The sequence below is a fragment of the Cytobacillus dafuensis genome, from assembly GCF_007995155.1.
Lineage (GTDB): Bacteria > Bacillota > Bacilli > Bacillales > Cytobacillaceae > Cytobacillus > Cytobacillus dafuensis.
In genome coordinates this window covers 1,496,819-1,554,489 of the sequence record NZ_CP042593.1, presented here as the reverse complement: position 1 = coordinate 1,554,489, position 57,671 = coordinate 1,496,819, and the positions used below count along the sequence as shown (strand labels likewise).

The 57,671-nt window shown below is 36.3% G+C and carries 44 protein-coding genes and 1 tRNA gene (2 of these 45 running past the window's edge); 7 read left to right on the top strand and 38 right to left on the bottom strand.

Going from position 1 to position 57,671, the window contains the following annotated elements:
• Together FSZ17_RS07320 and FSZ17_RS07315 are read left to right on the top strand one after the other, a co-directional pair.
• On the top strand, nt 1-1,117 hold the 3' portion of the coding sequence (locus FSZ17_RS07320; protein WP_057774685.1) for a dihydroorotate dehydrogenase. It extends 725 nt beyond the left edge of the window; 1,117 of the gene's 1,842 nt are visible here — the last part of the coding sequence; its start codon lies beyond the left edge, outside the window; its stop codon occupies nt 1,115-1,117.
• Nucleotides 1,118-1,328: 211 nt separating this feature from the next.
• The gene (locus tag FSZ17_RS07315) at nt 1,329-2,630 is read left to right on the top strand and encodes an NCS2 family permease (protein WP_057774688.1); all 1,302 of its coding nucleotides are present in this window, start codon (nt 1,329-1,331) and stop codon (nt 2,628-2,630) included.
• A 60-nt stretch (nt 2,631-2,690) separates the two neighbouring features.
• Here the strand turns inward: FSZ17_RS07315 and FSZ17_RS07310 are convergent, their stop codons facing one another.
• Entirely contained in the window at nt 2,691-4,079 is a 1,389-nt protein-coding gene (locus tag FSZ17_RS07310) for an L-cystine transporter (protein ID WP_057774691.1), read from the bottom strand.
• 434 nt (nt 4,080-4,513) lie between these two features.
• On the opposite strand from FSZ17_RS07310, the gene FSZ17_RS07305 reads away from it, so the two are divergent.
• On the top strand, nt 4,514-4,702 hold the full coding sequence (locus tag FSZ17_RS07305; RefSeq protein ID WP_228460299.1) for a hypothetical protein: 189 nt from the start codon (nt 4,514-4,516) through the stop codon (nt 4,700-4,702).
• Nucleotides 4,703-4,826: 124 nt separating this feature from the next.
• On the opposite strand, the gene proC is transcribed toward FSZ17_RS07305, so the two are convergent.
• Entirely contained in the window at nt 4,827-5,630 is an 804-nt protein-coding gene (gene proC / locus FSZ17_RS07300; protein WP_057774876.1) for a pyrroline-5-carboxylate reductase, read from the bottom strand.
• A gap of 409 nt (nt 5,631-6,039) precedes the next feature.
• Here proC and FSZ17_RS07295 point away from each other — a divergent pair, with 409 nt between their 5' ends.
• Nucleotides 6,040-6,948 carry a helix-turn-helix domain-containing protein gene (locus tag FSZ17_RS07295; protein ID WP_057774696.1) on the top strand — a complete coding sequence of 303 codons (909 nt, stop codon included), beginning with the start codon at nt 6,040-6,042 and terminating at the stop codon, nt 6,946-6,948.
• Nucleotides 6,949-6,989: 41 nt separating this feature from the next.
• On the opposite strand, the gene FSZ17_RS07290 is transcribed toward FSZ17_RS07295, so the two are convergent.
• The 15 genes from FSZ17_RS07290 to queG form a co-directional block, all read right to left on the bottom strand.
• Complete coding sequence (locus FSZ17_RS07290; RefSeq protein ID WP_057774699.1) at nt 6,990-7,625, bottom strand: NUDIX hydrolase; 636 nt, start codon at nt 7,623-7,625, stop codon at nt 6,990-6,992.
• Between the two features lie 115 nt (nt 7,626-7,740).
• Nucleotides 7,741-8,697, bottom strand: coding sequence for an MBL fold metallo-hydrolase (locus FSZ17_RS07285; RefSeq protein ID WP_057774702.1), 957 nt, complete (start codon nt 8,695-8,697; stop codon nt 7,741-7,743).
• Nucleotides 8,698-8,769: 72 nt separating this feature from the next.
• Nucleotides 8,770-9,396, bottom strand: coding sequence for an arylformamidase (gene kynB, locus FSZ17_RS07280; RefSeq protein WP_057774705.1), 627 nt, complete (start codon nt 9,394-9,396; stop codon nt 8,770-8,772).
• 17 nt (nt 9,397-9,413) lie between these two features.
• Nucleotides 9,414-10,265, bottom strand: coding sequence for a tryptophan 2,3-dioxygenase (gene kynA, locus FSZ17_RS07275; protein ID WP_057774708.1), 852 nt, complete (start codon nt 10,263-10,265; stop codon nt 9,414-9,416).
• Between the two features lie 69 nt (nt 10,266-10,334).
• A complete protein-coding gene (nikC, locus tag FSZ17_RS07270; protein WP_057774711.1) occupies nt 10,335-11,234 on the bottom strand; it encodes a nickel transporter permease in 900 nt (299 codons plus the stop codon).
• Nucleotides 11,235-11,246: 12 nt separating this feature from the next.
• Nucleotides 11,247-12,254, bottom strand: a complete 1,008-nt coding sequence (locus FSZ17_RS07265) for an ABC transporter permease (protein WP_057774713.1) — start codon at nt 12,252-12,254, stop codon at nt 11,247-11,249.
• 203 nt (nt 12,255-12,457) lie between these two features.
• Entirely contained in the window at nt 12,458-14,071 is a 1,614-nt protein-coding gene (locus FSZ17_RS07260; protein ID WP_057774715.1) for an ABC transporter substrate-binding protein, read from the bottom strand.
• Nucleotides 14,072-14,118: 47 nt separating this feature from the next.
• Nucleotides 14,119-15,087: an ABC transporter ATP-binding protein gene (locus FSZ17_RS07255; RefSeq protein ID WP_057774718.1), complete on the bottom strand. Its 969-nt coding sequence runs from the start codon at nt 15,085-15,087 to the stop codon at nt 14,119-14,121.
• On the bottom strand, nt 15,068-16,081 hold the full coding sequence (locus FSZ17_RS07250) for an ABC transporter ATP-binding protein (protein ID WP_057774721.1): 1,014 nt from the start codon (nt 16,079-16,081) through the stop codon (nt 15,068-15,070). Before FSZ17_RS07250 ends, FSZ17_RS07255 begins: the two co-directional genes overlap by 20 nt.
• A 596-nt stretch (nt 16,082-16,677) precedes the next feature.
• Nucleotides 16,678-17,847 (bottom strand): sporulation protein YhbH, encoded by a 1,170-nt coding sequence (gene yhbH, locus FSZ17_RS07245; protein WP_057774724.1) that lies wholly within the window; start codon nt 17,845-17,847, stop codon nt 16,678-16,680.
• Nucleotides 17,848-18,156: 309 nt separating this feature from the next.
• On the bottom strand, nt 18,157-20,052 hold the full coding sequence (locus tag FSZ17_RS07240; protein ID WP_057774726.1) for a PrkA family serine protein kinase: 1,896 nt from the start codon (nt 20,050-20,052) through the stop codon (nt 18,157-18,159).
• A 502-nt stretch (nt 20,053-20,554) separates the two neighbouring features.
• On the bottom strand, nt 20,555-21,304 hold the full coding sequence (gene nfsA, locus FSZ17_RS07235; protein ID WP_057774729.1) for an oxygen-insensitive NADPH nitroreductase: 750 nt from the start codon (nt 21,302-21,304) through the stop codon (nt 20,555-20,557).
• Nucleotides 21,305-21,431: 127 nt separating this feature from the next.
• Entirely contained in the window at nt 21,432-21,905 is a 474-nt protein-coding gene (gene trmL, locus FSZ17_RS07230) for a tRNA (uridine(34)/cytosine(34)/5-carboxymethylaminomethyluridine(34)-2'-O)-methyltransferase TrmL (RefSeq protein WP_057774730.1), read from the bottom strand.
• A gap of 80 nt (nt 21,906-21,985) precedes the next feature.
• Nucleotides 21,986-22,864, bottom strand: a complete 879-nt coding sequence (locus FSZ17_RS07225) for an amidase domain-containing protein (protein WP_057774733.1) — start codon at nt 22,862-22,864, stop codon at nt 21,986-21,988.
• A 164-nt stretch (nt 22,865-23,028) separates the two neighbouring features.
• Nucleotides 23,029-24,159, bottom strand: coding sequence for a tRNA epoxyqueuosine(34) reductase QueG (gene queG / locus FSZ17_RS07220; RefSeq protein WP_057774736.1), 1,131 nt, complete (start codon nt 24,157-24,159; stop codon nt 23,029-23,031).
• Between the two features lie 106 nt (nt 24,160-24,265).
• Between queG and FSZ17_RS07215 the strand changes: the two genes are divergently transcribed.
• Complete coding sequence (locus tag FSZ17_RS07215; RefSeq protein WP_057774739.1) at nt 24,266-24,934, top strand: B3/B4 domain-containing protein; 669 nt, start codon at nt 24,266-24,268, stop codon at nt 24,932-24,934.
• An 84-nt stretch (nt 24,935-25,018) separates the two neighbouring features.
• Here the strand turns inward: FSZ17_RS07215 and FSZ17_RS07210 are convergent.
• The 11 genes from FSZ17_RS07210 to pdxA form a co-directional block, all read right to left on the bottom strand.
• Nucleotides 25,019-25,092, bottom strand: a tRNA-Gly gene (locus FSZ17_RS07210).
• A gap of 214 nt (nt 25,093-25,306) precedes the next feature.
• Complete coding sequence (locus FSZ17_RS07205; protein WP_082625331.1) at nt 25,307-26,611, bottom strand: four-carbon acid sugar kinase family protein; 1,305 nt, start codon at nt 26,609-26,611, stop codon at nt 25,307-25,309.
• A 9-nt stretch (nt 26,612-26,620) separates the two neighbouring features.
• Nucleotides 26,621-27,385: a DeoR/GlpR family DNA-binding transcription regulator gene (locus FSZ17_RS07200; protein WP_057774744.1), complete on the bottom strand. Its 765-nt coding sequence runs from the start codon at nt 27,383-27,385 to the stop codon at nt 26,621-26,623.
• An 80-nt stretch (nt 27,386-27,465) separates the two neighbouring features.
• Nucleotides 27,466-28,710 (bottom strand): cytosine deaminase, encoded by a 1,245-nt coding sequence (codA, locus tag FSZ17_RS07195; RefSeq protein ID WP_057774749.1) that lies wholly within the window; start codon nt 28,708-28,710, stop codon nt 27,466-27,468.
• Nucleotides 28,711-28,716: 6 nt separating this feature from the next.
• Nucleotides 28,717-30,072, bottom strand: a complete 1,356-nt coding sequence (locus FSZ17_RS07190) for an amidohydrolase family protein (RefSeq protein ID WP_057774751.1) — start codon at nt 30,070-30,072, stop codon at nt 28,717-28,719.
• Between the two features lie 99 nt (nt 30,073-30,171).
• A complete protein-coding gene (locus FSZ17_RS07185; RefSeq protein ID WP_057774753.1) occupies nt 30,172-31,167 on the bottom strand; it encodes an ABC transporter substrate-binding protein in 996 nt (331 codons plus the stop codon).
• Nucleotides 31,168-31,201: 34 nt separating this feature from the next.
• Entirely contained in the window at nt 31,202-32,071 is an 870-nt protein-coding gene (locus FSZ17_RS07180) for an ABC transporter permease (RefSeq protein WP_057774757.1), read from the bottom strand.
• A gap of 60 nt (nt 32,072-32,131) precedes the next feature.
• Nucleotides 32,132-33,469, bottom strand: coding sequence for an FAD-binding oxidoreductase (locus FSZ17_RS07175; RefSeq protein WP_057774760.1), 1,338 nt, complete (start codon nt 33,467-33,469; stop codon nt 32,132-32,134).
• 113 nt (nt 33,470-33,582) lie between these two features.
• Nucleotides 33,583-34,398: an ABC transporter ATP-binding protein gene (locus tag FSZ17_RS07170; RefSeq protein WP_057774764.1), complete on the bottom strand. Its 816-nt coding sequence runs from the start codon at nt 34,396-34,398 to the stop codon at nt 33,583-33,585.
• Entirely contained in the window at nt 34,395-35,216 is an 822-nt protein-coding gene (locus tag FSZ17_RS07165) for a creatininase family protein (protein WP_057774769.1), read from the bottom strand. Before FSZ17_RS07165 ends, FSZ17_RS07170 begins: the two co-directional genes overlap by 4 nt.
• Nucleotides 35,217-35,310: 94 nt before the next feature.
• Nucleotides 35,311-36,345: a 4-hydroxythreonine-4-phosphate dehydrogenase PdxA gene (gene pdxA, locus FSZ17_RS07160; protein ID WP_057774772.1), complete on the bottom strand. Its 1,035-nt coding sequence runs from the start codon at nt 36,343-36,345 to the stop codon at nt 35,311-35,313.
• Between the two features lie 856 nt (nt 36,346-37,201).
• On the opposite strand from pdxA, the gene FSZ17_RS07155 reads away from it, so the two are divergent.
• Entirely contained in the window at nt 37,202-38,404 is a 1,203-nt protein-coding gene (locus FSZ17_RS07155; RefSeq protein ID WP_057774774.1) for a DUF418 domain-containing protein, read from the top strand.
• Between the two features lie 38 nt (nt 38,405-38,442).
• Here the strand turns inward: FSZ17_RS07155 and FSZ17_RS07150 are convergent, their stop codons facing one another.
• From FSZ17_RS07150 to cysE, 8 genes are all read right to left on the bottom strand, one after another.
• Nucleotides 38,443-41,550, bottom strand: a complete 3,108-nt coding sequence (locus tag FSZ17_RS07150; RefSeq protein WP_057774778.1) for an efflux RND transporter permease subunit — start codon at nt 41,548-41,550, stop codon at nt 38,443-38,445.
• 40 nt (nt 41,551-41,590) lie between these two features.
• The gene (locus FSZ17_RS07145) at nt 41,591-42,289 is read right to left on the bottom strand and encodes a 4'-phosphopantetheinyl transferase family protein (protein WP_057774779.1); all 699 of its coding nucleotides are present in this window, start codon (nt 42,287-42,289) and stop codon (nt 41,591-41,593) included.
• Between the two features lie 120 nt (nt 42,290-42,409).
• Nucleotides 42,410-43,297: a hypothetical protein gene (locus FSZ17_RS07140; protein ID WP_057774783.1), complete on the bottom strand. Its 888-nt coding sequence runs from the start codon at nt 43,295-43,297 to the stop codon at nt 42,410-42,412.
• Nucleotides 43,298-43,320: 23 nt separating this feature from the next.
• The gene (locus FSZ17_RS07135) at nt 43,321-44,262 is read right to left on the bottom strand and encodes a hypothetical protein (protein ID WP_057774786.1); all 942 of its coding nucleotides are present in this window, start codon (nt 44,260-44,262) and stop codon (nt 43,321-43,323) included.
• A complete protein-coding gene (locus tag FSZ17_RS07130; protein ID WP_057774790.1) occupies nt 44,255-45,124 on the bottom strand; it encodes a cell division protein FtsX in 870 nt (289 codons plus the stop codon). Before FSZ17_RS07130 ends, FSZ17_RS07135 begins: the two co-directional genes overlap by 8 nt.
• Nucleotides 45,099-45,764: a cell division ATP-binding protein FtsE gene (locus tag FSZ17_RS07125; RefSeq protein WP_057774793.1), complete on the bottom strand. Its 666-nt coding sequence runs from the start codon at nt 45,762-45,764 to the stop codon at nt 45,099-45,101. The genes FSZ17_RS07130 and FSZ17_RS07125 overlap by 26 nt, the downstream gene beginning before the upstream one ends.
• The gene (locus FSZ17_RS07120; RefSeq protein ID WP_057774795.1) at nt 45,761-47,233 is read right to left on the bottom strand and encodes a phytoene desaturase family protein; all 1,473 of its coding nucleotides are present in this window, start codon (nt 47,231-47,233) and stop codon (nt 45,761-45,763) included. Before FSZ17_RS07120 ends, FSZ17_RS07125 begins: the two co-directional genes overlap by 4 nt.
• A gap of 52 nt (nt 47,234-47,285) precedes the next feature.
• The gene (gene cysE, locus FSZ17_RS07115) at nt 47,286-47,951 is read right to left on the bottom strand and encodes a serine O-acetyltransferase (RefSeq protein WP_057774798.1); all 666 of its coding nucleotides are present in this window, start codon (nt 47,949-47,951) and stop codon (nt 47,286-47,288) included.
• A gap of 107 nt (nt 47,952-48,058) precedes the next feature.
• On the opposite strand from cysE, the gene FSZ17_RS07110 reads away from it, so the two are divergent.
• Entirely contained in the window at nt 48,059-48,823 is a 765-nt protein-coding gene (locus FSZ17_RS07110) for a thioesterase II family protein (protein WP_057774801.1), read from the top strand.
• Between the two features lie 75 nt (nt 48,824-48,898).
• Here FSZ17_RS07110 and FSZ17_RS07105 read toward each other — a convergent pair whose 3' ends face one another.
• Nucleotides 48,899-49,303 carry a hypothetical protein gene (locus FSZ17_RS07105; RefSeq protein ID WP_057774803.1) on the bottom strand — a complete coding sequence of 135 codons (405 nt, stop codon included), beginning with the start codon at nt 49,301-49,303 and terminating at the stop codon, nt 48,899-48,901.
• 75 nt (nt 49,304-49,378) lie between these two features.
• Nucleotides 49,379-57,671, bottom strand: the final stretch of a protein-coding gene (locus tag FSZ17_RS07100; RefSeq protein WP_146846414.1) for a non-ribosomal peptide synthase/polyketide synthase. Its footprint extends 13,850 nt past the window's final position; the window shows 8,293 of its 22,143 coding nt (coding positions 13,851-22,143); the start codon falls outside the window, past its right edge; it ends in the stop codon at nt 49,379-49,381.

Here is a 57,671-nt window from a genome sequence, read left to right as displayed (position 1 = left end):
AATTCAGCTTAATGAATTTGGACTTGGGAAAGTACCCAAGATTGTTTCGGGTGGGGTTTATGAACCAGAAGATGCTTTAAAATTATTTGAAAACGGTGCAGACCTTGTCATGCTAACCGATGGCTATGTTTCGTCAGGACCTGGTCTCCCGAAAAGAATTAACGAGGCGTTGTTAGATTCTTTGTCAAAAGAAGATGACTTGATTGAACTGCAAGGCTGGAAATGGTATTGGCTATTTGGATTCATTATTTTATGCGGAGGTTTGCTGGCATTAGCTTTCAGCATGACAAGAATCATTCTTCCGTATGATGAAGCATTTTTATTAATAAAAAAGGAAGAATTATTTGCTTTAAATCCGAATTTGCTAAAATTTATGTCACATGACAGAATGACCCTTGCTGGCACCATGATTTCTGGAGCTATTATTTATATGCAGCTAGCAAAAAATGGGGTCAGATTCGGTATGCATTGGGCAAGAAAAGCAATTAATATCGCTGCTATTACTGGATTTTTAGGAATTCTACTTTTTATTGGATATGGTTACTTTGATTGGCTGCATGGGATATTTTGGATTGTCCTTCTTCCCTTTTTTCTATGGGGAGTATTCCAAACAAAAACGGCCATTCACTCCCCTCTTTCAAAAAATCGAAGGAATACGTTCGCATGGAAAAAGGTCATTTGGGGGCAGCTTTGCTTTGTTATCCTTGGATTTTCATTTGTCATAGGAGGAATTGTTATTTCAACCATTGGTACGACGAGTATTTTTGTATCAACAGATATCGGATATATATGTATTCCTCCTAAGGTAATTAATAATATAAATAGCAATCTTATTCCTGTTATTGCACATGATCGAGCTGGTTTTGGCAGCGCATTGCTCAGCGTAGGTTTACTTGTCCTTATGACCGCCTTATGGGGATTTCAGCAAGGCGCAAATTGGGTATGGAAGACTTTCCTAATTGGAGGCATTCCTGCCTTCTCAGCTGGTATTTTCACACACTTTATTATTGGCTACACAACATTCATACATCTTCTCCCGGCTTATTTTGCCTTAATAATATATATTATTGGATTAATATTATCGAAACCATTTCTGTACAATCATTCAAAGGATTAAGCAAAAATATAAATTGATGGGCTAAGAGCTGTAACTAATGCTGCTCTTAGCTTTTTCTTTGCTTTTTATCCTTTTGGTATCTTCTTTCGCTCTTAGGAGTATGATTTCCTCATGTATAATAGATAATAAGGAATAAACTCTTGTTTTTTATCCTATAAACGAATATTATATAGGATGTGAAATTTAATGTTCGTATTCGGAGGACTTATAAATGTTTAAATTGAAGGAAAACAATACAAATGCTAAGACTGAGGTTCTTGCTGGGATTACAACCTTTTTAACTATGGTTTATATTGTTGTTGTAAACCCTGTTATTTTATCTGATGCGGGTGTACCGTTTGAGCAGGTCTTTACAGCGACGATTATCGCTTCGGTTATTGGAACACTCTGGATGGCACTCTTCGCTAATTATCCGATTGCCATCGCGCCTGGTATGGGCTTAAATGCATATTTCGCCTACTCCGTAGTAGGAACTCATGGCAATATTAGCTATCAAACTGCTTTTGCCGCCGTTTTTATCGCAGGATTAATTTTTATTATTTTATCCTTAACACCATTTCGAAAAAAATTGATTGAAGCAATCCCTGAAAATTTAAAACATGGGATCACAGCAGGTATTGGCTTATTTATAGCTTTTATCGGACTTCGCCTGTCAGGCATTATTACAAGTCACCCTACTAATCTTGTTGCATTAGGTGATCTCCATTCACCTTCAGCCATTCTCGCACTAGTAGGCCTTGCAGTTACGTTAATTCTAATGACATTGAATATTAATGGTGCCTTATTTTTTGGAATGATCATTACAGGATTAATAGCGTTCTTTACAGGACAGCTTTCTTTTGATCAAGGCTTTATGTCTTTACCATCTCTTCCAGATGGATTAATCGTACTTAATCCAATTGATGCAATTGGAGATGTCATTCACCATAGTTTATATGCCGTTGTCTTTTCATTCTTGCTTGTGACAATTTTTGATACGACCGGAACCATGATTGGGGTAGCTCAGCAGGCAGGATTAATGAAAGGCAATACAATGCCTAGAGCAAAAGAAGCATTGCTTTCTGATTCAATTGCTACTACTGTCGGTGCAATGTTTGGAACAAGTCCTACATCTGCTTTCATTGAATCATCTGCTGGTGTCGCAGCAGGTGGCAGAACAGGATTAACATCATTAACTGTTGCTGGACTATTTATTGTATCTGCATTCTTCGGACCATTGGTTAGTGCGGTTTCTGGAATTTCTGCTATTACTGCACCTGCACTTATCATAGTAGGAAGCTTGATGATGGGGAGTATTTCCAATATTAAATGGGGAGAGATCGATGAAGCATTCCCAGCATTCCTAATTATTTTAAGTATGCCGTTAACATCAAGTATTGCAACAGGAATTGCACTTGGTTTCATCTCATACCCACTTTTGAAAGTCGTAAAGGGAAAATGGCGGGAAGTCCATCCTTTAGTTTATTTATTTGCTGTTTTATTCTTTTATCAATTAGCCTTTTTGCCTCATTAATTCTTTTACAAAAAACAAAAACCGACAGGTGCCTGGCACTCGTCGGTTTTTGTCTTTTTATTATGCTTCCGCTTCAATTTTTTCCTTCATATCATTATAGATATTTGAATCGATTTCACCAGTTATTCTGCTTGTTAATATACCTGAAGTCATTGAACCACTTACGTTAAGTGCAGTACGTCCCATATCTATTAGAGGCTCAATGGAGATTAGCAAGCCTGCTAATGCGACTGGCAAGTTCAAAGCGGATAATACTAATATGGCAGCAAATGTCGCACCACCGCCTACACCCGCAACACCGAAGGAACTAATCGCTACAACGGCAATGACAGTTGCAATAAATGACGGAGATAATGGATCAATTCCAACGGTCGGTGCAATCATAACTGCAAGCATTGCAGGATAGATACCTGCACAACCATTTTGCCCGATGGAAAGACCAAATGAGCCTGCAAAGTTTGCAATTCCTTCTGGTACACCAAGTGATTTCTGTGTCTTGATATTCAATGGAAGAGCACCTGCACTAGTACGAGATGTAAAGGCAAATGTCAGTACTGGAAATACTTTTTTCACATATGTCACCGGATTTAGTCCTGCTATGGTTAATAATAGTAAATGAATTAAGAACATAACAATTAATGCAGCATATGAGGCAAGAACAAATTTTCCGAGCTTCAAAATTGCGTCAATATCACTCGTAGCAACTGTCCTGGTCATAATAGCCAGAACACCGTATGGCGTCAAACGTAAAATGATTGTAACAACTCTCATGATAATGGTGTAGAAGGCATCTACAATTTTTGCAAATAGATCAGCTTGTTCCGGCGATTTCCTTCTAACCCCAAGGTAAGCCATTCCTAAAAATGCCGAAAAGATGACAACTGAAATGGTTGATGTAGGTCTTGCACCTGTTAAATCTAGAAAAGGATTGGATGGCAGCAATTCAAGCATTTGCTGTGGTAAGGTTTTTCCCTCCACCTCTAGATTTTTTTGCTCAAGCATATCTCCTCGAGCCAGTTCAGCATCACCTTGTGTAATTTGAATGGATTCTAAATTAAACCCAACGGCCGATGCTATTCCTACTGCTGCTGCAATAGCAGTTGTACCTATAAGCAATCCAATAATAAGTGTACTAATTTTTCCAATATTATTGCTTAATTTTAATTTTGTAAATGCAGATAAAATAGATATAAATACTAGAGGCATGACGATCATTTGTAAGAACTTAACATAGCCTCCACCAACTAAATTAATCCAATCCGATGATTTTACAACGACTTCATCTGTTGGTCCATAAATGAACTGCAAAGCAAAGCCAAAAACAATTCCAAGCCCTAACGCGGTAAATACACGCTTTGAAAATGAAATATGTTTTTTTTGCATATAAATAAGACCGATAATAAATACTAACAAAATAGCAACATTTAGTATAACCAGCCACGTTGTCATAAATAAATCCCTCCCTAAACATAAAATATTTCATTGTTAAAAATATATATCTTGTATTCCTATTAGTCAAGTAGGAATTATAAGGAATTTCCTCCTTTCACTTTGTTTATATGTTTTATGCTGATCTTTTAAATTTGTTCTATAAAAAAATAACCCCTTTTCCATCTAATCCTACTACCATCCGGGTAATTGCGACAATTGCTGCAATACCGATCATAAGACTTAGGCTAGAAAATAAGTTCCTAATGCTTCAATATGTACTTCCTCTTTCGATAATCCTTCATTTTCTTAACTAATCCTGCGGACAGATTAATGCAGAATATTGTCGATTTATTATCATACTTAATACTTTTTTATTTTCGGGGTTTATTTTACAATTAAAAGGTATATTCTTTTTATAATAATAAAAAATTTTACATGAATAGGATGGTGTAATGATGGCAGATAGCAAAAAGGACAAAAATGAAAAAAGAGATTTAAACATTGGTTCAAATGTATCCTTAAATGGCCTTGTAACAGCTGTTTTTGACAATATGGTACATGTCCAGATTGGCGCTAAAATTGTTACTGTCCAAATGAAAGACCTATACTCAGGTCTTAATCAAACTTTACTTAAGAACTAAAATGAGCTGCACCGTCTCATTTTCAGATAGCGTAAAGCTTTCAATCGATGGCGATCCAATCCCTAAAATTAGAAAAACTTGGCGAATGCCAAGTTTTTCTAATTTTAAAGTTAATTCTGATCTTTTAAGAAAGTGATTTTGTCTTCTGATAACAACTTTCCATTGCTGATAGTACAGCTGCGCGAAACCCTGTTTTCTCAAGCTCAGCTACTGCTTCAATGGTTGCCCCTCCAGGTGTACATACTTCGTCCTTTAATTCTCCTGGATGTTTTCCTGTATCTAGAACCATCTTCGCTGCCCCTAAAACAGCTTGAGCAGCCAATGTATAGGCCTGTTTTCTTGTAAGTCCATTCTTAACTCCCCCATCAGCTAAAGCCTCGATAAACATATAAACGTAAGCAGGAGATGAGCCACTAATTGCAGGAATTGCATCCATTAATTTTTCATTCAATACTTCCACCTTCCCAAAGCACGAAAAAATCTGTACAATTTTACCCAGCTCATCCTCTGTTACGGCATCATTTGCACTAATCGCGCTCATCCCCTCACCAATTAGTGATGGAGTATTAGGCATAGATCGTACGGCCTTTATTTTTCGAGCAAATGACTCTTCAAGAAATTGCAAACTAATTCCCGCAGCGATTGTGATAATGATCGCATTAGGTTTAACCCAATCCTTTATTTCTTCAATTATGTGAAAGTGGAGATCTGGCTTAATAGCTAAAAATAGAATATCAGCTTGCTCTGCCACTTGTTTATTTTCTGTTGTTACTTGAATAGCAAACCTCTTTTTCACATGATCTACAGTTTCTTTTGAAACAGCGCTTGCCATCAACTGCTCAGGAGCAACATTATTTGATTTAAGAATGCCGCCAATAATGGCCTGCGCCATTTTTCCTGCTCCAATAAAACCAATCCTTTTACTCAATATCCACACATCCTGTTTTTTTATTTTATTATACTTTAGCTGCTGCAGAAACAATAGAAAGCCGACTCCTAATATACTAAGAGAATCGGCTATTGTAAAAGTTCAAAATATAGTCCATTTACTTCACAATCATTGTCATGAGATAATTTAATCAGAATATTCTTTGTCATGCTTCTGACATTCTATGGACAGGTCCTACCTCATGAGTTTCTAACATCTCCCTTTGTATGTATATCCCATTAAACCAAAACTAAATAATATAACGACATAGTTTTCCCATTTCCTTCCATCCCTTCCTTAGATGATATCAGAATTGAAATAAGTATGATTATTAGTTTCATTAATGGATCTATTGGGCTTAATTCTTTGTTTATCTATTTTATATTTTTCATAATTTGGAGGAAATATTATGGATTATGAGATTGGAAAGAAAATACGAGACTTGCGAAAGTATTGGCATATGACTCAGGAGGAACTCGCAAATGGCATTTGTACCCAAGGCTTGATTAGTAAAATAGAAAAAAATGAAGAGATTCATCTCTCTGCTCAATTACTCTATCAATTAAGCCAACGACTAGGGGTATCCATTGAATATTTCTTTTCTGATGCTGAGCTGCCAAGAATGAGCTATATTAATGACGCTTGTGCTCAAATGACAGCATTGATCCGCGCAAAGCAATATGAAGAAGCCTACCAATTAGTTAAAAAAGAAAAGAATAATCCCAGTTTCGAAAAACGTCCTCATCTTAAACAATTCCTTTTGTGGAGAGAATCCATATGTGTCAATTACATCGAAAATAACAAGGAAAAAGCACTGAAACTGATCAATGAGGCATTACTGCTCTCAGAAACGTGTGAAAAAAATTATTCATTACGAGAGTTGGATATATTAATTAGTAAAGCTATTTTTTTTGGTGAGCTTGAAAAATGGGAGTTAGCAGAAAACCTTTATGGAAAAATATTAATTTATGCGGAAAAGATACCTTACATAAAGGATCAAGCCATATTTATTAAACTATTCTATAATTCATCAAGAGCCTCATTTATTTTAAATAAGCATAGTCATGCACTTAACCTTTGTAAAAAAGGAATAAAAATGTGTATGGAGGTAGAAACCTATTATCTTTTAGGCTATTTATTATATCAAAAAGCAGAAATTCTTTATGCAATTGAACAAACATATTCATTTGAAATTCTAGATCTTTACAAACGAGCTCTATGGGTATTTGAAAAAAGCGGAGATATTAGTAATTATGAGATAATCTTTAAAAAACTCAATAGCTTAAATTTAGAACATCCCGAAAGAAAGCAATCTTAAAGAAATTTAATTATAAGTATTAGCAAAAAGCGGAGAAGATTTTAAGGCAAATCTTCTCCGCTTTCCTCTATCATTTCCATAAAATGCTTAAGTATTTTTGCCGTAAGTCCCCAGATGACCTTATCTTCAAAATAATAAAAACACTCTTCCATATTCCTCAATTGCCAGTTATATTTTTCCCCGCCAGCAATATGATGAAATGGGAAATCCCTTTCTGGCTCGATCTTGTAGCGAACTTGAAAAATTTCAGGCTTGGATTGTAAAAGAAAAGAGAGCGGTACTGTGAAGATCTCCTCCACTTCACTTGGATTTACTTGAATGTCTTCATAATTCTTGATAAAGCCAACGAATGGATAGATGATTGTACCAAAAGGAGAAATCATATAGTCTAATTGTGAAATATGATGAATGCTATTCTCTGTTATCCCTAGCTCTTCTGATGTTTCCCTCACGGCAGTATACCGCTCATCCTCATCAGAATGATCCACCCTTCCACCTGGGAAACACACCTCACCAGGCTGCCTTCTTAATTGCAGAGATCTCACTTCAAATAGAATATGATATTCACCTTTAACTTGAACCAAGGGCAGCAAAACCGCATATTTAGAGAAATTCTTACTTCCAAGAATGGTTGGTGTACGATTATTGATTTGATTAATTAATTTTTGAATATCCACATCATACCTCCATTCTAATTTTACTCTAATATTATTATAATATTATTTTATGAATAAGTTTTAAAAAAAGGACTTCCCTCATAAAAGGAAGACCCAGTACAAACTTTTTTTCATTTTATTGATTTTTCTTTAGCAAATAATCGATGATTCCCATTGATCCAACCGTTAAATCCAGTTGAATAATGTCCGATATATCTCCATCTAAAGAAATATTCTTTTCTGTTAGGTAACTCATTATTTCCTCAAATAAAAGATTGAATAAAGAATCATTTTTTTCTTCAAACGATGCATTTGGATTTTCGCACCAAACTTTTTCCCCCGCAGCCATAAATTTAGGGAGCCAAAACTTTAATTGTTCATAAACATGCTGAGGATTTGATGTCATCCCATAATGACCAAAATATATTCGTTCAATATCAAATGATGCGATTTTTTCCATTGATTCAAGCATGGCGTCAGGATCAAACTGATTTGGAGAGGTTGAAGGAAGTATTAATTCTACACCTTTTTCAAAAAGCTGTGGATAGAGGACGCCAATTGTATCTCCTGTAAATACTCCTTTACTAAATGAATCATAGATAGAAAAGTGGTGCTTGGCATGCCCTGGAGTATCTATAAATGTTAGAATGCGATTTTCCCCAATTTGCAGTGTATCTCCATCCTGCATAATGATAAGTCGATCTTCTGGTACTGGTAAAATTGGATCAAAAAGCGAATCAAATTTATCTCCATATACTGCTTTTGCCCCTTGGATTAGCTTTGAAGGATCTGCTAGATGACGCTCGCCTCGTGGATGAACAATAACTTTTGCATTAGGACAGCTTCTAAGAAATAATCCTACCCCTCCAGCATGGTCTAAATGAATATGAGTTACGATAATATTCTTAATTTGTAAAGGGTCAACGCCCAGTTCCTTTAATCCCTTTAAAATAAATGGAATGGAGGGACTTGCACTTGTTTCAATAATAGTTAGTTCCTCTTCATGAAGAACATATGAGCCAGTTCTCTTCTCTTTTTCTAAATCATATGCGTCAATTAATGACACAGAAAAACCTAAATCCGTTACATTCATTACCCCTAATTCCACCTTTCAAAAAATCACTTTAATAAATTCTTCGATTCCATTAGGTGAATATCCTTTATATTAGTCTATTTTTTTCAATACTGCTCGTACCGGACTTCCATCTCCTTCAACAAGAGGCAATGGCAAAGCAGCAAGCTCATAATCTCCCTCGTCAATATCATCCAATACAAGGCCTTCCAAAATATGCAGTCCATGTCTAGTAAGCTCATGATGAGCAGGTAATTCCTTACTATCTAAAGGATCAACAGATGGCAGGTCAAGACCGATAAGTCTTACACCTATTTCAGCTAAATAACTAGCAGCTTCAGGCTCAAAATGAGGAATGTTTTTCGGAAACTCTGAACGATTCGTCCATGCACCTGTATTGATTAATAATCGAGTAACTCCTGAAAGATTATGCTCTTTTAATTCATTTACACAAATACTCTTTGTATCGTGGAGATGAATAACACGGGCAGGACCGATGTATACATTTACATCTAAATCAATGACTCTCTTCCCATCGTTATCGAAATGGAATGGTGCGTCAATATGCGTTCCAGTATGGGTGCTCATCGTTATTTGACCCACATTAACTGATCCACTGTCCTCCATGCTCCAGCTAATCTTATATGAAAAAGGAGTATCACCTGGCCAAACAGGGATTTTATTATCTAATCTTTGAGATATATCAATCCACTTATTCATGCAAATCTCCTCCACATTTAAAGCTTTGTTCTTAGGCTCCATAACTCAGGAAAGAACTGATGATCAAGCACCTTTTTTAAATAATTTACACCTGATGATCCCCCAGTCCCCTTCTTATTACCAATAATTCTTTCAACTGTGCTCATATGATTGTATCGCCACAATTGCTGCTGGCTTCCTATATCGACTAGCTTCTCTGCTAATTCGTAAAGATCCCAATATTTATTTACATTTCGATAAACTGTCAGCCAACCTTCCTCTACACTCATATTTGACTCATATGGCAATGACCAATTTCTATTTAATACCTTTTGATCAACAGGCAAGCCTCTAGTTGCTAAAGCTTGAATGGCAGCATCATAAATACTTGGTTCATTAAGGGCGTTATCCAATGTATCATATAGGACCTTATCATGTTGATAAACTAATAGAGTATTGGGATTTTTATGTCCAAGTGCAAATTCTATTAATCGATTTTGATAGGACTGAAAGCCTGACGAATGACCTAATTTCCCGCGAAATTGTAAATAATCAGCTGGGGTTAATGTAGACAAAACGCTCCATGATTGAATTAACTGCTGCTGAATTCGTGAAACACGTGAGAGCATTTTAAAAGAAGAATCTAGATTATTTTTTAGAATACATTCAGTGGCTGCAGAAAGCTCATGAATGATTAATTTCATCCAAAGCTCGCTAGCTTGATGGATGATGATAAATAGCATTTCATCATGATGTTCGGATAATCTATGCTGGCTAGATAAGATTTTATCAAGATGAAGATAATCTCCATAGGACATGTCTTTACGAAAATCAGTTTGAATTTCCTTTTCAAAGCCTGTTGTTTTTTCATTTTGATTTTTGTTTTCCATATTAATCTCTGATTCCCCTCGCATTCTTTATTTTTAAAATGATAGAGACTCCCCATTGGAGTCTCTATCTTATTGCTTCATTTTCGGATCGAGGGCATCTCTAAGCCCATCTCCCATTAGGTTAAAGCCTAAAACTGTTAGCATGATTGCTAACCCTGGAAAAATGAGAGTCCATGGAGCCTGAGTGATATAATTTCTAGAATCTGCAAGCATTTTCCCCCACTCTGGTGTTGGAGCTTGAGCTCCCATTCCAAGGAATCCTAATGCAGCAGCTTCAATAATTGCAGTAGCAATCGCAAGTGTGGCTTGAACGATTACAGGTGAAATACTATTAGGCAAAATATGCCGGAATAGAATTCGAGTATCTTTCATTCCTACTGCACGTGCTGCCATAATGTATTCTTCTTGTTTAATACTCAGCACCTTTGACCGTACGAGCCTTCCAAAGTTCGGGACGTTTATAATTGCAATGGCAATCAAAGCATTTTGTAATGATGGTCCTAAAATAGCAACGATTGCAATAGCCAAAAGAATGCTTGGAAATGCTAGCAGGATATCAAAGATTCGCGAGATAACTGCATCGACCCAACGACCATAGTATCCAGCTACAATTCCTAAAATCGTCCCAAAAACGACCGATCCTAACACAGAAAAAAATCCTACCCATAATGAAATCCTTGCTCCATATATAACACGCGAAAAGATATCTCGACCAAAGTCATCCGTACCGAACCAATGCTTGCTCGAAGGAGCCTGCATTCTCTCTGCTAAAACCTGTTCTTTAAAACTATACGGAGCTATATAAGGAGCGATTATTGCTAATATGATAAAGAAGATGACAATACCTAAACCTACTAAAGCCATTCGATTTTTAGAAAACGACAGCCAAGCTTCCTTCCAAGGAGGAGTTAGCTTCTCTTCTGTGGATATCGACGGAATATTTTCCGTGTTTTTTGCGAGTTCAGCCACTAATAATCCCTCCTATTTTGTATACTTAATTCTCGGGTCGACAAAGACGTATAACAGATCAACGATCAAGTTTATCAAAACAAAGATCGCTGCAATGATTAATATTCCTGACTGAATCACTGGATAATCACGGTACAAAATAGCATCGTATAAATATCGGCCAATTCCCGGCCAGCCAAAGATCGTTTCAGTTAATATCGCTCCGCCTAACAATAATCCAGTTTGCAAACCGATAACTGTAAGAACTGGAATGACTGCATTTTTTAAAGAATGCTTATACACGACCCAGAACATTCTTAATCCTTTTGCTCTAGCAGTACGAATGTAGTCTGATTTCATAACCTCCAACATCGTGGCACGTGTCATTCTTGCAATAATGGCCATCGGTATCGTGGCAAGAGCAAAGCTCGGTAAGACTAAATGCTTAACAACTGTAGCAAACTGGTCAAACCTTCCTTGAATTAATGTATCGATTAAATAGAGATTTGTAATGGCAGTTACTGGGTCTCTGACATTCTCCCTTCCTGTTGTTGGAAATAATCCTAATTCATTGGCAAATCCCCATTGCATCATTAAACCAAGCCAGAATATCGGCATTGATACCCCAATAAGTGCAAGGAGCATGGCAAAATAATCAAACCATGATTTTGAAAACCATGCACTAATGATTCCAGCATTTACGCCAATAACGATAGCAATAATCATTGCAACAAGTGTCAGCTCAAATGTCGCTGCCAAGAATGGCCATATTTCTTCGTTTATTGGCCCCCTTGTCCTTAATGAAGTGCCCAAATCTCCATGTAAAAGTTTATTAATATAATCAAAATATTGTATGTACCATGGCCTATCCAAACCTAATTCCTTCGTTACCAGTGCGATTGACTCTTGTGTTGCCCTTTGACCAAGAATGACCTGAGCAGGGTTACCAGGAATTGCATGAATGATTGCAAAAACAATTATTGTCATTCCAAATAAAACGGGTATTAATGATAAAATACGACGAACCGTATAAGTGAACATGCTTGTCACCCCTTTTGTGCCATTTGCTTAGAGAAACTTGACGTTCGCCAAGTCCTTTTTTGCGAATGCCTTAGTTTTCTCTGTGCGATCTTATTAGCAGATATTAAATTAAAAACACACCATACTTTAGTACATTAATAAACTTATACTTTACTATTAGCCAAAAAAGAGGAGGGGAAGATCCCCTCCCCTATTCATGTTTATTATTTAAATTCCACTTTCGTTAACGCTTCAGAGCCAGTTGGATGTGGTAAATAATTGGCCACATCTTTCGCTGCTGCTAACAATGGTGTTGAGTGAACTAGCGGAACCCAAGGAGCATCGTCATGGATGATTTCTTGAGCTTTTTTGTAAAGATCGTTACGTTTCGCTTGTTCAGTTTCTGTTTGTGCTTGAATTAACACATCATGAAGTTCGTCATTGCTATATTGAGAATAGTTGTTGCTGCCAATGCTGTCTTTATCAAGTAAAGTGTATAGGAAGTTATCAGGATCTCCATTGTCACCCGTCCAGCCAAGCATGAACATATCAAACTCACCTTTTGCCGCTTTGTCTAAATACGTTGCCCATTCAACAGATTGGATATTAGCTTTAACACCAATTTGACTTAAGCTTTCTTGAATGACCTCTGCAACCTTTTGTGCTTCAGGCATATATGGACGTGCAACAGGCATTGCCCATAAATCAATTTCAAATCCTTTTTCATATCCAGCTTCTTTCAATAATGCTTTCGCTTTATCTAAATCATATGGGTATGGTTCGATTGCATCATTGTAGCCTTCAATAGAAGAAGGCATAGGATTGACTGCTGGATCTGCCTTGCCGCCATAAAATGCATCAATGATTGATTTCTTATCGATTGCATGGTTAATAGCTTGACGAACAAGCTTGTTATCAAATGGTTTACGAGTTGTTGTTAAACCGAGATAACCAACGTTCATAGATGGACGTTCGATAATTTGTAATTTGTCGTTACCTAGTACAGTTGCTTCATCTGAATTATTAAGGCCATCCATAATGTCAATCTCGCCATTTGTTAGAGAATTCAGACGTGCAGTGTTTTCAGGAATGACACGGAAAATAACTTTGTTTAACTTAGGTAAACCTTCTTGCCAATAATCTGGATTTTTCTCAAGTGTAATGGTATCGTTTTGTTTCCACTCAACGAATTTAAACGGACCTGTTCCAACTGGATTTTCTCTGAATTTGTCGCCATACTTTTCTACAGCTGTAGGGCTGGCGATCCCAAACGGTGACATCGCTAAGTTCTTAAGGAACGGAGCCTGAGGTCTAGTCAGCACAAATTGAACGGTATAATCATCAACAGCTTTTACTTCTTTAATAACGTGTCCTTCTTCACCTTTATAGCCTCCAAACATTGAATAGTAAGGAAAGCTATCTGCATTACCATTCATCCAGCGGTCAAAGTTAAATACTACCGCTTCGGCATTAAAATCAGTGCCATCATGGAATTTTACCCCTTGACGAAGGTTGAATGTGTAACTTAAACCATCATCTGAAACAGTCCACTTTTCTGCAAGACCAGGATTAACCGTTGTATCTTGGTCTCCATACTCTAACAATGTTTCAAAGATGTTTTCGGTAACTTTGAATGTTTCACCTTCTGTTGTTGAAATTGGATCAAGTGAAGTGGAATCCCCACCGCGTCCATAAACAAGCGTGTCTTTTTTCGGAGTAGATTCATTGTTATTATCATTACTGCCTGCTTTTTCGTTTGTTTTACTGTTACAGCCAACAAGAAACATACTGATTGCTAACAATGAAATCAGCAGCAACTTGAAAGTCTTTTTTCTCATGAGCATTTTCCCCCTATTTTTTGTTTTTTTATCATAAGTGCTGCTTGCTACTTGTTATACAAGTGACACGCAACATAATGACCGTTTAGATTGTGTTCTTCTGGTCTAGTCATTTTACAAATATCCATAAACTGTGCACATCTAGTATGGAATGCACATCCAGATGGCGGATTTGCTGGACTTGGAAGCTCGCCCTGAATTAAAATCGTCTCTCTCTTAATATCTGGATCCGGTATCGGAACAGCAGAAAGGAGTGCCTGAGTATATGGGTGCTTAGGATTTTCATACAGTTCTTCACTTTCAGCCAACTCTATTAATCTGCCTAAATACATAACACCAACTCGGTCGCTAATATGTCGGACAACCCCCAAATCGTGGGCGATAAATATGTATGTAAGCTGAAATTCATTTTGTATGTCTTTCATCAGGTTGAGGACCTGGGCCTGAATAGATACATCGAGTGCTGAAACAGGTTCATCGGCAATGATAAGTTTCGGCTTGGTCATCAATGCTTTTGCAATCCCTATCCGCTGACGCTGACCACCGCTGAACTGATGCGGATATCTTTTAGCATGATAGCTGCTTAAACCGACAACCTCGAGCATCTCCTTTACTCGCTGCTTGCGTTCCTCTTTTGTGCCAATACCATGAACAATCAATGGTTCCTCTAAAATTTGCTCGACAGAATGTCTTGGGTTTAGTGATGCATACGGGTCCTGAAAAACCATTTGGATATCTCTGCGCGTTTTTCTTAATTCTGACTTGCTCATGCTCGTAATTTCTTTATCTTCAAAAACAATTCTTCCATCACTGGCTTCAATTAATCGCATGAGCAGACGTCCGGTAGTCGACTTGCCACAGCCGCTTTCTCCTACGATTCCAAGAGTTTCTCCCTTTTTCACATAAAAAGAAACATTATCTACTGCTTTGACTTCTCCTTTTTTCCTGCCTAAGATCCCCCCAGTTATTGGGAAATACTTTTTCAGACCGTTTACCTCAAGAAGTAACTCCGACATGTACGTCACTCCCTTCCTTCAATGTATGTAAGAAGCATCGTACTTCATGTCCGTCATTTTTCATTTTGTATAATTCAGGTGATTCATCATTGCATCGGCTAAACACTTCAGAACACCTTGCTGCAAACCTGCAGCCTTTATGCAAGGTTCCTGGTGCCGGAACATTTCCAGGAATGCTGTATAGGCGGTCTTTCTTCCCTCTCAAATCAGGTACTGATTTCAACAATCCTCTTGTATAAGGATGCTGAGGATTTTTCAGGATCGTCCGAACGTCACCCTGCTCGACGATTTCCCCAGAGTACATAACAATCACTCGTTCACAGATTTCTGCTACAACACCTAAATCGTGAGTAATGAGGATGATGGATGTATTGGTTTTTTCGTTTAAATCCTTCATAAGCGCAAGAATTTGAGCTTGAATGGTTACATCAAGTGCTGTTGTTGGCTCGTCCGCTATCAACACCCTCGGATTACAAGCCATCGCCATAGCTATCATGACCCTTTGCCTCATCCCACCTGATAGCTGATGTGGATACTCCGAAAGAATCCCTTCCGCTCTTGGAATTCCAACCAGTTTAAGTAACTCTATGCTTCTGACTCTCGCTTGTGCTTTCGAAAAATCGGTATGTAGTCGAATCGCTTCCATGAGCTGGTTTCCTATAGTAAAAAGCGGATTAAGTGAAGTCATTGGTTCCTGGAAGATCATAGAAATTTGATTCCCACGGATTTTTCTCCACTCTTTTTCAGAAATATTTTTTAAATCTTTTCCTTCAAAAATAATCTCACCATTTTCGATTTTCCCAGGCGGCGAAGGAATCAATCCCATCGTAGTTAGTGAAGTTACACTCTTTCCACTCCCGGATTCTCCTACAATCCCTAAAATCTCACCTTCATTTAATTCAAAGCTGATTCCATCTACTGCTGGAACAAACTTTTTTCCAGATTGGAAGGACACCTTTAAATCCTTTATTTGAAGAATAGGTTTTTTGCTCACATTGACACCTACCTTAAAGTCATAAATATTATAATATAATAAATTTTAAGAATATTATGGCATAGTCTACGCTATTTTTCTATCGAAATATGTCAATTTAGTAAAAATTTTTAATTATATGAAGAATAAATATTATTTTCAACTCTATAATTGGTAATACTTGTATATTACAAAGTCCTGATTTGTATATATTCACCAAGTAAAGAAAGGCCATGACAACTTGTCATAACCTTTCTTTAATCAAGAGTAAATATTATCTTCTACTTTTTAATTAGTTCTTTATCCTATGAAATACTTCTACTTTTGTTTTTAAATATTATGTCGGAACTACTAATCCAAGAAATTTTTTCTAAGAAAAAGACCCACTAATAAAAGCTATATTAAATAAAGTCATAAAATGAAACATTACGTAGTCATTTTTAATTAATATCTACTCTTTCAATAGTTTTGATAGATATTTATCGATAAACAGCACAAACTGTCTTTATAAAAGCTAGAAAAATTCAACTGATGTTTAATGAAAAACTGAATTCATTTTTACTTCAACAAATCAACAAAAAACGCAGACCTATATAAGTAGTCTGCGTTTTTCTATTTTACGCGTGCATCTTTGCATCTTTTTGTTTGAAAAAGCTCTTCATTGCATGGAATACGTCAACTTTTTGCTTCAGAATATAATATCGGAAATCATCATGTTTAATGTTTTTGTAGGCTGACATGAGGGTGCTGTGGCGGTTGTACTGATTTACCTCACCATACCCAAACATATTTGACACTTCTAATAATTCCTCAACAAGCTTCACACATCGAGAGTTGTCTGAGGTCAAGTTGTCACCGTCTGAAAAATGGAATGGGTAAATATTAAATTTGCGAGGATTGTATTTTGCTTCAATGATCTCAAGTGCTTTTCGGTAGGCAGATGAACAAATGGTACCTCCGCTTTCACCTTTTGAAAAGAAATCTTCCTCTGATACTACTTTAGCCTCGGTGTGATGTGCAATAAATTCGATTTCAACCGTTTCATATTTTGTTCGTAAAAATCTCGTCATCCAGAAGAAAAAGCTTCTAGCCATATACTTTTCCCATATCCCCATCGAACCACTCGTATCCATCATCGCCAATACGACTGCTTTCGATTCAGGTTTAATGATTTCATTCCATGTCTTAAATTTTAAATCTTCTTTATAGATGGGGTGAAAACTTGGCTTTCCTGTCATTGCGTTTCTCTTAAATGCAGCCATCATTGTCCGTTTCTTATCAATATTACCCATCAATCCTGTTTTTCGGATATCATTAAATTCAATGTTTTCAACAATAAGCTCTTGTTGTTCTTTTCGTTTTAAATTTGGCAGCTCCAGCTGTTTAAATAGTTCCTCTTCAATTTCCATTAAAGATACTTCTGCTTCGAAATAATCTTCGCCTGGCTGATCGCCTGCACCTTGCCCTTTCCCTGGCCCTTTTTGGCCGCTCGATCCATCACGGGCCACTACATCACCAATTCGGCTATCTCCATCTCCTTGGCCAACATGCTTGTTTTTATCATAATTATAACGAATTTTATATTCGTCCAATGAACGAATCGGGATTTTTACTACTTCTCGACCATTCGACATAACTATACTCTCTTCTGTTATTAGATCAGGTAAATTATTTCGGATGGCATCCTGAACTTTTTCCTGATGGCGTTGCTGGTCATCATGGCCTTTGCGATGGAGGGACCAATCTTCTTGCGAAATCACAAACTGATGGCTATTGGCATCTGTCATATTAAGCCCTCCTTTATAAAATTTTTAATCACAATTCTAACTAGTCAACATACTATATCGAGAGTGTCTAGATTAAAATCAAATGAACAGCTATTTATAAACCTTTTTGAACCGCTTTGGACAACTTAATACTAAGAATGTTTATTACTTTATCCTATGCAAGAAACGAAAATAATTTACAAATAATTTTGATAATAGGGAGTTCGCCTAGCTAAAATGGACAAGCTAATTTTTCATAAAAAATCCAATAAACACAAAATTAAAAGGACTGATAGCAACCTGTCAGTCCTTTTAAATATGCCTTATAAGTTATCGATTTAATAAACTTCCAACATAGCGAAGCAATTCATTCGCAGATGTCGAGTTATAGCCATGCTCATCTATTAAGCGGGCAACGACTTCATTCACTTTCTTAAGCTGCTGTTCATCTGGCGTTTTTGTTGAAGTAGTGATTTTTACGACATCCTTGAGATCAGCAAATAATTTCTTTTGTATCGCTTCACGAAGACGATCATGAGAATTATAGTCAAATCTTTTTCCTTTGCGAGCAAAGGCAGAAATGCGAATTAAAATTTCCTCTCTAAATGCTTTTTTGGCGTTTTCAGAAATGCCAATTTGCTCTTCAATTGAACGCATCAGCTTTTCATCTGGATTAATTTCCTCACCTGTTAACGGATCACGGAGCTTAGATTTATTACAATACGCCTCCACATTATCTAGATAATTATCCATTAATGTTTTCGCAGATTCTTCATAAGAATAAACGAATGCCTTCTGAACTTCTTTCTTCGCAATATCATCATATTCCTTCCGTGCTAGTGAAATATAATTCAAATAGCGCTCCTTAAGCTCTGGCGTAATGGATGGATGCTGATCTAATCCTTCCTTTAATGATCTTAATACATCAAGAGCGTTGATAGAAGAAACCTCTTTGCGAATGATGGTAGAGGATATTCGATTGATCACATATCGTGGGTCAATGCCGCTCATTCCTTCATCCGGATATTCCTTCTTTAATTCCTCCACGTCAGCCTTATTAAAGCCCTCTACACTTTCTCCATCATAAAGACGCATTTTCTTCACTAAATCGATATCACCTTTTTTCGGATCCTTTAGACGAGTTAGGATCGTAAACATTGCGGCAACCTTTAATGTATGTGGAGCGATATGAACATCATATACATCACTTTCACGGATCATCTTGTCATAAATCTTTTCTTCTTCCGTAACCTTTAAGTTATACGGAATTGGCATAACAATGATCCTGGAGTGTAATGCTTCGTTTTTCTTATTTGAAATAAATGAACGGTATTCCGTTTCGTTCGTGTGAGCCACAATAAGCTCATCCGCAGATATCAACGCAAACCTGCCTGCTTTAAAATTCCCTTCCTGTGTTAAGGATAAAAGATGCCACAAGAACTTTTCATCACATTTAAGCATCTCTTGGAACTCCATCATGCCCCGATTTGCTTTATTCAGTTCCCCGTCAAAACGGTAAGCCCTTGGATCGGACTCAGATCCAAATTCAGCTATCGTTGAAAAGTCGATACTTCCTGTTAAATCAGCGATATCCTGTGATTTAGGATCAGAAGGACTGAATGTACCTATTCCAACCCTACGATCTTCTGAAAAAATAATCCGTTCCACAAGAACATCTTCAATCCTTCCACCATACTCTTGTTCAAGCCGCATCATATTTAATGGAGATAGATTTCCTTCAATTCTAATCCCATATTCATCATTGAAATCCTTGCGAAAATGATGTGGAATTAAATGTAAAGGATCCTCATGCATTGGGCAGCCTTTAATAGCATAGACCGCTCCCCTATCATGATGTGAATATGCTTCCAAGCCTCTTTTCAACATGGTAACTAATGTTGACTTCCCTCCACTTACAGGTCCCATCAGCAATAAAATTCTTTTTCGGACATCCAGCCTTTTTGCTGCTGGATGGAAGTATTCTTCTACAAGCCTTTCAAGCGCCTCCTCGAGACCAAACAATTGATTGCAGAAAAACTGATATCGTTTCTGCCCCTTTACCTCTTCCACACCTGCATCTTTGATCATATTATATACCCGGGAATGTGCAGACTGTGCAACCCATGGCTTTTCTTTAATGATTTCCAAATATTCTCCAAAAGTCCCTTCCCATTTGAGCTTTTCTTCTTCATGTCGGTACATCTCAATTTTTTTTAGAATATCCATAAGGACCTCCCCCTGTGCATTTTCAGAGACGATTAATATACTGTATGCGCTCTTCCAAATGATGATGCAAACCAGAGAATAGTTTCGGTTGTCCTTTTTATTAGTGGTTTTTCTTTTAAAGATTCAAATTAACTTTTTCTTGGGAGATATCCAAATTTATTTATAAGTGTAAAAAAATATCCACAGATTTTATTCACACTTTCATTTTATTGGGCTATAATAAGCCTGTATACTTAATTATTTGAAAAAGAATATAAAGGAGGATTACATATACATGGGTACTATTATCATTATCGGTGTTATGGTTGCATTCCTTGCTGCAATTTTCACAGCTGGTTACGAAGATAAGCCTGGAGTTAATAAATAAAAAAAACTGCTGATCCCAGCAGTTTTTTTTATTTGTCTATGTAAAACTTCCCTGTTGATTTCCGTTGCAGGCACTCGCCTGCAACGAAAATCAACAACTAAATAGCATTTTCAACACAGAGTAATAACAAACCTTTTATTTAAGATCCATCCCCGTTTTTTGGACGAATTCTTTCATATACATTCTTGATTGCTTTTCCAGCATGTTTGCCATTTGGCTTGTCCAAGTATCATTTCTTTCTCCATTTGTCCTTGCTACATAATACTCAGATATGATGTTATTGTAAAGTTGAAGCTGATTACGATACTCTTCATTATTTTGTCTATACTCATTTTCATGATATACATGTTCAAGGGGAAGTCTTGGCTTCTTATCCGTCATTTGTGCAGGGTAGCCTACAGCAAGACCGAATAATGGAAGGACCCGTTTTGGGGTTTTGAGAAGCTTGCTTACTTCATCAAGATTATTACGGATTCCACCAATATAACAAATGCCAAGGCCTAAGGATTCAGCTGCAATCGCTGCATTTTGAGCGGCTAATGCCGTGTCAATCAGAGCAACCATAAATTTTTCAGTACTTTCTATTGAAGGAATTAAGTCTTTGTTTTCCATTTCTCCAATTTGTTCATGTCTGGATAAATCAGCACAAAATACAAAGAAATGGCCATTATTTGCTACATAGCTTTGGTTTCCTGCGAGCTCGGATAATTTCATTTTCTTATCCTTATCTGTAACTCCAATAATTGAATAAGCTTGAATAAAGCTGGATGTCGCGGCAGATTGTGCACACTTAACAATGACTTCAATTTGTTCTCTTGTTAATAGCTTGTCCTCAAATTTTCTAATTGAACGATGATTCATAAGAAGATTAATATTTTCATTCATGGTGTCTCATCCTTTCACCTATCAGGTTCATTATACCCAAGTTCCCTCAGTCCTTTAGGTAAACTTGGAATGTTAATCTACTATATCTAGTCAATAGAAAATGCCTGAATTGAATTCAGGCCATTTCCTATAACAACTCTAAATAATCCTGCTGACGCAATGCTTCATAAATTAGAATGGCAGCTGTATTCGAAAGATTTAATGAACGTACGTTTTGATTCATTGGAATTCTAAGTGCACGTTCCTTATTCTTTTCAATAATATCTTTAGGAAGGCCAGTCGTTTCTTTTCCAAAAATGAAGTAATAATCCTTTTCTTTATTACTATAATCAAAAGAAGAATGGGGTTTTGTTCCAAACTTTGTTAAATAGAAAAATTCCCCACCCTCATTATTTTCAAAAAATTCCGCTATGGAATCATGATAAATAATATTTACGAATTCCCAATAATCCAGACCGGCACGCTTTAACATCTTATCATCGGTCGAGAAGCCGAGTGGGCGAATTAAGTGCAAAGTTGTATCTGTTGCTGCACATGTACGAGCAATATTCCCGGTATTTGCTGGTATCTCTGGTTGATATAAAACTATATGTAATGCCACGTTTTTCACCTCAAAATTAAGCTATATATACTATTATACCACTGATTTTGTCACGTCTACAGGAAAAGCAATTGACGACCTTATTGATCATCTAAAATTGTATAGAATTTATATTTTATATTCGGAGTATAAGCAGTCGAATCTTCATAAGCCCAATATCTTAGCCTACTATTCCAAGTATGCGCATTTACTAAAGGCATGCCGTCTGCATCTTTCGCTGTAACAATTGTCGTATGGTCGTATCGCCCATCACCTTGGAAATCGTAGCAAATAACATCTCCCAACAGTAATTCCTCTGGACTTGAAACCTCTTTTGCTCGAAGACCAATTTTTGCTATAGGCAAGTGCAACCTCATTGAATTAGCTACTGACCAGCTATAGCTCCAATCCTTTTTCATCATCCACCAGCCCTGGCCCCTATTAGGATAACCTCTCATTGGACCACCTCCTGCATGGAGACATTGGGAAATATAATTAGTACAATCTACTTCAAAGGTTTCATAGGCTGGATTATTACTATTCCACCATCTTTCCGCATATTGTATTGCTTTTAATCGATTGTACTCATAAGTAACTCTTTCTTCAAACTCTTCTTCTTCGACTTGCTGTTCATATTCTCGAGATAATTCTTCATAAGGATTTACTTCTTGATCTTCCACTACTATCCCTTTATAAAATTCCGCTTTACGATGTTCTATTTCTTCCTCCATAAAGAGCATGCCTTTGTGTTTAACTAAATATTTCAGGTGGACATTGTATTGAACGGAATGTAATTCTTCCTTTGTTTTTCCTATAGTAATAATTTTTCCAATAGCTTTTGCTTTAACAATTTCCCCTGAACGCTTCGTAAGTCCCTCTTTTTTCTTCTCTATTTTTGGACATGTGTGAGACGAGCTCCTAGAATGAGAAACACATTGCTGTACCCTTTTTTCCAAAAGCTCTTGAAGCTGCTCTCTCATGGGCAATCACTCCTTTCCATATCATATATATGAAAGGAATTTGAATTTCACATTACAAAAACTTGGTTTTCGCCAAGTCTTTTTTGGTGAATGCTTCGTTACGCTTATACACTTTAACTTTACTAATTGAAAAAAAATGAGGCAGCCCTTATGGACACGCCTCATTACTTAATAAAACTTAATCCTTGATTAATTTCTTTCAGCACTTCATCATCTTTTTCCTTTAGAAGTGCTTTTTCCAATGCAAGATGTGCGGAATTGCCTCCAATTTTGCTTAATGCCCAAGCTGCAGTTCCCCTAATGACTGGACGTGAATCCACCATCATCACTTCAATAAGATCATCAACAGCTGTTTCATCTTTAAAATGAGCTAAAGCAATAATAGCGTTTCGCTGGATTGGTTTTTTACCTCTCCACGATCCTGAAATAGGCCCGAAATGTTCTTTAAAGTCCCGATTGCTAATTTGAAGAAGAGGTTTAAGAAGAGGCTTTGCAATTTCTGGGTCTGGCTCCATTTCAGCATGAAAATGAAAATCCTTTCCCTTATTTTCCGGACAAGCCGTTTGGCAAGAATCACAGCCATAAATTCGATTTCCTAATTTCTCACGGAATTCTACTGGAAGAACTCCTTTCGTTTGTGTGAGAAAGGCAATGCAGGCTTGAGAATTCAATTGTCCTCCTTGAACTAATGCACCTGTTGGACAAGCTTCCACACATTTATTGCATGTTCCACACCGATCTTCCATCGGTTGATCTGGTTCAAAGGAAATGGTCGTAATCACTTCTCCTAAATAAACATAAGATCCAAACTCTGGTGTTATGATGGAGCAATTTTTCCCGCTCCAGCCAATTCCAGCACGCTCTGCAACAGCCCTGTCCACTAATTCACCTGTGTCCACCATTGACTTACATTTTGCTTCGGGAACTTTTTCTTTTATAAAATCTTCAAGCTTTTGCAGCCGCTCTCGTAAGATGATATGATAATCAACTCCCCAAGAAGCTCGGCAGAAAATTCCTCGCCTTTCGCCTTTTTTACTTTCAACTCTTTGGCTCATTTTTGATGGGTAGGCAAGAGCAATCGAGATGATTGAGCGGGCTTCGTCCAGAAGCAAAGCAGGGTTTACCCTTTTTTCAATATCCTTTTCTTCAAATCCAGATTGATATTGAAGCTCCTGCTGACGAATAAGGCGATTTTTCATTTCATCAAAAGGATTTGCTGTCGTGAAGCCGATTTTATCAATCCCGATTTTTTTACTATATTCAATAATTTCTTGCTTTAATTGGATCACGTTCATCTTGTACCTCCTCTCTTGTCTTATATCTATAATGAAGGTCTATAATATTATTTAATCACCGCTTATTATGATAAACTATTTTTAATTGATTTTGGAGGTGGAAAGGGTGGAAATTCGTATTTCTGAAGAGATTTGCACACTCATCCCTGATTTTAAAATAGGGGTCATTCAATATCAGAATATTGAAGTAGGGGAATCTCCCCAGATGGTAAAAGGGCGATTGCAACTGTTTCAGGAATCCATCTATTTTGACTTAGAAAAAAAGAATGTAACAGATTTAGATGGTATTAAAGAATGGAGACAAATTTTTAAGACTGTCGGAAAAGATCCAAACCGTTATCGCCACTCAGCAGAAGCCTTATACAGAAGGGTTAAAAAGCAAAATTATTTACAGCCTGTAAACAGTTCAACTGATCTCAATAACTTCTTCTCTTTGCAATTTCAAATTCCGATTGGTGTTTATGATAGGGACAAGCTTATGGGGAGACTGGCAGTTACTCTTGGCAAAGAAGCTGAAGAGTATATTGGACTAAACGGCAGACCTAATTCACTTCATCGATTAATCGTTTCTTGTGATGAAATAGGTCCTTTCGGCAGTCCTTTTGTCGATTCTGAAAGAACATGCGTCACAGAAAAAACAAAGAATGCTATACAAATCGTTTATTTACGGCCATCTATGAACAAAGATGAGGCAAATGAAATGGTAGATTCCTTAAAGAATATGTTTATTCAAATTCACGGGGGAGAAGCTGAATATAAGATTATTGGGTGCTAAAAATAGCACCTTTTTCAGTGTAAAAATAAAAAAACGCAATACCTCGTTCTTCTTTGAAACGAAACACTGCGTTGTTACTATGTATGGAGCGGGTGATGAGAATCGAACTCACGACAACAGCTTGGAAGGCTGTAGTTTTACCACTAAACTACACCCGCATAATGATAAACTCGAAATTTGACATTTATTAAATTAGGTCATAATACCTAATTCCCCAAAGAACCAACCTCTATATAATACTCCCCTTCCCTTCATTCGTCAAGGGAATTTTGAGAATTTTGTCGAATTTTCTTCTTATAAATTTATTTCTTGATTTGATAGTGGAGGGCTTCCTCGCCCCCACCGATTGTTAGTTGAACTTAATACAAAAATTTAAATCGATAAACCTTGATCTATTTTTCTATTTAAAAAATTGACACACTCTATAATAGTTTTTTCATTTCCAACCATTCCGCCTTTTGTTACGATATGCATACCATCCAGATTGCCTCCTATTAATTTCCCATAAGCAGCAAGTGGAACAACCTCATCATGGAGCTCTATACATGTAGTCTGCGCACATTCGCAAAGGGATGAAGTTACATCACCACCACTTGAAAAACACCCATTTATGGCCGAATGACTATTCTGTATTACTTGAAGGGTAATTTCTGCAAGACTATTCGTTATCAGTTTTGCTACAGATTCTTCTGAAAGATGCTGATCGGAAATTAACGCCTTCAGATCTAACATTTCTTGTCCTGGAAAAAGAGTAGTTATTAAAATAATATTTTCTTCTTTTGACCTTTCAATTCCTAGTTTAATAGCCCGGTTTATTTCATCCTCTCTACTTTCATTATTATTTGCTAGTTCAAAAGGAGAAACATAAACTGGCTTTATATTGAATGCTTTAATACAATTTTTTATTTGATTAGCAGAAAGAGAAGTACAACTACCAATGCTTAATACTATTTTGGGTTCCTTCATTGTACTCCTTAATTTCCTTTTGACATACGAAACTGAAAGCGGTCCTGGGTCTACAGGGACGAACGAAAATGGCAAGCTCGCCATTGATAAAGCTATTCTATCAATTTGTTCTTGAGTTATAGCATCTATCACTATAATTTGGTACCCCTCATTAATGTGAACCAAAATTGCAGACTTCACTTCTTCTTCACTTTGCAGTACAGTCTCTATTTCTATTAAGGCAGCTTTTCTAGTGCTTTGCATTTCAATAATTTTCGGTACAAAAGATTGCTTTAATGGAGAAATTGGATCCTTTGCAACTTCAGTTTCTTGAACAGGCGTACCGTTTAATAATAAATAACCACCTATCATAGTTCTTCCGGATTGTGGATATGAAGGGACGACGATTGCTATTGCACCTTCACCCATACAACTTAAAATCGCATCGATTTCAACGCCAATATTTCCTCGAACAGTACTGTCTATTCGTTTACAGATGATTTCAGCACCTTTATCTAATAATACTTTTGTAACTATTTCAATACGTTCTCTAGCAATCTCTTTTGATACATATCTAGTGTCAGTATTAAAACAAATCGCATCATATTTAGTCATTGGAAAATTTTCAGGTTCTGTTAAAACTGTTGCTGTAGAAAAACCTTGATTATATAGACTAACCCCTGTTGCATTTGCTCCAGTTAAATCATCGGAAATAACTGCTATTTTCAACATGATCACCCCTTAGTTTCCATGGGCATATATTATTGATATTCTATTTTCATATTTTTTCATTTTTTCTTTTATACATAAATTGTCAGTTATAATCCCGTTTATTTCACTTAAATTACAAACATGAGCAAATGAATGTTTATCAAATTTACTAGAATCACATACAGCCCATGTTTGTTTTGCCGTTTTTATCATCATTTTTTTCAACATGGCTTTTTCTAATGTTGGAGCGCTTATTCCCCTTTCAATATCAATTGCATGGGCTCCTAAGAAAAGAATGTCAATATTTATAGATCGCAATAAGTCCTCTGCATGAGGCCCATAGAAAACACCTAATCCATTTTGTAAATTTCCACCTGTACAAATAATATTTGATGGAGAGTGTAGTAGCATTTGTAGAATGTTTAAATCATTCGTTACAATGTGTAGATCATTTCTTTCTTTAATGATATTAGCAATTTCTAGTGTTGTTGTACCAGAATCAAGAAAAACACTTGCTCCTTCTGGGATTAGCTTTAGTGCTTCAAGTGCAATTAATCGTTTCTCTTTTACACGAAGAGTTATTTTATTTACATAGGGTGTTTCAGTCGTTAAGGATTGTAGCGAAACTGCACCTCCATGAGTTCTTACAAGCTTTCCGTCTTTTTCAAGCTTAGATAAATCACGGCGAATCGTCATTGAAGAAACATTTAATTGCTCTGCAAGCTCGTCAATTTCAATTTTTCCTGTAGTATTCACTTGCTCTAATAATTTCATTTTACGTTCAATAGGTAACATATTTCTAAAAGTTCCTCTCTCTTTATTCCTTTGGTAGTTATCCTTAATGAAGTAATTTATGAATTTTCACATTATTTATTTTAAAAATAAAGTTTGCTTTCATTTTTAGGTGTTGATGAAATAATATTTCCTCTACTTACAACTAATCTAGGGGTTGGTTGAAGACGAATAGCTTCAAATTTATCATGAACAGGTAATGTGATAAAATTTGCAGGCTTTCCTATTTGCAGACCATAACCTTCTTCGATTTGAAGTGTTTTAGCGGCTCTTTTTGTAATCATATTAAAAACTTCTTCCATTTCTTCTCTTCCAGTCATATGACAAACATGGACTGCCATATGAGCAGCTTGCAACATATTTCCATTTCCAAGAGGATAAAATGGGGTCATAATATCATCGTGTGCTATGGAAACATTAATACCCGCATTCCATAAATCCTTGACTCTTGTTATTCCTCTATTTTTTGGAAAGCCTCCCGAGCGTCCTTGACTAGAGCTGCTAATTAGTGGGCAAGCTATAATATTTAACTTAGCTTTTTGTATAATCGGTAGCAGTTTTTCTACGTAAGCCTCATCATATAGAGAAAGAGCATTTGCATGACTAGCTGTTACTCGTTCATATAGTCCTGATTCAATCGTTTTTGCAGCTACTGCATCAAGAAACCTTGATTGTGAATCATCAATTTCGTCACAAAATACATTTATCATACAATTATATTTTTCAGCTAAAGAGAAGCAAATATCTAATGACTTTAAACCATATTCTCTCGTATATTCGTAATGGGGAATTGCCCCAATAGCATATGCTCCTAATTTCAGTGCTTCCTCTAGTCTTTCTACATTTCTTTTACACGATATAATTCCATCTTGTGGGAATGCTACAATTTGTAATTGAATATAATCTTTCATTTCTTCTTTTATTTCTAAAATTGCTTTTAATGCAGTTAAATTTTGGTCAGAAATATCCACATGTGCACGTACATGTAAAACTCCTTGAACGATAAGTAAACGTAAAACCTTTAATGCTCTCTGTTTAACGTCATTATATGTTAATGATTTTTTCCTCTCATTCCATACTTTAATTCCTTCCATTACTGTTCCACTTTCATTCCACCATGGATCACCAGCTGTAAAAACTGTGTCTAAATGAATATGTGATTCAACAAATGGAGGTAATATTAAATCAAATTGTCCATCTATTTCTTTTAGTGTCTCGAGGTCTGTATCAGCCTCTTTTATAGCAGAAATTTCTCCATTTTTTACAGCAATATTTATTATTTGATTTGTTTCAAAATGCTTTACATTTTTTATTACTAAATCAAACAAAAATGTTCACCTCGTCCTATTTATACTATTTGCATTCTCATCCCAAATTTCATTGAGATATTTTTGCTGAAAAATAGGGTTTCCATCTGTTCTAACCGTCCAGTGGTCATTCTTATACAACCATCTTCGATCTGGAATTTTGGAAAAGATTTCGTCAATTGAATAAGCATCAATAATAACTAAATTAGCTGCCTTTCCCTCCTCTAACCCGTAAGAATCTAATCCTACAATAGAAGCTGGAATAGAGGTCATCATTTTAAGCAATTTCTTTAAGTCCTGTGGACTTCCAAAATGAGCAGCATAACTTGTTAAAAGGCCCATCAAAACTAAATCACATCTGCCAAATGGGTGAAAAGGGTCATTTATATTATCTGATGCAAGAGCTATTGGCACTCCGGAATTATATAATTCTCGTATCCTTGTTATTCCCCTTCGTACAAGTCCTCGGTCACTTCTTCCCTGTAAATACATATTTGAAGCTGGTAATGTTATTACAGAAATTTCAGACTTAACTAGATTATTTATAATTTCATGTGCTTCACGATCTTCCATTGCTGATAGTGAACAAAGATGATCCACAACGACACGATTATTAAAATCATTTTTTTCTAATTGCTCAATAATTGTTTTTATCGTTTTTACATTTGGATTGTCGCTTTCGTCTGTATGCAAATCAATAACCTTATTATGTTTCATTGCCAATTTAAAAATATTCTCGATATTTTTATGCGGTTCTGATGCTAGGTGAGGGGCACCACCGATACCATCAGCACCCATTAACATCGCTTCATCTAGCATTTCAAGATCACTATTTTCAAGCTCATAAAAAGGGCACATCGGGAAAATCTGAATATCAATAAAGTTTCTTAATTTTTCTTTTACTTCTAATGCCGCTTGAAAACCTCGAAACACAACTTCCTTATCCGCTTTCGTATCAAAGTCAATATGAGTCCTGATTGTAGTTGTACCAAAGGACAATGCTTGGAGAACCGTGCGGAACATCCGCTGTTTCATATTTTCAAATGATAGGAATGGCATCGCAGAATGGTAACTCTGGATTGCCTCTATTAATGTCCCTGATTGATTTGGAGCAAAGGCTAATGAAAATGCTTTGTCTAAATGCATATGTGAATCTACAAAGGCTGGTAATACAACTCTTCCACATACATCAACCTTATGTCCTTTCCGATTTAAGCTATTTATTTCATTAATAAACAGCTTGCTTTCAATTGAGGTGGCTGTTTCATCAAAATCATAGGACTGTTGTGCCTTAATATTTTTTATCTTTCCATTTTGTATACTTATGTTATAGAAAAGGGAATCCGACATAAAAGGGAACCGAACATTTATTAGATGGATCAACTCAAATTCTCCTTCACTTGACAAAAATTATTAGAATAAGGCAAAAGGAAATCTTTACATTTCCTTAAATGCAAAATTCCCTAATGCCCTTACAAATAACTAATTATGTGGTAAAAACTCTGTCGTAAATACTTTGCTCACATCAATATCATCTTTTATTAGATTTAAATTTAACAAAATCTCTTTCATTTCCTCCCAAGACTCTTTTTTCATAAACCCTACTCCGTGAGTTTTGCCATCCCCATCATAAATGAATTCCTTTTGTGCCTCAGCTTCTTTTGCCATTAATTCAACATCTAAGTCCTTATTTACTTCTTTTAAATATTTGTTTACCTCTGCTGGATGATCATTATAGTAATTCCAGCCTTTAATTGTGGATTCAACAAATGCTTTAACTGCCTCTGGATCCTCTTTTAGAAATTTTTCCGTTGTAAATATGACATTTGAATACGGTGAATAACCTGTGTCTTTTAGATATAACATATCAATATCAACGCCTTCTTTTTCCAAAACAAAAGGCTCAGATGCAGCAAATACTTGAGCAACTGCTTGTTCATCTGCAATAAAATTAATTAATGTTCCCGTGTGTGCCATTTCTTTTACATTACTTAAATCGTACTTCTGCTTAAGAAACTCCCAATATCCAGCTCCAGGTGTTACAAATACTGTACGATTATTAAAATCTGGAATATCCTTAATATCTTGCCCTTTATGAAAGGCAAATGCTTGTTGTGTTGTTTGAAAAGAGGCTGCAACAGCTACTAATGGTAGACCTTCATCTACCGCAATTAAAATTTCATCTGCATGTGAGATACCAAATTGTGCTTTTCCTGAGGCAACTATTTGTGTAGGAGATACTTGTGGTCCACCTTGCTCAATTTTTACATCCAAGCCGGCTTCATCATAAAATTCTTTACTATCAGCTGCATACAAACCACCATGTGCTGGCTGAGCATACCAATTTAATACAGCCTTTATTGATTTATTACCATCCTTATTTTCTTGTGATGAACTACATCCTGCTACCAATGCGATAATGAAAAGAATACTAATAGTTAAACCGAGTTTTGATTTAATCATTCTATATTTTCGCATTTTCATATATCCCCTTTTAATCAATATTTATTATTTAATTTTCAATTTTCATTTCTGATTCATGCCATGAGCTTAGAACCCACTTTGAAAAGGCATTAACCACTAAGAAAAACAAAATTCCTAATATTGATGAAGCGAGACCTAGTGCGAATAAGTATGGTGTTTGAAGTCTTGCAGCAGCAACAGTAATGGCATAACCAAGTCCTCCTTGCCCACCCCCAATGCCAGCTACATATTCTCCGACGATTGCACCGACAATCGCTAATGTACAAGAAATTTTTAAACCAGCCATAATGTAAGGCAATGCCGCTGGCAAACGAAGTTTAAACATTATTTGCCACTTTGATGCACTATACATTTGAAATAGATTAATCATGTTATGATCAGTAGAATTTAAACCTACTAGTGTGTTAGATAGCATCGGAAAGAATCCTATAATGAAAGCTATAACAACGATTGCATTTATTCCTGATCCAAACCAAATAACAATGATTGGTGCTATCGCAACAATTGGAACTGTTTGCAATAATATTGCATAAGGATATAAACTTTTTTGTAAAATTTTTGAGCTTGCCATAATAATGGCACCTGTAATCCCAACAACAACGCTTATGATAAATCCTATTAAAGCTGCAGATATCGTTCGTACGACAGATAGAAACATATTTGAGGAATTTTCAATTGCAGCATTAAAAATATCTGTTGGTTTAGGTAATATATAATGAGGAGCACCGGTGATTTGAACGCCAAATTGCCAAATTAATATGAAAAGGACAAACGCAACTAAGGGCATGAGATAGACCTCAAAAAGACGAGGATTTTTTACTAAGCCTTTTTTAGAGTTAAATCTAGGTTGTTCGTTTTTTTCTATTTTATTTCTTTTATTTCTAATCTCCATTTCCATTTTATTTCTCAACCCCTTTTATAAAACTTAATACACTGAACGAATAGTTATATCCCTATTTCAGATATCGAGTAACACACCTATTTTCCCAGGGTTTAACAAGCTATAAGGATCGTTTTCCCTCTTTATTTTTAAAACCGAATCAATATGTTCTTCCCAACCGCCTTCTTCAAGTAAAGGTGTATGTGGATTAAATATTTTTACCCCTATTGACTCGCAAAATTCTATCATCTCATCCAAACGTTTTTTGCTAGAAAAACGAACCAAAGGAATTGCCTGGGGTATTAATTCACCCTTACTTCTAAACCAATCAAAGTGGATGTAAAATTCATCGCCAAACCTATTTTTAATTAACTTAATTTGATCAAGATAATGATTTAAGTTAAAGCTGCATTGTAAATAAGTCATTTTTTCATTAGACTTTAACGCCCATAAAGTTGTATGGTTCCATGTAAAATCTGATAAAGAAATTCCTTTATGATATTGTTCTGAGGGAATTGTATACGTAACTTCTCCCTCATATTGGTTAATTATTTCCTTCAGTTCCTCAAAATAACTTTCTTCTATTTCTAAAATTACAATATGCTTTTCTGCTTTAATCATTTTTTCTAAAGGTTTAAAGAAAGATGGGATCGGCCATTCACAGGTTGATACAGATCTTTTCTTAAATTGATGAGTTTCGCATACTGCTTTTGCAAAGCGCAAGGATTTCTCTAAATCTTCAAACGAAACTATTATTTGCTGCCATTCAATCTTTTCTGTTATTCGAAAAACAATCTCGCTTATGATCCCTGTTGTTCCGTAACTATGAATATAATTAATCAATTCTTCTCCTTCTATTTGTATTACACGTGGGGAATCCTCCATTGTAATTATCCTTATGCCTAAGACATTTCCATCCCACAAATTTCCCCAAGTAATTGAACCAATTCCACCGGACCCTCCGCATACAAAGCCAGAAGCAGTTGACTTCATGTAAGTACTAGGGTAAATACACAACTCTTGATTTTCATCTCTTAGTTTTCTTTCAAGTAAACCTAATTTAACCCCTGGTTGTACTTTTACTGATCCGTCATTTATCTCAATAATTCTATTCATTCTTGAAATATCCATAAGAATGCCGCCGTTTATTGGTATAATTTGACCATAATTTCCTGTTCCAGCACCGCGTACTGTTACTGGAATTCTCTCTTTTACAGCCATTAAGAGAATGTTAATCATATCATTTTCGTTTTCTGGCACTGCAATACAATCAGCAATTTTATTGTCGAGCATTTCTTTAAGCACCGGTGAGTACCAATAATAATCTTTTGATAAGCGTTCAAGAGAAGAAGAATCTGTTATTACTTGATCTTCATTTAAGAAATGTAATAGTTTCCTTGAAATAGATTGATTCATATCTAGTCCCCCTTCTTTGTAATAAAAATCTGTCTTGTGATGAAAGATTTTTTTTAAAATAAAGTGCATATGTTTATCTATATATTTCGCGTTTTTTCGATTCTTTTAAAAAATTAATGCTTTAATTTTTCGGAAACTGTCGCTACTAATTCACTAAATCGGTGTGTGCTTCTCAAATTTTCTTCGCGAGGATATGGTAAATCAACATCAATTAATGCAGATATTTTTCCAGGTCTTGGTGTCATAATGGCAATTCTATTTGATATGAAGACCGACTCAAAAACATTATGTGTCACAAACAATACCGTAAGTTCCTCTTTTTCCCAGATATTTAAAAGCTCATTTTGTAAATTTTGACGAGTAATTTCATCTAATGCTCCAAAGGGTTCATCCATCAGCAATAGTTTCGGTTTCGCAATTAAAGCTCTCGCTATTGAAACTCTCATGCGCATCCCACCAGAAAGCTGATTAGGTAATGCCTTCACATGATCCTTTAATCCGACTAACTCAAGTACTCGGTATCCTTCTTCTTTTTGTACTTTTTTGGATACTCCACTTAACTCCAGAGGCAATATGACATTTTGATAAACACTGCGCCATGGTAACAGTGTAGATTCTTGAAATACAAACGCTACCTCACCATTTTTTTGCCGGGCAATTTCTGGAGTTGTTCCTAGAACACTTATATTTCCATTTGTAGGTTCTCCAAGTCCAGCTATCATTCTTAGTAGGGTTGACTTCCCACATCCAGAAGGCCCTACAAATGAAATAAACTCTCGATTATGGATTTGTAAATTTACATTTTCAAGTGCTATGGTAGAAGATTGATACCTTTTATTTACCTGTTCAATTGATATAACAGCAGGAGATTTAGAATCTAAGGTGCTCGAACTATTTCCTAAAAGAGTTTCTTTGTGTGAAACAGTCATGGCTGCACTCCTTCCTTATTGATGTGATAGAACTCGAACTCAGCCATCTCTAATAATATTTCAGCAATTAATTTGGAATGCTGCTGATAAATGATTCTCCCCTTTTCAGCCGAAGCATCTCTTGCATCCCCACATATTCCATTAGTAGATATGTCATCAATTGTCCAAGCAAAATTACCTTGTTGATACTTTAAGTATTTGGAGTGTACTATTTGTTCAGAAATATCCTTTGATACGTATTCCGTTCGAACCCAATCTGGTCGCGACGCCATAACCATCGAGGTTTCCAAAGCCCCTCCATGGATTCCGTATTTGATTTCCACATCATTAAATAAAGCCGTATCTATAGGTAATGCACCAATAAATATATAAAAGACGCTCATTCCTGTCTCAAGTCGAATTTCTCTCATCATCATTTTTAATAGATCATTATTGCCTCCATGTGTATTAAAAATGATGAGTCGTTTAAAACCGCTCTGTTTTATACTTTTGGCAATATCCATAATAATTCCCTGTAATGTTGTAAAAGACAATGATATAGTTCCACTCCACATAGCATGTTCATTACTTTTACTATACGGAAGAGCAGGCAGAAGCCATATGTTTAAATGTTCGGGTAAATATTGAAATGTTTCAGTTAATACAGTCTCAGCAAGTAAAGTGTCAGTATAAACGGGCAAATGTGTTCCATGTTGTTCTACCGCTCCAATCGGCAGTATTACTAAAGCATCTTCTTTTGGTAATTCCTTAATTTGATTGGTTGTCAGCCTAGGTAAAAACCTATCATTCCATGCATATCCTTCATACCTATTAAGCATATTAAACACTCCCTGTTCACACTATTATTATTTCAATTTTCAGATTATTTTTTTAAAAAAATAATACTGCATTATTAAAAGAATGAATAGGGAACTAATCTTTATGATTAAAAATAGAACTTGAATAATATTTAGCATACTTTGCAGCAAGTTTTATGCATTCCTCCATGCTAACACTACTTGCTATCCCTTGGCCTGCTATATCAAATGCTGTTCCATGATCAACAGATGTACGTATAAATGGAAGCCCAAGTGTAATAGATATTGTTTTTTCAAAGTCAGTCATTTTAGCGGCAATATGACCTTGATCATGATAAAGTGATAACACCGCATCATATTTTCCATTTAACGCTTGATAGAAAACTGAATCTGCAGGTACAAGACCAGCAACATCAATATTTTCTTTACATGCCATTTCTATACCAGGTTGGATCTCTTCCAATTCTTCTGTTCCAAACAACCCGCCTTCCCCACCATGGGGATTTAATGCTGCAACTACTAATTTCCTTCGATTAATTCCTATACTTTCTAAAGCTTTATCACATTTAATCAAACTCTTACATATCCTTTCCCGCCTTATTTTGCTAATCGCTTCACTTAAAGAATAATGTCGCGTTAAAAAGAAAATCCGCAAATTGTTTACCTCAAACATTGTTAAAGGATCCTCTGTATTTGTAAGCGCTGCTAAAATTTCTGTGTGACCAATATAAGGAATATTTGCTGCCCTTAAGGATTCTTTATTTATTGGAGTTGTTGCTAGTGCATTTACTTTACCCTCAAGAGCAAGATTGATAGCCTTTTCAATATATTCAAATGCAGCCTGCCCACACTGAGACTGAACTACGCCAACTTTATACTGATTGATATCAATATTATCCAGAGATATTACGTCGATTGTCCCATGTTCATATTCTCCCTTTCCAGGATCACTAATTTCATTTATCTCTAAATGAATCCCCTTCACTCTTAAAGCATTATTTAATAATGCACTATTACCTATTACAAGCGGAGAGCAAATCTCATATAATTCTGAACTATTTAAAGCACTAATCGTAATCTCTGGTCCAATACCTGCAGGATCACCCATTGGAATGGCTATAATTGGCTTTTGAATTTTTTTGTTCAACATTGTTCACTCCTTTGAAACGAACTAATTTGATTACAAACATCAATTTTTGATTTCACTTCATACAAACATTAAATATAAACAATAGACTTTTAGGTTTATTATTTGAATTTCTTAAATCACACTGTGCGATTGTACTAGATAAGTTGATTCTAAAAGTATCATATTCAATTAATGTTCATTTATAACAAAATATGTTTCGTTTTGTTCGTTTAGTTCACTTTTAATATTTATTTTTATTTTTTTGTTCCCCAAAATAAGGAAGTGTATATTTTATTAAAATCATTCAATTAACCTCAATGTTATTTTTCTAATAAATACTAAGCTTAACGATGATTAAGTTATATTTAATTTTTCATGACCTAAGCAATATGTAAAATCCAATCAAATCATAAGATATGGTATATTTGATGTAAAATGTATATTAAGAAGTGTTTAACTGGATCAATTTACGATATTTTTTGGGGTCCTTGCTATAGGTTCTCTATTATTCATTTTTATTTTTATCATTTATCGACTTTCTTTTCTAAACCACAAGGTGAATCTGCTTATCAAGCACTTTAACATTAAAGATGAATAATTAAGATCAATATAAAGGAAGTATTCAATTCGGAAGCAGTTAATTCTGGTACCAAAAAATAAACGGCTTCTAGCTAGTATTGGTTTTATGGGAAAAGCATGGTAATATCCTATTGTTACAATAATATTATTAATTTAATCGACAGGATCTTTGAAAGTTTATTGTTGAAATCACTTATGGGGTATAAATTGATCCCACTTATGGATCAATTTATACCCTATAGATTTTTTTGAAATCAACAATGTTTTAAATGAAAAAATGAAGCTGAGGTGATAAATCATGTCTAGTGAATCTGTTTTAGGAAATAATCGAATTATTACTTTAGATGTTATTAGGGGATTGGCCATACTTGGCATTTTCTTAGTAAATATGCCATCGTTTACTGGAAGCGAATATATGGTTTATGAGGGAATTGATAAAACAATTCGAATGCTATTTGATATGTTTATCCAAACAAAATTCTATACCATTTTCTCTTTTCTATTTGGCCTTGGTTTTTATATTTTCATGACACGAGCGGAGGCTAGAGGAGAAAAAGTTTTCTTTTTATTTTCTAGAAGATTGCTTGTTTTACTGCTATTCGGAATTCTGCATCTCGTATTTCTTTGGCGTGGTGATATTCTCCATTCATATGCGATTATTGGATTCTTTTTATTATTTTTTTACCGCCGTAAAGCAAAAACGGTTCTCATTTGGGGTTTAGTACTCATCCTATCGTTCCAATTTCTAACAGGGGCTTCAGCATTATTAACGTACATAGGTGAACAATTGGATCCATCCTTGAATGTTTCTGAGTCAATACGTGCCGAAACATTAGCAGAGGGAGCAAAGAAAACGGAAGCCTATACAACTTTATCCTATCCTGAACTGTTAGAATGGCGTATTCCCAACGAATTAAAAGAATTAATATGGAATATCCCTTTTTCGATACCCGACATTCTCGGGATGTTCTTGCTTGGCTTATATGCAGGTAAAATCAATCTATTCCGCAGAGTAAAAGAGTTAAAACGAAAACTTCGTATTACACAGATTATTACATTATTCATTAGCATCCCACCGCTAATCGCGATTGTTTGGGGTTATTCACAGCATGAGGAAGTTACATTCATGTATAATCTAGGAAACTATTTTTTCCTTCATTTTAGCGGATTTACTCTATCAATCTTCTATATTGTAACGGTCGCTCTCATGCTGGAAAAACAAACTTGGCAGCGTGTACTAAATCCATTCCGCTATGTCGGCCAAATGGCGCTTACTAATTATTTGGCTCAAACATTCTTTGGTGTCATTGTATTTTATGGATTTGGCTTGTATGGTCAAGTATCATTAACTGAAGGATTCTTATATTCAATCGCCTTTTACTGTGTACAAATTATTTACAGCTATTTTTGGTTGAAAAATTTCCAATTTGGACCTTTTGAATGGCTATGGCGACTAATGACCTACGGTAAAATGCAAAAGTTTAAGAAGGAAACAAGTTGAAATAGCACCGCTCCTTAATAGGAGCGGTGCTATTTTTTCTATACACTTACTTTATTATCATCCACTTTTAACTTTTTATTCCTTTTAGAGAATCTTGCTTGGCGTATGCTGTTTATTAGTTCATAAACAACTGGTACTATTATTAGAGTTAATAGCGTTGAGGTTAATAACCCTCCAATCACGACCACCGCAAGGCCCTGAGACATTACCGTACTTTCAGATAATCCTATTGCTAGAGGAATAAGTGCAATCATAGTAGCACCGGCTGTCATTAAGATTGGTTTTATTCTTGTGACGGATGCTTCTATAATCGCTTCCCTCACATTCATATTTTGAGCCCTGTATTGTTCAACTCTGTCGATAAGTACAATTGCATTTGTTACAACAATTCCTATCAACATAAGAAATCCAATTAAAGTAGTGACATTGATTGAGTTGCCCGTAAGCATAAGGCCATAAAGCCCGCCAATTAATGCTAACGGTAATGAAAATAAAATAGCAAACGGTGCTGATGCATTCCTAAATGTTATTACTAAAACAAAATATACTGCAAGAACTGAGACGAACATAGCAATGAACATCTGCTTGAAACTTTCATTGATACTATCACTTACCCCGCCTAGGTTTCTCTCCACACCTTCTGGAAGTTCCACCTTAGCAAGTTCATTATACAATCTGTTACTAATACCAGCCTCATCTTCCCCATTAATTTTAGCATTGATTGTTACAACCTGTGTTGAATTTTCACGGTAAATCTGAACTGGCGCTTCTACGATCTTTAAAGTTGCTACTTCAGATAAACTTATTACATTATTACTGGAAGTACTAATTTGCAAATCATTCAGCTTATCTATTGAATTAATATCATCCTCATTGACTTTCACTTGTATCTGATATTCTTCATCATTTAGTTTTATTTGTGAACCTAATGTTGAAGTATTTAGATAAGGCTGTAATTTAGAAACAATATCCGATGCTTTAAGGCCATTTGCTTTTGCTTCTTTTTCTTTAATTTCAATTAAAACTTCATTCTTAAAGTGGTTTAATGAATCATTTATTTGAACCAATTCATCGTAGCTTTCCATTTCCTCTTTAATTAAGGTTGCACTTTCCTGTAATTTTTCCATATTATCGCCACTAAGGATATAATAAAATTGAGCTTCTTGACCAGCCGGGTTTAGTGAATATACCCATTGGTCCACAGCAGAGCCTTCAGGCAGATTAATTTCAATTTGATCACTATAACGATCCATTACATCATCAACTGAATTCCCCTCAGAAACCTCCGTAATAATTAGAGTTTTATATGGATAAACTTCATTTACGTTAGTTTCATAATTAAAACCCACAAGTGTCTGAATATTAGTGAAAATCACTTCACCATTAGCATCCTTTGCATCTATAAGCAACTTCTCGATTTCTTTCATATTATTTTCATTACTTGCCATCGACGTTTCCTGTGGTAAGTCAATGTCAAAAAAAACAATGCGCTCTGAGTCACTAGAGGGCATGAATGCCATCGGAAGTGTTGGGATAGTTATAATAAGAGAACCGATAAATACAACAAATGCGGCCAATAGAACTTTTTTCTTATGATTAAGAAACGTGTTAAGTAAAGATTTATATTTTCTTACAACATTTTTCTCTTTTACAGATGTAACATTATCCTTGAATTTAATTTGTCTTAACACCATTATCTTCACTAGCATTGGAATAAATGTTACAGAAACAATCAAAGATGCAATCAATGCACAAATTACTGTGATAGCAAAAGGTTTAAACACGTCACCTACAACTCCACTTACAAATGCTAATGGTACAAAGACTGCTGCTGTTGTCAATGTAGAAGAAACGATCGCGCTTGCTACCTGCTGTGTTCCAAATAATATAACAGATTCCTTTCTCTCCTGCTTTATTAGTAGTTGGCTATAAATATTTTCAACAACAACTATACTATCATCCACCACTCGACCAACTGCAATGGCTAGACCACCTAACGTCATTAAGTTCAATGATATTCCGAAAAGAGACATACCAATTAAACCCAATAAGATTGAAAGAGGTATAGAGACAATGACTACAAATGTAAGTCGGAAATTACGAAGGAACAATAATATCATAAACGCTGCTAAGATTGCTCCACAGATCCCCTCAAGCACCATTACATTAATAGAATGATTCGTATCTAATGCGTCATTGATTGTTATTTGAAAATTGACTTCCTGGAATTCGTCTTTCCAACTGTTTAATAAATTAGACAATTTCTTGTCAATATCAACAACATTTCCATCCGCTGATTTAAACAACATAAACATAATAGAAGACTTACCATTAAAGTTGCTTAAGTACTTAGTATCCAAAACTTCTTCTACGATAGAAACATCTCCGATTGTCAACTTTTGAGTACTATTATTCACAATTTCAATTTCTTTCAATTCATTTAAGTCATTCAACGTAGTTGTGAATCGTACTAATTGAGAGTTATTATCAAGGTCCACCCTTCCAACTGCACCTTCAACAAGAGATGATTCGATTGCATTGGCTACCATTATAGGGGCAATTCCATTTGTAGAAAGCTTTGATAAGTCTAGCTTAATTGAGACGATCCTTTCCCTATTACCTAAGGTAAAGACATTCTCTACTCCTTGTACCGACTTTAGTTCTGGTAGGATTTCCTCCTTAATACTGTTTAGTTTTTCAACATTGGATTCTTCCTTCATACTCATTGATAAATAATAGAAAGGCTGACTCGATAGACCTTGAGTTAATACTACAGGTCTTTGTGCCTGAGGAGGTAAATTCGTGTTTAAAAGTAAGGAATTCACTCTATCCTTTACTTCCTCTGGTTCTTGATCTGGCATCAAGCGTAAACCAACAATTGATATATTTTCATCCGAGGTAGACACAATTGTCTCGACACCTTGAAGACCAGAAAGCGTCTCCTCTATTGGTTTTGTCACATTTTCTAGTACATTTTCAGGAGATCCTGGATAGAATGTATTAATTTGTACATAAGGATACTTGATATTGGGCATCTTCTCTTTTTGCAAGGACATCGTCGTCATAATTGCAGTACCAGTTAACAAAATCAATAAGATAATCATTGCTGCAGTATTCTTCATCGAAAATTTCACTAGAAATTTCATATTTACTACACCTCTATTGTTTAGTTTACTTTTTCATTAATTAGGATCGAACCATAAACCATTCGTGAATATGAGTAAAATGTACTTTTTCTATATTTCCTGGAAAATTATTATGTATTGAACATACAGATAGTTTGTAGCCAGGGGCTAATTCAAACTGTTTAAAAAAATAATGACCAGATTCCCGTTTTTCTATTAATGTAGGATTTTCGTTTTTCACAGTAAGTATGGAAAAGGAATCTAATGGAATGGATAACCCTTTTCCGACTGCTTTAATGTAGCTCTCTTTCAAAGTCCATAGATCATAAAATTTGGCTAATTTCTTTTCTTTAGGTGTCTCCTTTAACTCAGAAACTTCTTTTACAGAAAAGAATCTTTTTGCTAGACCAAGATCGATTGGACGTATTTCCTCCACGTCTATTCCAACCTGATGTTCATCTAATACACATACAATCCATTCACCCGAATGAGATATATTAAAATGAAGAGAAGTTTCAGCCTGCCTCAAATATGGTTTTCCAAATTCGTTACATGCAAAATCTATTTTTGTGTCTATTAATTCATGTCTATTCGAAATGATAAACCGAATTAGTAATTCTGAATAAAGAGACCTTAATCCATCATCTCTATGGCTGAATCGTAGTATCTTCTTTCTCCTTTCAAGAGTAACCTTGTCAAGCAATGTACTAAACTCTTCTAACGGAATTTCACTTTTCATTTTCAGCGCAAAAACATTCATTAAATTCCCCTTTTTGTTTATTTAAAAGATTCAAACTATTCTTCGTGCAAAATTAAGCATTTAAGTATTTACTTAATAATTTAAATATATAGAGTTTATAATACTATGTCAAACTATTTTTTAAATTTTTTTACTATTCGGTTTAAATAAAAGCCATAAGCAAATAACAATTAAAGGGACAGAGAGAAAGAGTAGATAAAGGCTTTCATTGGTTTTTTCCTCTGTATCTTCCTTCGATACAGTTTCGGATGCTGATACTACCTCTACTTTATTCACTTTTTCTTTTTCTTCCTCCCCCTCTGCCATTTTTATAACTTCAATGACGTCTTCTCCTTTGTCATTTTTTCTCGTATAAGATTCAGAGATGTTAAAATTATCCATAGATTCTACATCTGAAGGCCCATTAATAATTTTGGGATGATGTGAAAGCATATACTCTTTTCCATCTATTGAAAGCACACCTACCTCACTTTTAGACGATGAATCTGCATGATCTATCGTTCCAGATGGCCCAACTGATAATCCGGATCGCTCCAATATATTCCTACCATCCACCTTTGTTAGAAAATGCTCTCCCATAAATATGGAAAACTCTTCCCTCGTGATTTCCTTATTCATTGTAATATTCAAAGTGCCCTTAAAGTACGCTTTATTGACATCCTCTAAGGTCGCATTACCTTGAAGATTGTCTATTAAACCTTCTTCTACCGCCTTTTCTGGAGATAGGTTTTTCGTATCACTATGATTATCTCCAGAATTAGTATTCATGCTAAAATTTAATGCCCAAACAGCAAGTGTTTCCCTTGTTAACATTTCTTGTGGGCGAAACAAATTAACTCCTTCTTCAGGAGAAATAGCATTCATTGAACGGAGAAACATGATTTCTTCGACTGCTTCTGATTGTTCAATATCTTCATATAAATTTTTTTCATTGGTAACGTGAGCATCTACTTGAAATGGAACAATGAAATATAATAGGATTGCTAAAAATATCAATAGTCTTTTCATTTGTTTTATCTCCTTTTAATAGCTTATTCCTGTAAAACTTCTATTGGCTGAATGATAAGGGCACCGTTTGTTTGTTCAAAGTAAAAGTCATCAGAATCCTGATTGATTAATGAATAATCAATTGAAAATCCTTTCAATATTCCCAAAAGCTCTTCAGGTATAACAAATCCATTAATGAAGCCCGCTTCTATATCTAGACTTATTTCCTTATCCTCTTTTAGAAATCTACCTATTAGAATTAAGTGCGCTTCTTTTCGATCTAAATGGATATAGACATGGTCAGACCTAATATAATAGTTCAATTTGGTAAGTTTATTTACACTCTTCTCCTCTATGCGATAGGCGGAATCACTAGTGGTTCGCTTCACAAGGCTCTGTATATTTTCAACGATTACTTCTCCATCCTCAGGTAATTCCAGTAAGTAACCTATGTTTTGTGTCCATATTTCAGAGATTTTTTCACTAACCTCTTCAGTGCTTGGATTATTTCCTACCTCGTTAAGGATTTCTTCTCTTCTTGCAAGGTTTTCTCCTAATACCTCTAATAAGCTTTGATAACTTACCAAGGAATCATGACGTACTTTAAGTGGTAGAAAATCTGTATACATAGCTTCTAACTGTTCCAGATCCTCATTGATCTTATCCTGCGCCAGTTTCTGGAAGGTGAAAAATTCTATTAAACTAGTTGATAAACCCATTGTTTTAAAATAGGCTTCCAATCCTTGAGTTTGGTAAAAAATAAACGTAGGCTCAAACTCCTTAATTTTCATCTGAAAATCATCTTCAAGTGTTTGAACATTTGGTTCCAAATCCTCAATTTCTTTTTTTGTTTCATCTATTTGTTCTTTTAGTATTTCAATAGAATTTTCTTCAAGCATATCTACAAATACTCCTGTGAGATGTGCATAAACTGGAAGGGAAATAAACATGCAACAAAGGGTAATATACAGGACTTTTTTACCCATATCTCAGCATCCTATTAGTTGACAGAAAACTTCCAACAACTCCCAATAGTAGCCCGATAAGAAGTGAGGAGGTAAAAACGATAAGAAGGTTTAACTCTTTCTCTTCAAATACAAATGGGAGTTGAGAATATAGTATTTGAAATAAATTTTTGTGAACCAAATAGATTCCGTAGTTTGCTAGTATCCCTCCCAACAAACCAATGATTCCGCCTTCAATTAAGAATTGACTTCTTATATGGTTTGGTTTTGCTCCCATTAACAATTTCACTTTTACTTCCTTCTTTCTTTTTAATAGTGCTAGGTTAATAGTCATCATCACTGTTAAAATAGATGCAGTAAGTAGAACAATGATTGATATAAGGCTGTATTTCTCAAGCTGTTTTGACCAATGGATTATTGATGCTGCATATTCTCCTGGATAGATGACGTCTGTTACCCCTTTAGTTCTCCTTAATGTATCCGCCATTTGCTCCACCATTCTGTTATCCTTCATCCCAATTGTGATAGCATCAGGTATCAAACTAAAATTAAACATTTGCAAAAGTTCAGACTTATCGTCAAATAACTTCCCCATGCTTTCGACCATATCTTTCTTTGTTTCAATAGTTACGCTATCAATACCCACATTTTTCTCAAGTACTTCAGCCATTTCTGATGTATCCCATTTTGGATCAACCATAATCCTTATCTTTACTTGCTCATTCAAATGCTTGATTGTATGATCAATACTATCTTTGATCAACAAGGATACTCCAAGCACGGATATAGAAATAAAAATGATCGAAATAGCAGCAAATACAGGAGCTGCGTTCCGTAACAAACCTAACCGTGCTTCGCTAAACAGATAGAGAATGTTTTTCAAGTATTTCCACTCCCCCTTTTCTCATAACCATTAATTTCGCTGGGAAACTCTTAGCTAGCTCTTGGTCATGGGTAACAATCAACACTGTAACTCCTTCTTCATTTAACTCCTTGAGTAGTTCAATAATATGAAAGGCGTTTTCAGAATCAAGATTACCCGTAGGCTCGTCCGCCAATATGATATCCGGTTTATTTAGTAGGGCCCTCGCTACTGCTACTCTTTGCTGTTCCCCTCCTGATAACCTATTAGGATAAACATTCTCCTTTCCCTGTAATCCAACACGTTTAATTAGAGACAAACTATTGTCGTGTACTTCTTTTCTTCCCCTACCAACGACAAGTCCAGCTAGAGCAATATTTTCATAGACCGTTTTTTCTTTAAGCAATTCAAAAGATTGATAAATAGTTCCTATTTTTCTTCTAATTTTATAGGGCTGTATTTTGCATAAATCCTGATTATCTATCCTTACCTGACCAGTCCATTTCCTAATTTCCTTCGTTAATATCTTAAGAAGCGTACTCTTTCCCGAACCAGATTTACCTAATAAAAAGACGAAATCCCCCTTATTAATTTGTAAGTCTAGATTTTCTATCACAATTTCCCCATTGAATTCTTTCTTTAGATTCTCTATGGTTATCATGAATGGACCTCTCTTTTTTCTCTAGCTAAAATAGTATTGGCAAGATTATACCCACTTGAGATAACGCCGCTATAGCCAGCTCCTGGTCGTGTCCAAGCTCCTACAAGGTAAAGATGTGGAATTGGTGTCAGTTGCGGAAGACTACGATGTAATGATTGATTGACAGTCTGTGCAGCTCCGTATATTGCTCCATCTGTGTGGCCAGTATAACGCTTTACGGTTAATGGAGTGGCAAGTTCTATATGCTTTACTTTTTCTTTAATACCTGGATAAACCTTTTCAAGTCGATCTAAATATATGTTTGCTATATTTTGTTTCTTTTGTAAGTATTGCTCTTTATTTAAATTATCCCAATCCTTATGGCTACAGATTTGCATCATCGTTAAGGTGCTTTCAAAGTTATTTTGATATTCAGGAACAATATTTTCATAGATTGTTACGCAATACGGCATTTCCCCATAGTTGCCTTCATTTATATCTTGTTCAACTCTATTAAGATCAAAATAGTCATTAACAAAAATTTCGTGATTATTCTCATCAAACAACTCAGAAAAAATACCATCAATAATAATATATGCCTGTATACAGGAATAACTTGGCTGAATACTAGTAACCTTTTCCGCAAACCTTTTAGGTATTTCCTCAACCCCAGAAATTAGAGATAGCATTTTCTTCGGATCCATATTAGAAATGATATGTTCACCTCGGAATTCTTTCCCCTTTTTAGTTCGTACACCACATGCTTTTCCATTTTCCACAATAATTTCTGTTACCTCTTGCCTCGTAATTACATTGCCTCCGTGCTCCTCCAACAATGAAACGAGCTCGTTTGAAATAGATTGGGATCGCCCCCTTGGGTAAAAACCACCGTAATGATGATAATCTGTCCAGGCATATGCAAAATAATTTGCAGATAGCTTCGAAGGCGACAATCCAAAATATCCCCAGAATTGGCATATAATAGACTTTAATTGAGGTGATTGAATATACTCATCTAACATCTCTTGCAAACTGTAATTTTGATATTTCAGAAATGTAGGAGCCCCTTTTTGATTATCAATCATTTCATTTCGAATGGTTACGAATAATGTAAATATCTCTGATATTCCCTTTTCTTCCTCAGGGAAAGTTTCTATTAATTTCCTTTTATATTGCTCTGTATCCCCGTCTATTGACATTTTCCCTTCTGGGTGGATGACGGTATATAACTGAGAAGCTTGTTGGAATTCTAATCGATTATATACGCCTATTTCCTCAAGTATTTTCCTTACTCTTCCCCCTTCCTTTAATCCACTGATACAATGAAGGGATACATCAAATTCCCATTTCCTCTTTCTTTTAAACGATGTTGCAAATCCACCTGCTATCGTATGCTTCTCTAGTACAATAATTTTTTTTCCTTCAAGTGCTAGTTTACAAGCAGCTATTAAGCTCCCAAGGCCCGAGCCAATAATAATGACATCATACATACTTCTTCCTCCCTATTCATTTGGTTAACTCCAACTTAAAGTAGTGACTTCCTTACTTTTTTTTTATTGTAGGGTTATTCCCCACTCTCTCTTGAACACTGTTAATAAATTGTTTAGTATTTTGTATTTCTACCAACTTCATTTGCCAATGTAACGCCATCTCTTTTTCCTGTTCATATGTAGTGATCCGATTATATTCCCCGTTATCTCTTTTTACTATTTCCCCAGGTATGCCCACTACTGTTGAATTTTCTGGAATATCCTTTAATACGACTGAACTTGCACCTATTTTAGAATTATCACCTATTTTTATTGGTCCAAGCACTTTTGCTCCTGAGGATATAGTGACATTACTTCCAACAGTTGGGTGTCGTTTCCCCACATCTTTACCTGTTCCTCCTAAAGTAGCCCCATGATAAATTGTGACGTTATCTCCTACCTCTGCTGTCTCACCAATTACTACTCCCATACCATGATCGATAAATATACCTTTACCTAATTTCGCAGCAGGATGTATTTCAACACCAGTTAAGAACCGACTGAAATATGCAATACCCTTAGATAAAAAGACAAGTTTTTTTGAATATAACCAGTGAGTAACCCTATGAAACATTAAAGCTTGAAACCCCGGATAAAAGAAAATAACTTCCATGATACTATTTGCAGCAGGGTCTCTCTCAATGACAGCCTTCAAATCACACTTAATCTCTTTAAACATCTAATATCCCCCTGAAAAAAAAGATTTCTGTTTCATTTCTTTCCATTAAAGTAACTATTTGTTATTGTTGTATTATGTGAATTTTCTATAAAAGGAGTGTGAAGCTGATGAATCCAGATTCATCGTTACGTAAATGGTGTTTAAATAAAACCTTTAAATCGAATCCAAAAATGCGTATTTTGTTATTTCCCTATGCCTGTGGTGGTGCTTCTATCTATCGAACATGGCACAATTTTTTCCCTTCAGAAATTGAAGTCATCCCCATTCAATTGCCAGGAAGAGAGAATCGCTTATCTGAAAAGCCATATACTAGCATAGTTGAATTAACTGACTATTTATTTGAAACACTTAAACCGTTATATGATAAACCTCTAGCTTTATTTGGCCATAGCATGGGCTCATTAATTACCTATGAACTATCCATTAGATTAGAGCATGCTGGAATTATTCCAGCTCACCTATTCGTTTCTGCACATTCCTCACCGAAAAAAGGAAAGCTTGGTACCAATGATCATTTATTATCAGATGAAAAACTAATCAGTAGACTTCGAGAGTTATCATTTACGCCCGAACCTGTTCTACAAAATCAAGATCTGATGCAATTGCTTCTTCCGATGATTCGTGCCGATTTTACCATGTGTGAGACGTATGACTATAAAGAGCACCCTACACTGAACTGTCCTTTAACCGTTTTCGGCGGGACCAATGATAGAGAAGTGTCTCTAAACGAGTTAGATCATTGGAAACCTTATACAAATGCGAGTTTTTCTAAGGTAACCATTACGGGAGACCATTTTTTTGTCCATGATCAAGCTTCTACTATTATTTCTAATATTTCTGAAAAAATAACACAGAACACTTTTGACTATTAGATTACCTTTACTCGGAAATCTCCATGTCCTCATACACATCTTCCAATGCAGAGGACATGGATTATTTTTTGTCTACTAACTTACACTCGCATTCTTATTTATTTGCTTTTTCAAAATGGTATTTTTAATGGAAATAATAGCAGTTAGCAATAAAAATAAATAACCACCGTTTCTTAATAGTAAATGTGGCAAAGCGTTTGCTGCAGGTTCAATCCCCCGAATATGATATCCAAAGTTATCCCATAGACTTCCAATAGTCATGACAACAACGGCTAGTAAATTTAATGTCATCAAGACCTTGTGTTCTTTTATGACGATTCGAAATCTCATTGTAGTGATTGCAGCTAATACAATTCCTACCATCATGGCTACATGAGGAGCTGGGATATACTCAATTTTTATCTCAGTAGTCAAATGCATGACCACATCCCATACGTATCCGATAAAATATACTAATATTGATAACCAAATCCATTTCACTTACATTCTCCTCCTTAATAGTTAACTGACTTTAGTTTACTGTGGCCATATACTAGGCCACAGTAAACTATTTAGTTAAGCCAATGTATAGATACTTCGTAAAATTTCCGCATGTTTTCCAACAAAAGGTGTGGAAAGCATTTCTGTATGATTCCCGTATCCTCTTATTACTTTGTGTTTACCTTTAGTTGATGAAACCCACGACATGCCATTCGTATCTTCTGAGCAAATGACGATAATATCGGCATTAATAAATCCATCGTTCACGGTTTCCTCTAAGAATCTTCTATACTTCTTAATACGGCGCTGCACCTTTTGTCTTAGAGCTGGAACTGCTAGCCAATCGTGATAGTTACTATCAGCAGCTTGTAATTGTGCCTCTATTTCCGCATCTAATTGTTTATCGGTACTATGCTCAATATTTGTTTTGCGATTTGCATCCAAAATAATTAGTTTTGATACAAACTCACCGCTTTTTTCTAATGCCTTTGCTACTTCAAATGCAAGGTTTCCACCTGCTGAATAACCCAATAGCATATACACTCCTTCTGGTTGTATGGATTTTATGATAGAGACATACCGTTCAAACCGATCTTCTCCTTCAATAAAATCAAAGGCATATACAGTATGATCTGGGAGATTATCCGCAAGCCCTTTAAATTCAAATCCAAATCCAGCTACCGGTGGAAAACAGAAAATAGGAAAGGTCCCTTCACTCAAGCTCGTCACAGGATTATCTTCCATCAAAATATTAGTTTTAAGCACATCAATTTTTTCTGAAAGTTCTCGAAGTGTAGAGTATCTAAATACCCACTCTAATGGAACTTCTATCCCCCATTTTTTATATATTTTCGCAACCAAAACAGTCGCCTTGAGTGAATAACCACCTACATCAAAAAAGCTATCATTCATGCTCACATTTTCAATTCCAAGAAGGCTTGTCCAAATTTCTGCTAAAGCTTTAGCGGTTACTGTATCGGGTGATTCGAAAACTCTTTCAAAAAGATGTTCTTTTGGGTTCGGAAGTGATTTTCTATCAATTTTCCCATTGCTACTAAGCGGCATCTCTTCCAACCATATATAGTGGGCTGGAAGCATATATTTTGGTAGATAAGTAAATAAATACTGGCGAAGCTCATTATCAGTTATAGTTTTATCGCCTACTAAATAAGCGGCAACTCCACTATTGATATCTCCGTCCTTTATCACTGTTACCACGGATTCCTTTACTCTAGGATGTGCTGTAAGTAGCGCTTCCACCTCTCCTAGCTCAATTCGATAACCTCTTACCTTCACTTGATGATCCATTCGACCAAGGAACTCCATGTTTCCATCAGGAAGCAGTCTTCCAAGATCACCTGTGCGATACATCGTAGCATTTTCTTCATTACGGAATGGGTCTTTCATAAAAGAAACGGATGTTTTTTCCAAATCCCCAATGTAACCTCGGGCTACTCCAATTCCACCAATGTAAAGTTCTCCTGTTACCCCCTGCGGTACAGGACATTGATCAGCGTCCAGGATATAAAAGGTATTATTTCCAATTGGTTTTCCGTATGGAATACTTTTTTGCCCTTCGTAGACTGTTTCAACGGGGTAATAGTTGGACCAAATTGTTCCCTCTGTTGCCCCTCCTAATCCAATCATCTTTGCATTTGGAAAGTATACCTCTGATCGTTTCTTTAGATTCACCGGAATCCAATCTCCACTTAAGAAAATGAGTCGCAAATTTTCCTGCCAGTATGCTTCTTGACCTTCCTCCAACCCTCGTAAAAAGTGATGTAGCGTTGTTGGAACTGAATCCCAGAATGTAATTTTTTCTTTTATAATCATTTTCCGTAAACGAACTGGGTCCTGAACGTCTTCTTTTTGGGCGATTACTACAGTTCCTCCCGAAGCAAGTATTCCAAATATGTCATATACAGAAAGGTCAAAACACATTGATGTCATCCACAATAATCGATCGTTTGCTCCCACCATGTACGTCTGGTTCACCCAATGAATCAAGTTCACAATTGATTTATGTTCAATCATGACCCCTTTCGGCCTTCCCGTCGATCCAGATGTGTAGATGATGTAAGCCAAACTTTGTGGATCTTTGGAAATCTTTACTTGAGAACCTTTGTTTTTGATTGCTTCTTCCAAACCAATAATTTTTGTCCCTTGAAGTAGTTTTTTTTCTAGATGGAGTGCTTCTTCATCCATTATTATATTTTTGATATGAGATTGTTTTTGAATATAGTAAACTCTCTCTTTTGGATAATCTGGCTCCATTGGGACATAGGCAGCCCCAGCCTTTAAGATTCCAAGTAATCCTGCCACTGTTTCCGCTTTCCTACCGGTTATAATACCAACATGATCACCAGGTTTGACACCTTCTTGGATGAGACGGGTTGCAACTGCATTTGCTTGTTCGGAAAGATCCTGATAAGTGATACGTCTATCCCCACATACTATTGCAGTTTCGAATGGACTACGCATCGCCTGATCTTGTATCAATTGATCAAGTGTTTTGTCCAGCGGGAATTTCATATTCGTATTATTAAATTCTCTTACCACCATCTTTTCTTCTTCGGATAAAATCTCAATTTCAAAAAGAGATTGTGTAGGTCCAACACAAATACTTTCTAAGACTTTTTCCATACTTCTGCTTATTCGTCTTACCAAAAATTCATCGTATATCTCCGAATTAAAGCGGTAAGTGAAGCTCAGCTGATCGCCAGGATTTACTATGACATTGAAGTCATAGTTTGTTTGTTCAAATACTCCTTCGGCCTTAATACCTAATCCGACTATTTTTTCATTTTTATCCATAATATCTTTGTCAAATGGATAATTTTCTACTACAAAAAGGTGATCAAGCAGTCCTGACCCCAGTTTACTTTCTGCTTGAATTTCAGCCAGTGATAAAAAGCTATGCTCTTGGGATGAAACTGCCCATGACTGACCTTCCTTCACCAAGTCCATAAACGTTTTATCTTTTGCAGCCTGGAAACGAACTGGGATTGTGTTAATAAACAGACCTACGGTCTTTTCAATTCCCTTCACTGCTGGTGGTCTTCCTGAAACAACTGTTCCAAATATCACATCCTCTTGTTGACTATAACGCGATAACAACACTCCCCATGCAGCCTGTAAAACTGTACTTATCGTACTGTTCAAATGCCGAGCTACTTGTTCAACCCGTTTTGTTAACGTTGTAGACATGGTATAGCTCATTTCTTCCTGTTTGTAAGTCGAGGCAACGGTCATTTGTTTTTTTGGCAGACTAGCCTGCTCGACATACCCTGCTACCTTCTCTCTCCAATATTCCTTCGCCACTTCTCGGTCTTGATTGGTCAGCCATTCGATGTATCTTCCATATGATTCCACTGGGCCAAGCTCCGCTCGACGCCCCTCTTTCCTCGCTGCATAGAGGGTCAAGAATTCTTGAAGAAGGATGCCTAAGCACCACCCATCCATCAAGATATGGTGATGGCTCCAAATCAACACAAATTCTTCTTTGTCGGTTTCAAGTACCGTTAGACGCATCAATGGACCCTTTTTCAGATCAAAACCTTTCTCTTTATCGGCTTCTTTCTTTGCCTCAATGGCTGCCTGCCTCTCATCCGGTGTGATATCTAAAAGTGAAAACTCCTTCACGTCTAACAGTAGTTCCTTTACTACAATCTGTAGAGGATGTTCCCCTTCAGTTGTGAATACCGTTCGGAGAATATCATGTCGGACCGCCAGGTCCTGAAAACTCTGCCATAAATACTCCTTTTCGAGCTTGCCATTAACCACAAAACTCAATTGTTCAAAGTATGCAGGCAAATTCGGATTCATTAGACTTTCAAATAATATCCCTTCCTGCATTGGGCTTAGCGGGCGAATTTCCTCAATCGATTCCGCTGAGTGAACCTGTTGAATATCCTTCCATACCTCAAGTGGAAGAGTGGACAACCCAACGTCTGAAGGTGTCTTCACACTCTGTTCCTGTGCGATACAGTAATCCACAAGCTGATTGAGGTTTCTTTTAAACCCTTCTGCGAACGTTTCAATGGTCGACTTCTTGAATTCAAAACGATTGAAGCTCACCCTAAATTGAAGACTTCCTTCTAGAGTCATCCCATTGATTTCCAATGTATGAACCCGATGATTAGCCATACCAAGCGAAGTACCACTTGATATGTCCGACATTGTGATTGCTTGCTTGTCATTTTGTAAACCTTCGCCAAAATCACCTAGATAATTAAACCCAATCTCTGGATGATAGGTTTGTAATTTCTCATGGAGTGAACTTAGATAGGCTAAGAGTCCAAAGCCAATTCCTTTATTCGGAATCCGACGCAGCTGTTCTTTGATAGCCTGCAGCTTTTCCCCCACCTCAATTGAACCTGAAGATGTTAGGGCGACAGGGAACATGGACGTAAACCACCCTACTGTACGAGAAATATCGATGCCTTCACCAATAAATTCTCGACCATGTCCTTCGAGATCCACAACTAAATTCTCAACACCTGTCCATTCTTGGACGGCGCCATGAAGGGCAGTTAACAGGAGATCGTTGATCTCCGTCCGAAATGCTCTGTTTGCTTCTTTTACTAATCTGGCTGTTTCCTCTCTTGTGAACTGAATGATCACATGATCTTCATCCGCAATCCGATTTTCTGATGCATCTCCGTCCTTTGGCAATGGAGTGACTGGAATACTCATGACATCCTTCCAATAGGCTAGCTCCTTCTTTATTGCGCGACTTTGTACATACTGTGTTAACTCACTTGACCACTTTTGGAAGGAGTCCGTTTTCATCGGTAATTGGATGGGTTCATACCTCTTAGCCTGTTGATATCCCTCCCAAAGATCTTCTAACAGGATGCGCCAAGATACACCGTCGACCGCAAGGTGATGGATCGCAACGAAAAAGTAATCACTTTTTTTCGTCTGAAATAATCCCCCAATTACAAGTGGACCTTCAGCGAGATTCAACCTAGTCTGAAGACGTGTACACTCTTCCTCTATCCTTGAAGCTAATGAATCACCGATATCACTTATTTGGATGGTTTCCCAATGATACAAATTCCCTTCCGTAGTGGAACGATTCCATTGGAGAATTCGCCCATCTTCTTCACGATAAGTCATCCGTAACGCATCATGATGGTGTAAAAGAGACTCGAATGAGGATTGAAGTGCCACTGGATCCAAGTCCTCCGGACTTTCTAATAGAACTGCTTGGTTCCAATGATGGGCTTCTTCAAATCTCTGGTCAAAAAACCATCGCTGGATAGGTGATAAGCAGACTTCTCCTGTCACTTCTTCTTGACTAATCTTCCCGCCTGTCACTTGTAAAACATAAGGGGCTAGCTCGGCGACCGTCGGATATCGGAAAAGGTCTTTTAACTCCAGCTTCCACCCTTTCTCATGAAGGCGAGCCGCCACTTGTATACCCTTGATAGAATCTCCTCCAAGATCAAAGAAATGATCGTGGCGTCCAACCTTTTCAGCTTTAAGCACTTCCTTCCATACACGTGCGAGCCGCAGTTCAGCTTCTCTCTGAGGAGCTTCATACTCGACTCCCAAGTGAATTAAACCTTCTGGTTCAGGCAATGCCCTTTTATCTACCTTTCCATTAGGAGTCAAAGGTAGTTGATCTAACAGAACATAAGAAGTAGGAATCATATAATCTGGAAGAGTACGAGACAAATGGTTCCGAATCGCAGAGATCGTTACATCCTCTCGACTCACTAAATAGCCACATAAATACGCCGTTCCATCCGCATCATTTCTTGCTAGAACGACAGTATCTTCAACTCCTTCCATCTGAAGAAGCTGGGCTTCGATTTCACCAAGCTCAATCCGATGTCCCCGAATTTTCACCTGATCATCTATACGTCCTATATATTCGATACTGCCGTCAGGCAGCCAACGAGCTAGATCTCCTGATCGGTATAGTCGAGAACCTGGTTCATGCGGATGTTCGATAAACTTTTCCGCTGTTAGTTCAGGTTGGTTTAAATACCCTCGTGCCAATCCCTCTCCAGCTATGCAAAGCTCTCCTGGTACTCCAATCGGTTGTAGTTCATGATTCTGCCCTAGAATGTAAACTCGGGTATTGGCAATCGGTCTACCAATCGGTAGATTCGTAGATTGATGATCAATCGCACCACTTGTCGCAACTACCGTATTTTCTGTAGGCCCATAATTATTAATGAGCTGGAATCGAACGGGTTGATACGTTTTTAGCTTGTCCCCACCTGTCAACAATACACGTAAAGACTGGTTGTCCAAGGCTAAAAACGGTTCACACAGTGGAGTCGGTAAGAAACTGATAGTAATTTGATTTTGTTCAAAGAACTTGTTGAGTTCGTGTATGTCTGTACGCAATTCCTCTGGCACAATATAGAGTGCAGCTCCCTTTAGTAGAGGAGGGAATATTTCCCACACAGATGCATCAAATCCAAATCCTGCAATTTTTGTACTTCGATCCAATTCCGTCAATTCAAACTGATCGTTATGCCACTGACATAAATTGGAGAGTGAGCGATGCTCAATCATTACCCCTTTGGGGTGGCCAGTTGTTCCAGATGTATAAATGACATAGGCCAATTCATTTGGCTCGCGGGGGATCGGAAGCTTTTCGACAGACTCCCTTTCCCAGCTTCGCTCCTCAAGAATTACTTTTTCTCGTTCCCCATTGACCTTATCGGTTAAATGATGATGAGTGATGACGATCTCCGCTTGACTGTCCTCAATCATATATTGGATTCTTTCCAATGGATAATTTGGATCAATCGGCACATATGCTCCACCAGCCTTTAATACTGCTAGTACAGCTAAAATCATCTCCACAGAAGGTTCCACGAGAATAGCCACTATCTGCTCGGAACTAAGCCCTTTTGCCTGAAGATGACGTGCAAGCTGATTGGCTTCTTGATTTAACCTTTTATACGTCCATTTTTCTTCTCCAAACACAATTGCTAAATTATTAGGTTTGTGTTCTGATTGATTCTCAATAATTTCAATAATAGTTTTAGAGAGATCATATTCAGCTTTCGTATCATTAAAGGCCTTCTGCTTCTTTCTTTCATCTATTGATAGCGAAATTTCCGACAGTGGCTTATCAGGATTGTCCAAAACATCCTCAAGTATATGAAGAAAATGAGTTGCCATTCGTTCAATCGTCTCTCTTTTAAAAAGAGTTGTTCGGTATTCCCAGCGGATTAAGGTACCCTCTGGTTCATCAATAATTTCTACGGTTAAATCAAACTTTGCTGTTATATGAGGTAAGCCATAAGAATGAGCAAATGTATCATCGAACGACAAGCCTGACTGATCTACATTTTGATGTGCCAAAACGGTCTCAAACAACGGGTGTCGGCTGGGATCCCTCGGAATTTCTAGTTTATCTACGAGATCTTCAAATGGATAGTCTTGATGTTCAAGCGCTAAGAGCGTCTGTTTTTTCACTTCCTGTAAAAAAGTATGAAAACGCTTTGTACCTTCAGGCTGATTTCGCATTGGCAACATATTGACAAAAACACCGATGATGTTTTGAATTTCTTCACGGGATCTCCCTGAAACTGGAGAACCGATTACAATATCTTCCTGTCCGCTATATTTGGAAAGCAAAATATTATACACCGCTAAAAAAATCATATACGAGCTGCTATCTGTCTTTTTGGCTAATTCATTGATTTTCTCCATGACCGAATGTTTTATTTTGAAAGATATTTGAGAACCAGCATAATTCGCAATACCAGTTCTTGGGTAATCTGTCATAATATCTAGACTTGGCATACTGTCTTTAAATATTTCCATCCAAAAATCCTGATGTGTTAAATAATTCTTAGAAATTATTTGTTCCTGCTGCCAGACTGCATAGTCTTTATATTGAATTCGGCTGTTAGAAAGCCCTTCCCCGTTATAAAAGGCCATTACTTCTTTTGCTAGAATTTGGACCGATGTTCCATCAGAAAGAATATGATGCATATCAAATAGTAAAAGCTGATGGTCATGACTTATTGTTATGAGTGCTGTTCGAAACAATGGACCTTGTGCCAGATCAAACGGACGCACAAAACGATTTATTACATTTGGCAGTTCTTCTTTTGATGCATTAAAGTATTCCATATTTATACATACCGACTCATGTATTAATTGAACTGGTTTACCATCTAACATTTCAAACGTAGTTCGTAACGTATCATGCCTGTCTGTCACTTTTTCAAGCGCCTTCTGTAATTTCATTGCATCGATACCACCATGAATAGTCCAAGCACTTGGCATATTGTAACTTGTTCCTATTTCAGGAAACTGGTTAAGCACAAACAATCTTCTCTGAGCCGATGATAGTGGATAAGCACTCCGTGGTGCCACCAGCTTAAGTTCT

Excerpts from the sequence above, each read along its gene's own strand:
- FSZ17_RS07315 (WP_057774688.1), top strand. The coding sequence starts at position 1,329 with ATGTTTAAATTGAAGGAAAACAATACAAATGCTAAGACTGAGGTTCTT.
- FSZ17_RS07310 (WP_057774691.1), bottom strand. The coding sequence starts at position 4,079 with ATGACAACGTGGCTGGTTATACTAAATGTTGCTATTTTGTTAGTATTT.
- FSZ17_RS07305 (WP_228460299.1), top strand. The coding sequence starts at position 4,514 with ATGATGGCAGATAGCAAAAAGGACAAAAATGAAAAAAGAGATTTAAAC.
- FSZ17_RS07295 (WP_057774696.1), top strand. The coding sequence starts at position 6,040 with ATGGATTATGAGATTGGAAAGAAAATACGAGACTTGCGAAAGTATTGG.
- FSZ17_RS07285 (WP_057774702.1), bottom strand. The coding sequence starts at position 8,697 with ATGAATGTAACGGATTTAGGTTTTTCTGTGTCATTAATTGACGCATAT.
- kynB (WP_057774705.1), bottom strand. The coding sequence starts at position 9,396 with ATGAATAAGTGGATTGATATATCTCAAAGATTAGATAATAAAATCCCT.
- kynA (WP_057774708.1), bottom strand. The coding sequence starts at position 10,265 with ATGGAAAACAAAAATCAAAATGAAAAAACAACAGGCTTTGAAAAGGAA.
- FSZ17_RS07265 (WP_057774713.1), bottom strand. The coding sequence starts at position 12,254 with ATGTTCACTTATACGGTTCGTCGTATTTTATCATTAATACCCGTTTTA.
- FSZ17_RS07260 (WP_057774715.1), bottom strand. The coding sequence starts at position 14,071 with ATGAGAAAAAAGACTTTCAAGTTGCTGCTGATTTCATTGTTAGCAATC.
- FSZ17_RS07255 (WP_057774718.1), bottom strand. The coding sequence starts at position 15,087 with ATGTCGGAGTTACTTCTTGAGGTAAACGGTCTGAAAAAGTATTTCCCA.
- yhbH (WP_057774724.1), bottom strand. The coding sequence starts at position 17,847 with ATGACAGATGCCAATAGCCATCAGTTTGTGATTTCGCAAGAAGATTGG.
- FSZ17_RS07240 (WP_057774726.1), bottom strand. The coding sequence starts at position 20,052 with ATGGATATTCTAAAAAAAATTGAGATGTACCGACATGAAGAAGAAAAG.
- nfsA (WP_057774729.1), bottom strand. The coding sequence starts at position 21,304 with ATGAATGAAAATATTAATCTTCTTATGAATCATCGTTCAATTAGAAAA.
- FSZ17_RS07225 (WP_057774733.1), bottom strand. The coding sequence starts at position 22,864 with ATGAGAGAGCAGCTTCAAGAGCTTTTGGAAAAAAGGGTACAGCAATGT.
- queG (WP_057774736.1), bottom strand. The coding sequence starts at position 24,159 with ATGAACGTGATCCAATTAAAGCAAGAAATTATTGAATATAGTAAAAAA.
- FSZ17_RS07205 (WP_082625331.1), bottom strand. The coding sequence starts at position 26,611 with ATGTTGAAAATAGCAGTTATTTCCGATGATTTAACTGGAGCAAATGCA.
- FSZ17_RS07200 (WP_057774744.1), bottom strand. The coding sequence starts at position 27,385 with ATGTTACCTATTGAACGTAAAATGAAATTATTAGAGCAAGTGAATACT.
- FSZ17_RS07185 (WP_057774753.1), bottom strand. The coding sequence starts at position 31,167 with ATGCGAAAATATAGAATGATTAAATCAAAACTCGGTTTAACTATTAGT.
- FSZ17_RS07180 (WP_057774757.1), bottom strand. The coding sequence starts at position 32,071 with ATGGAAATGGAGATTAGAAATAAAAGAAATAAAATAGAAAAAAACGAA.
- FSZ17_RS07175 (WP_057774760.1), bottom strand. The coding sequence starts at position 33,469 with ATGAATCAATCTATTTCAAGGAAACTATTACATTTCTTAAATGAAGAT.
- FSZ17_RS07170 (WP_057774764.1), bottom strand. The coding sequence starts at position 34,398 with ATGACTGTTTCACACAAAGAAACTCTTTTAGGAAATAGTTCGAGCACC.
- FSZ17_RS07165 (WP_057774769.1), bottom strand. The coding sequence starts at position 35,216 with ATGCTTAATAGGTATGAAGGATATGCATGGAATGATAGGTTTTTACCT.
- pdxA (WP_057774772.1), bottom strand. The coding sequence starts at position 36,345 with ATGTTGAACAAAAAAATTCAAAAGCCAATTATAGCCATTCCAATGGGT.
- FSZ17_RS07155 (WP_057774774.1), top strand. The coding sequence starts at position 37,202 with ATGTCTAGTGAATCTGTTTTAGGAAATAATCGAATTATTACTTTAGAT.
- FSZ17_RS07150 (WP_057774778.1), bottom strand. The coding sequence starts at position 41,550 with ATGAAATTTCTAGTGAAATTTTCGATGAAGAATACTGCAGCAATGATT.
- FSZ17_RS07145 (WP_057774779.1), bottom strand. The coding sequence starts at position 42,289 with ATGAATGTTTTTGCGCTGAAAATGAAAAGTGAAATTCCGTTAGAAGAG.
- FSZ17_RS07140 (WP_057774783.1), bottom strand. The coding sequence starts at position 43,297 with ATGAAAAGACTATTGATATTTTTAGCAATCCTATTATATTTCATTGTT.
- FSZ17_RS07135 (WP_057774786.1), bottom strand. The coding sequence starts at position 44,262 with ATGGGTAAAAAAGTCCTGTATATTACCCTTTGTTGCATGTTTATTTCC.
- FSZ17_RS07125 (WP_057774793.1), bottom strand. The coding sequence starts at position 45,764 with ATGATAACCATAGAGAATCTAAAGAAAGAATTCAATGGGGAAATTGTG.
- FSZ17_RS07120 (WP_057774795.1), bottom strand. The coding sequence starts at position 47,233 with ATGTATGATGTCATTATTATTGGCTCGGGCCTTGGGAGCTTAATAGCT.
- cysE (WP_057774798.1), bottom strand. The coding sequence starts at position 47,951 with ATGTTTAAAGAGATTAAGTGTGATTTGAAGGCTGTCATTGAGAGAGAC.
- FSZ17_RS07110 (WP_057774801.1), top strand. The coding sequence starts at position 48,059 with ATGAATCCAGATTCATCGTTACGTAAATGGTGTTTAAATAAAACCTTT.